The sequence below is a fragment of the Bacillus cereus group sp. MG4 genome, assembly GCF_040460055.1.
Lineage (GTDB): Bacteria > Bacillota > Bacilli > Bacillales > Bacillaceae_G > Bacillus_A > Bacillus_A wiedmannii.
The window spans coordinates 1266998-1324164 of record NZ_JARVGZ010000001.1 but is presented as its reverse complement, the minus strand read 5'-3'; the positions used below and the strand labels follow the sequence as shown (position 1 = coordinate 1324164).

The following is a 57167-nucleotide window of genomic DNA, read 5'->3' as shown; positions in this document are numbered from 1 at the left end:
CCTGTATTCCCTTTTTAAAAATTGAATTCATTATCCAAATTATCTCAAATTTATAGTATTTTCACAATTAATTATTTTTGAATAACATAATTCGTGTACCTTAAACAACTTTAAGATTGCTGTACATCTACGATTCGTAAAGGGAAAAAGTTCGACTTAAGAGACGATTAATGAGAAAATACAAGTTGTAAATAACGTACTAGTTGAGGAGAGCATTATGAAATATAAAGTTATATTATTCGACGTAGATGATACATTATTAGATTTTCCTGAAACGGAAAGAAACGCATTACATAACGCGTTTGTACAGTTTGGGATGCCTACAGGGTATGATGATTATCTTGCAAGTTATAAAGAGATTAGTAATGGATTATGGAGAGATTTAGAAAATAAAATGATTACGCTAAGTGAATTAGCAGTAGATCGATTTAGACAGTTATTTGCACTTCATAATATAGAAGTAGATGCGCAGCAATTTAGTGATAGATACCTTGAAAACTTAGGAAAAGAAGTACACCTTATAGAAGGTGCAGTGCAATTATGTGAAAATCTACAAGATTGCAAGCTAGGTATTATTACGAATGGATATACGAAGGTGCAACAATCTAGAATCGGAAATTCACCTTTAAGTAACTTCTTTGAACATATTATTATTTCAGAAGAAGTCGGCCATCAAAAACCAGCACGTGAGATTTTTGATTATGCGTTTGAAAAGTTTGGGATTACGGATAAATCAAGCGTACTAATGGTTGGAGATTCCTTAACTTCTGATATGAAAGGCGGAGAAGATTACGGTATTGATACGTGTTGGTATAATCCGAGTTTGAAAGAAAATAAGACAGGTGTTAAGCCGACTTATGAAGTGGAGAGCCTGCTACAAATTTTAGAAATTGTGGAAGTGGCGGAAGAAAAGGTAGTTTCATTTTAATCGTGTTGATATTTGTCGATAAGTCGATATAATTTGAGTTACGATAGATATATCGAAAAAATCGTTGATATATTTTAAGTTACGATAGATATATTTGAAAAATCGTTGATATATTTTAAATTGCTCCGGTCAATATAGGAAAGAGCTGTGTAACAACTAGAGGTGAATAAAGAATGTTAACATTTTTATTTGAGTTAGAAAAAAGTCTCCCGAAGAAGGATGAGCCACGGTATGATGCTTATTCAAAGGGCTTTATCGAAGGAGATGTAACGATTCGCGCGAGTGACAGCGTATTTTTCCAGAAGTCGTGTATGAAGGTCGCGGAGCTCGGTATTTATTTAGGACAATGGATGGAACAAGTGCAACACGGGCAGAATGTACATATGAATTATGAAACGACTGACCGTGATGAAATAATTCTTGGTTTCTCCTATGATGAGGACAATCAGTGGAGGATTTCTTCCAGTTGGCAACAATTTGCACTTCAAGAGCGTATATCCACTACAGCATTAGTAGAGAGCGTTGGGCGTTATTTATATGAGCTAAATAAGGAACTGCGCGCGATAGAATATCCGGTTACGTTTGATCAGTACTTAAGAGGAGAGCGAATGATGCAGCTTTCTTATAAACGACTGTGTGATAGTAAAGCGGATACGACTTCAATAGAGGTTTACAATGGAAGCGAAGAAGTAGGCGCGGTACGGGGTTATTATAAAAATGCGTTGATGAAAGTGCTAGACTTCATTCCGAAAGTCGGTAGTAATATCATTTATGAAATAAAGGATAGTAAGGACAATATTCGCGTCATTGCAAAGGATGTAAGTAGGCAGCGTCAAAGAAGGATTTTAGTAACGTACAAAGATAATCATGATGCAGAGCATGAAATACTTGTATGTGATGGAAAGTTATTAGATGCAAATTTCTTATTTACCTTTACATATAAGGGAGAAGAATTTGTTGTTCACAAAACTTCTTTTGGAATGGGAAAGTTATTACGAAACGGCTATGTAATCGCAGATTGGAATATTCGTCTTGAGGAAGATATGTATTGTATCGAAATGGATGTATATGATGAAGATTATATAGAGGATCAATACTTACTGTTAGGCGTATTTCATGCTGTTTTGTATGGGTGATAAATGAGTAGTACCGGTATTCTTCATGGAAAGAATGCCGGTATTTTTATATGATTTTTTGTCTTCAATTAATCCTCGAAAATAAAAACCTCATCAATTGTACTATGAAGTGCCTTCGCAATATCGTGAGCGAGTTGTAAGGAAGGATTATATTTTCCTTTTTCGAGATGGCTTATCGTTTCACGACGTACACCAACAGTTTTCGCTAAATCTTCTTGTGTCATATTCAATTTGGCGCGGTATTCTTTTATTTTCGTTACGAACGCCATGGTGCATCTTCCATTTCATCAACGGGTTTATCGTAAAAGAACATAGAGAAGCCGAACGTAAGAATGAGTGTGCCGAAAAGAAGAGCGATATCAATCTCTTGTAGCGCCGGGTTTGGAAATAACATTTCAATAAACATAATGATAGCGGTCGTTAGTAATGTAACGATAAATGCATTGCGGCACGATTTATTGACGATTTGTTCAAACAGTTCATCGTGTTGAACTGTTCTATACGATGTGAAAAAGGAGAAGAAACAGAACATAGTAAACAACCCTTTTTCATAAAAAAAGCCGAGGAAACCGAAGAAACCGAGAAAGCCTAAATATTTTATCCAAGTTGTTTTCATAATAGGTCCTCCTTACAATGTTAGAAATAATTCACGTTATGTTATAAATATATCACATATGAAAATGTATAGTAATAATAGTTTTCCAATCCTTTTCATAATAATAGTAAAAAGAGGAAATATACTGCGAAATAAAGAGGATAATATTGTAAAATGGTTGTAAGGAGGGGGAGGAAGGAATGTTAACTTGGATCATGATCGTTGTATTACTTGTAGTGATTACTGTAGTGGCGACGGTGTTAATTGGGCGAAATGGTGATGCGAATTATAGTAAAGCGACAAAAGGGAATATTAAACGGCTGACGATGATTTATATTATATTAGCTGTCGTTTTAATCGTTGGATTAGGCGTTTATATTTATTTTAAAGGTTAAAAAACTGAAAAAATATAAAAATCTAAAAATAGAAGTATGCTATAATATCAATATAGTTATTTGGTAATTAAGGAAAGGATTGGATGGAATGATTGAAATTACGAATGTGTCAAAAAGTTATAATGGGTCTACTTATGCAGTAAAAGATTTAAGTTTATCTGTGCCTAGCGGAGAAATCTTTGGGTTTTTAGGACCGAATGGTGCGGGTAAATCAACGACAATTAAAATGATTACTGGTATTCATGGGGTGGACAAAGGGACGATTACGATTAACGGTAAAGATATTATGAAAAATCCGATGGAAGCGAAAAAGACGTTTGGTTATGTTCCAGATAGCCCAGATATGTTTTTGCGATTAAAGGGAATTGAATATTTAAACTTTATGGCAGATATGTATGAAGTGCCGAAAGAAGTACGTCAAGAACGAATCGAGTCTTTAGCGAAGAAATTTGATCTTTACAATGCGTTATCGGATCAAATTCAAAGTTACTCGCACGGTATGAGACAAAAAATCGTTATTATTGGTGTGCTCGTGCATGAGCCAGATGTATGGATTTTAGATGAACCGTTAACGGGGCTTGATCCGAAATCTGCATATATTTTAAAAGAAATGATGAGAGAACATGCGGATAAAGGAAAGATTGTATTTTTCTCTACACACGTATTAGAAGTAGCGGAAAAAATATGTGACCGCGTTGCGATTATTAATAAGGGAAATCTTCAGTTTAAAGGGAATTTAGATGAAATGAGAGATCATTTTAAATCCAATGAATCACTTGAAAAAATGTTCTTGGAGATGACGGGCAATGAGTAAAATTTGGACGTTAACGAAAGTATTATTGAAATTAAATTATGCAGATTTCATAACAGATAAGAAGAAGCGATGGGCATATGTATTTTCATTTGCAGCTATTTTATTTGTTGGGTTTTTAATATTTGGTTCGATAACGCACGGAATGTATGAGGGTATGAAACAATTAGGGCAAGACCCAGGAATGATTATCGCAATGGGACTTGCGATTGCGAGTATATGGGTATTTTTAATGAGTATTACGAACATTTTAACTGTATTTTACTACAGTAACGACATTGAAATGTTGCTACCATTACCATTAAAACCAGCGCAAATTATTTCGGCAAAATTTTTAACAGTATTAATTACACAATACGTAATGAGTTCATTCATTTTATTACCAATCTTCATTACGTACGGATTAAAAAGTGGCGCATTTATTACATATTACATATATATGATTTTTATTTACTTACTTTTCCCGATTGTGCCGTTAGTATTAGCTTCATTACTGATGACAGTTATTATGAGGTATACGAATATAGCGAAAAATAAAGATCGCGGAAATATATTTATCGGAATCGTAAGTATACTATTTATTGTAGGAATTAATGTATTTTTACAGTGGAAAAATAAAAGTTCGTTTTCTGAAGATGCACTTACGAATTATCTTGCGAACAACGAATCTTCTCTTCTAGTACAAATGACTAATTATTTTCCAACTACATATTTTGGAGCAGTGGCATTAGTAGAAAATGCAAATTGGAAGGGTCCTTTATACGTAATCATCTTTGCACTTATTTCATTTGTGTTCTTTGTGTTGTTTTATTACATTGCAGAGCGTACATATTTAAAAGGGGTAATTGGTCTTTCAACGAGTACAGCAAAAAAAGAGGTTATTTCAGCAGAAGGTTTACAGAAATCAACAGTACAAAGTTCACATTTAAAAGCGTATGTGAAAAAAGAGTTTAAAACGTTATTCCGTACACCGCAGTTTTTCTTAAATTGTATCGTACAAACTTTCGTTATGCCGATTATGTTATTCTTTGTTTTATTCGTGCAAGATGGGAATTTAAAGTGGATTACAGGGTATATTGATAACCCAAAATCAGCAGGACTTGCAATTGGTGTTGGTCTTTGTGCCTCTCTATTTTTAATGGGAAGTAACGTCATCGCAACAACATCATTTTCACGAGATGGAAGTTCATGGTTTGTGAATCGTTATTTACCTGTAAAAGCTTCGGATATCTTTTTTGCAAAAGCGATCACTGCTTGGTTAATTAATGTAATTATTTTAGCGGTATTCGGTATTACGATGGCAGTTGTAGCAGGGATTTCTCCTGTTTTCATGTTACTGTGGTTTTTACTAAGTGCGAACGGATTATTGTTAATTAATTTAATCGGTACACGTTGGGATGCACAAACTGCAGATATACATTGGGATACAGAACAGAAATTATTTAAGAGCCGCTATACAACATTGTGGAATTTTTTAGCTAATATTTTAATAGCTTTAGTTATTGTAGCAGGGGTAAGTTTATTATACTTCTTCCTTCAAGTAGGGCTGTGGGTTATGTTTATTGTTTTATTTGTAATGTTTACGATTGTAAATTATATCTTCATTAAAATTTTAAAATTAGGTGCAGAACGTATACTGTCAAATATTGAATAAAAAGATAGATCCTCTGTATTCGTGCAGGGGATTTATCAATAGATGGAGGAGAAAAGGTGAAGAAAATAGCAATTGTAACAGGGGCAACTCGTCTGAATGGAATTGGTGCAGCTGTATGCAAGGTGCTTGCTCAAAAAGGGATAGACATTTTTTTCACGTACTGGTCTCAGTATGATAAAGCGATGCCGTGGGGAATGCATGACAAAGAGCCCTTTTTGTTGAAAGAGGAGATTGAAAGTTTAGGTGTTCGATGTGAAATGGCAGAAATCAATTTATCGCAGTCGTATTCGCCAAATCGTTTATTTTATATGGTCTCAGAACGTTTAGGTGATCCATCTATTTTAATTAATAATGCAGCGTATGCTGATCATACGGGAATTGAGAAATTAAATGTAGAACAGTTAGATAAACATTATACGGTAAATGTTAGGGCTACTATGTTATTAAGCTCATTATTTATAAAACATTATGCACTGAAAACGAGTGGCAGTATTATTAATCTTACTTCAGGGCAATCATTAGGGCCAATGCCTGATGAACTGGCATACGTAGCGACGAAAGGAGCAATTGAAGCATTTACAAAATCAGTAGCACCAGTTGCGATGGAGAAGGGGATTACAGTGAATGCTGTTGATCCAGGACCGACGAATACAGGATGGATTACAGAGGAGCTGAAGCATCATTTAGTGTGGAAGTTCCCGCAAGGTAAAGTAGGAGAACCGTCAGATGCAGCACGCTTAATTTCTTTTTTAGTAAGTGAAGAAGCAAAATGGATTACGGGGCAAGTCATTCATTCGAACGGTGGTTGCTCATAAATATATTATGTTAACAAATGTTGAGAAACAAAAAAATAAAAGAAAATTTTATTTTTTTGTTTAAATAAAATGTCAAGAAAGATAAAAATTTGATAGGAGAGTATATCGTTATATGAAGATAGTAATTCCTTATGTGACAATATACTCTTTTTCTTTTACTACAGAGAAGAAAAATGAAGTAGAAGAAACTCGAATATTCAAATGGGTTTATCAGTTTTTGTACGTATTATTATGAAGATTACTGTCGGAAAGATGGTAATTCATGTGAAAAGGGATTTTTTAAGGGGAAATCGAATCGTAAAGGGGAGGATAAATAAAGTAAACATAGGGGGATTTATATGAAAATGAAAAAGGTCGCTATCGCATCGATAACAATTGGTACAATGCTTACTATGGCAGCTTGTAGTCCTTCAGCAGATAAAGAGACAGAAAAGAAAGAGCAAGTAACAGCGCAAAATGAAGGAGAAGCAAAAACGACAAGTGCAGATGAAGCGTCAAAAACAACGAAAGATACTGAAAAAGAAACAAATACTTCTTCAAACGAAAAAACAGATAAAGATACAAAAAACACGAAAGAATCATCAGGAACAGAAAGTAACGGTAAAACATCAACTCAAAACGAGAATGTAAAAACAAAAGAAAAAGAGACGACAGGAAAAACGAATGATCAAACGACTAGCGGGAAAACAACAGATCAAAGTACAAGTACAAACTCAGACGGAAAAACAACGAAAGATCCGAAGAAAAACGTAGCTGTCAAAACAAATGTAAAAGAAGTTGCTGCATTAGTTGATAGCTTAGACAAGCAATTAGCTGCTAATCCGAAATTAGATACAGTAAATAAACTTGGAAAACAAATTAATGAAAAGTGGGATGTAATCGAGAAAGAGTTAGAAGCATCACATCCAGCTGAATATAAAACAATCGGGCAAAGTATGTATCCGTTAATTGTGGGAGCGGAGAAAGAAAAGATAGATATTAATAAAATGAAATCATTAACGACGAAAACGAAAAAAGATTTAAATCAGTTATTAACGAAACTTTCGTAGTTTTAAAAGCCTACTTGTATGAGTAGGCTTTTTTGTGTTGAGAGTGTAAGTAAAGTTTATGGGAATCCTAACGAAAAAGGATGGTGATAAAAATGACAATCGATCGTGTTTGTACAATTGGGCCAGCAAGTAATAATAAAGAAATGTTAGCGCAGTTAATAAGCAATGGTATGAAAATAGTACGGTTAAATTTATCACATGGCACGCATGAAAGTCATAAAGATATTATTCGTTTAGTCAAATCGCTAGATGATTCTATTAAAATTTTAGGCGATGTACAAGGTCCTAAAATAAGGTTAGGTGAAGTAAAAGGAGAACAAATTACACTTCAGGCGGGAGATTCTTTTATTTTACATACGCAACCAGTTACAGGGAGCAATAGAGAAGCAAGTGTGGATTATGAAGGAATCGCGAATGATGTGAAAGTTGGCAGTAGAATTTTAATTAATGATGGCGAAGTTGAGTTGATCGTTGAAACAGTAAGTGCGGATAAAATAGAAACAAAGGTCAAAACAGGTGGTAACATCTCATCTCATAAAGGGGTGAACTTACCAGGGGCAATCGTTGGTTTACCAGCTATTACAGAGAAAGATAAAAAAGATATTCAGTTTCTTTTAGAAGAGGATGTTGATTTTATTGCATGTTCTTTCGTAAGAAAACCTAGTCATATAAAAGAAATACGAGATTTTATACAACAATATAAAGAAACATCACCTAATTTAATTGCAAAAATAGAAACGATGGAAGCAATCGAGAATTTTCAAGATATATGTAAAGAAGCAGACGGAATTATGATTGCAAGGGGTGATTTAGGAGTAGAGTTGCCGTATCAATTTATTCCGCTCTTGCAGAAAATGATGATTCAGGAATGTAATCGAACGAATACATATGTTATTACAGCGACACAAATGCTGCAATCTATGGTAGAACATTCTATTCCAACAAGGGCTGAGGTAACTGATGTGTTTCAAGCTGTACTGGACGGAACGAATGCTGTTATGCTTTCTGCTGAAAGTGCATCAGGCGAGCATCCGGTTGAGAGTGTAAAAACATTACGTCTCGTTTCTAAATTCGCTGAGCATGTGAAGAAAGATGGTCCGTTTGTGATGAAAGATGTACTAGAATTGTTGCATAAGTCTTTGGATGCGTGATAAATAAAAAGAGGGCGGATATGCATCCACCCTCGTGTTTTTCATTCTTATTATTCTTGCTCTTGCTCGTCCAAAATTTTATCAAAAGCAGCAGATACTTTATCAAACTCTTCATCATTTTCAATGTATGAAAACTCATTATCTTCTTCTACTTTTAAAAAGAAAATATCAATGTCTTCCTCAGATTCTGTTTGAATGTCTTCTACGAAGGCAACTGCAATATATTCTGCGCCTTCGACATCCATTGCTCCAAGTACTTCTACTTCCTGATCCTCATTATTCTCATCACTGAGAGTAAACACTTCGCCAACTTCAATATCAGACATATCCATTCTCCTCCTGTTCGACTCTAAAAAATAGAGCGCTCAAACTGTATACATACTAACATATCTTTCCATGAAAAATCAATTTCATACATTGGAAAAACAACTGAGTCTTCTTTAGACTACGTATATAGCTATAAGGAGTTTTATTTGTGAGTGCTATATTATGAAATTCATTCTGTTCTTAGCTTGTCTCGTTATATCTCACAGTAACTGCTCAATTGGTGGGTATCAATCACTTGTTCACAAATTCTAATCAACTATTTCCCAAAATAGAGTTGCTGCTGTGGAGATTCGTTGGTTTTTTAATTTTACTATTACAGGCTCTAGATGGAAATCAAATTGTTCCAATTCCAAAAGCGCTGTATGTGTTAAAAATGGTGATGTGTAATCCATTTTTGGAATAATGGATAAGCCTAGCCCTTTACTAACAAGTGCTATAACCATATTTATATCTTTACACTCGATAATGATATTTGGCTGGACTTCATATGTATCAAACGCTTTGAGTAGGTTTTCATTGAAGGAGAGTCCTTCCATTGCTCCGAGCATAATGAATGGGAACTGCGTAATCTTTTTAATTGTCACATGTTGTGATGGAAATGATGGTGCCCAACTTTCAGGGATAATTACAGCGATTGGTTGTTTTTTTAATAATTTCAGCTCATAGTGTTCACTAGTTCCTAATCGTAAAAGTAGGGCAATATCAATTTCTCTTTGTTCTAGTTTTTTTAATAATTCTTCTGAATTTCCTGTTACTATATTTATTTTAACATTAGGGTATTGTGTTCTAAACGTACTAACATAGTCAACGAGCATATTCGAACATGTAGAAGAGACACCGATATTTACAGTTCCGCCTATACCTTGTTCAATTTCTTGAATTTGCTGCTTTACATCTTGAACTTGCATTAGCATTTGTGTGGCATATTCGTATAGTATTTCACCGGTTTCTGTAAGCTCCCATTTTTGACGATATCGATGAATTAAAGTTGTGCCAAGATCAGTTTCGAGCTTTTTTAATAATTGACTAAGTGGTGGTTGCGCGATATGGAGCACTTCTGCTGCTTTCGAAATACTTCCTTGTTTCACAATTTCTTTAAAGTAATATAATTGCCTGAAATCCATTGTATCTCTCCGTTATATGTTTTTTCATATGATTAGTTTATCATATATATATTTTTCATATGTTGAAATTGACGTTATATTTAATTGTATAGCTATAGTCTTTATATTAATAATGTCAACTAGGAGTGAGAGATAGTATGAATTATTGGAACAGAACCTTGAGGCGCATCCTCATGTATGTGCTCGGGTTATTTTTTATGTCGATTGGCATTAGCATGTCAATTCAAGCAGGGTTTGGTGTATCGCCTGTATCATCATTAGCATATGCAAGTACGCTAACAGCTGGATTATCGGTTGGTTTGACAATGGCGCTTGCAAATGTTTTATACATTATTATTCAAGTCATATTAAGTAAACGAATGGAGTTCAATGAATTTGTGAGTCAATTCATTATTTCGTTTTTATTTGGATTCTTCATGGATGCAACGCTCTTCCTCGTACAACTTTTCCCTACACCTGAAACGATCTTTGCTCGAAGTGTATATTTGATTGTTAGTTTATTTGTTATAGCAATCGGTTTAATGGGCTATACAACAGCGAAATTACCATTAATGCCGTATGATGCGTTAACTTATACAATTAGTGAAAAATTTAATTTGAAATTTGGTAAAGCAAAAATTTTGAGCGATTTAATAAATGTTTGTGTAGCTGTTACAATTTGTATAGTTTTCATTCAATCTTTAGGATCAATCGGAATTGGTACACTCATTGCTGCCTACTTTATCGGCAAAATTTTAGGGTGGATGATACCGTATTATCAACCGACACTTCATCGATGGGTATTTAAAACAGAGAAGGCTGCTTAGGCTATATACTTCAAATTTCTAAAAGGTGATATTGATAAATCTATGATCTTATCAATGCAAAAACGCAACTCTTTCTGTAAAATCATAGGAAAGAATTGCGTTATATCTTATCGTTGTAATAAAGAAGAGCGATTTGTTGAAAAACATGTACTTCTAATTTTTATCTCGCTATGAATCACAAACTTCTTTTTTATTTGTGGAAACAGCGTCTAATAAAAGGAAAAAGGCTGCTATAAAATGTAGAACGATTTCTATATAAGGAAAGAAGGCAACTAGGGTAACGATAATACCGATATAATGAGGGGACGTATTCATGCCTGCTTTTTTAGCTAATAAAATAGTAGTGAGATGTAAAGCGATCAATAGTAGTAAAGGTATCCCATAAAGGTTAACAAGACTTGGAAATAAATAATAACAAGGAAGTAATAAAAGGTGATAGATACCTGTAGACCACTTTAGTGCTTGTATGTAAGTTTTCAAAATAAATCCTCCAAAAACAATTTATATCTATATATTACCAAAAATAATGGGTAACTGGATATTGTTTGTTTGTAGTTTTTAATAGATTATAATAATTTTATGTAAACTAATTGTTAGGTATCTATAAAATAGAAAAACCACCCAAACGAGGGTGGTTCGTATTATAAATAATTACTTAAAGAAGAAAGGGGAACCTTCACCTTACTACCTTCCTTCATATTCCGCAGCATAACGGTTTCTGTACTAAGTTCTTCTTCACCAATAATAAGCACATAAGGGATATTCTCTTTATTTGCGTAATTAAGGGCACGTTTTAATTTGCGTCCTGCTAGTTCGAGTTCGACTTTTAAGGAAGTGGTAGAACGTAATTGCTGGGCAATTTGTAAGCATTGTAATTCTGTCCCGAGTGGGATGATAAATACATCCGCTGTAGATGATATTGTTTCTTTCTGTGATAGTGCTGTATAAATAACGTCTAAACCGAATGAAATACCGACTGTGGGATAGTTCATATTATCACCACGGAATGCCCCGATAATATTATCGTATCGACCCCCGCTACCAATGCTGGATGTAATTGAGCCGTCTTTTAGAAAGATTTCATATACGGTGCCTGTGTACATTGTAAGTCCTCGTGCTAAAAATGGATTGAATATAGCATTCTCATTTATTCCGAGGGCGATTAAATATTGCTGTAATTGTTGTAGTTCGTTTACTCCGTCGGCAACGAGTTGGTTATTGAAAGCTTCTTTAAAGTCAGCAATTGTAAGCTTTAGACAAGATAATACGGTATTACATATCGTATCAGCCATTTCTTCAGAAATTCCGCGCTCTAATACATCTTTTCGTACACCATCAATCCCAATCTTTTCGATTTTGTCTAATGATAAAATAACGTCACTCGTTAGTTCAGTAGGGATGTTAATGGACTCAAGAATACCGTTTAACAATTTTCGGTTATTATATTGGATCGTTACTTCTAAGTTTAACATTCGGAACAGTTCAAACGCCATACTCATAAGTTCCGCTTCTGCCATGACTGATTCTACACCGACTATATCAACGTCACATTGAATGAACTCACGAAATCTCCCTTGTTTAATTGGTCCATCTCGAAATACTTTCCCAATTTCATAACGTTTAAAAGGAAGACGAATGTTCGGATTCATTGCCACGACTTTTGCGAATGGAATTGTTAAATCGTAGCGTAAGGCAAGCTCACGTTTTCCTTGATCTTGAAGCGTATATATTTCTTTTAATATTTCATCACCACCGCCGTACTTATATGACATAAGCTCATACATATTTAACGTTGGTGTTTCTAACGGTTTACATCCGTATCGTTCAAACGTGTCTTCACACGCTCTTTTAATTTTGTTTCGCAGTACTTGTTCCTCTGATAAATAGTCCTTTGTTCCTTTTACGTTTTTCATTTCCATCTTAATCACTCCTTTTTTAAATTAAAAAAAGCTATGTGGGTATAAAAATACCCACATAGCTTTATGAACGCTTCGTGGGTCAACAGGAAAAGCCCTGTACCCACGAAGAAAAATTTTTCTTCGGATACACGGCGTTACGTATGATGATGAAGTTGGAAAGACGTATTCAAATTTTGCATTAGAAATCTCTCCTTAACATAAGTTTTTTCAAATTATATCAGATGATTTTCGAATTATCAATATTTTTAGTTTTGAAATATACGTGAAGTTATGTAGGAGGAATGGAAAAAGGTGTATAATAAAACTTAATAATATGAAATAACCTTTTAAGGAGAAACCCATGAAAAAAGATAAAACAAATGCGATGCGAATATTAGATAAAGAAAAAATTGAATATTCGATGATGTCATATGATACAGATGATGGGAAAATTGATGGGGTATCAGTGGCCGAGAAAATTGGACGAGAAGTGAGAGAAGTATATAAAACGTTAATCGCTCAAGGGAATAGTAAAAATTATCATGTGTTTATTATCCCGGTAGATGAGGAACTGAATTTAAAAGCTGCGGCAAAATCAGTTGGTGAAAAGAAAATTGAAATGATTCCTGTAAAAGATATTACGAAAGTGTCAGGATACATTCGCGGCGGTTGTTCACCAGTCGGAATGAAGAAGTTATTTTCTACATGTATTGATGAGAGTGCTCAATCGCTTGAAACGATCATTGTAAGCGGCGGGAAAATCGGTATCCAAATTGAGCTGAAAGTGGATGACTTAGCGAAAGTAACGAGAGCGCAGTTTGGTGAGGTAACGAAGTAATGATACATAGGGAAAGAAGTTCTAGTTTTATTAAACTTAGATAAAGATTTATAGGATAATTAGTCCATTATGATGGCGGATTATCCTGTTTTATTTACATAATGAATGAAATGAAAAAAGATTGCATTTGTAGTTTGATCAAAAAAATATGGATGTGTAATTTGAATCGTTTGTTTGGCTATAGGAGGAGTACAATGCCTCGTTGCAAGAACTGTAAATAAACAAGCTGAGTTACTCTTAAAGATAGACAAAGGATGGGAGGGGGGAATGAGGGTTCAAGAAATACCCATAAGAAAGCACATATTGGGGGGGGCCAGTATTTTTGAACCCCCCCATACTAAGAGTATGCAAGATTTTATACAGTTTTTCGGCTAATCCAGTAACAAACAAGAACCCTGAAACCCACGCCAGGATAGGAATGTATAAGAAATGAATAGAGTCATAGAATAAGAAAAAGGCGGATTCCTTGTAAAAGTAGAAATCAGCCTTTTTTTCTACCAATAATAAGATGTTATGTTAACCAAACGTGAATACGGTATACAATCTTTCTACAATAAAAAAGAGCTAATAAAGTAGCTCTTTTACTAGAATGTTGAGAAACAGGATCTAGAAGACTATTGTTTTTTGTTATTTTTTCTTCTTCCAATGTAATGATAATAAAGTTGTTTAATTTACAATAAAGTCATTAAACAAATAATATAGTTGTTAAAAAATCCTTCTTCTACTAACGAGGCAGGTTAGTGGAAGAAATAGCAAATGGGTTTAACTAGGATATCGATAAATTAAGATTTATTTACTTAACATTATACTTATTTTCGGACCGAGGCATCTAATCGGTGAGTATATACAAACCAAGTAATGCTTGCTGTTAATAATGTTGACGAAATTAAAGCTGTAAGAACACTATATGTTTGCCAAATAAGTATCGTTGACCAATCGAAGGCAAAAAACATTATACACTGGGCAATCGTAGCGATTAGGAAAATAATTGTTACGATTGTTCTCTTTTTTGTCATTGGCTGCTGCTCATTCGTTTTCCTTTTTCTTAATCCTAAGAAAAATAACAGAACGGCTAATAGGCAAAGAATAATTGTGGTAGACGACAAAATGATGTCCAAAAGCTGTGTGCCACTTATCTCATATGACTGAGTTAGATTGCCGTTTAATATATTTTTAACTTGTAGTACCAGGTTTATATTGGTATTTGCGCCGTTGCTCAGTAAGCAGATGGCTGTTCTTTCATTTGGCAGTATGGCTACTTTGGTACTAAAATTTGGATTACCCCCAGTGTGTTCTATAAACGTTTGTTCGGCGTTTACCGACCAACCTGCCGCATAATACATATCATTGACAGCCGAAACAGACATATCACCTCTATGTGATTTTTCGATGGCCCTGTGAAATATTTCGGGTATGTCCTGCACGATACCCATCTGTATGCCCATCCAACGCACCATATCTTTTGTATTAGAAATGATATAGCCGGCAGGTTTATTCCCAGCATAATCCGGAGCGTTAAATGGAGTTGTTATAAAAAAGGAAGAACGGTAGCCCTGTGCTAACTGTCCAGTGGCTTGAGCATCTTCTTTATAAACATACGTCTGGTGAAGACCTAAGGGTAGAAATACCTGTTCCTTCATAAAGTCTTCATAGCTTTGTCGTGATACAATCTCAATAACCAAACCCAATACGTCATAATTAACGGTTCCATAGTTATATTGTTCACCGGGAGAGAACGCCAATTCTGCATCTACCAGCGTTTCCACAGTCTTTTGCAACATATCAGGCGTATTACCTTGTGGAATATTTTGAAGATGTCTAATATTTGTTAGGCCGCTGGTATGGTGAAGAAAGTTATTTAGTGTAAGGTTTTGCATATCAACAGGTTTACCTTGATACTTTAACGTAAACCAAGGTAAATATTTTTGGATAGGGTCAGTCATTGATAGCAGCCCTTGCTCTTCCAATAGCAAAATCCCCATACCAGTAAAAGCTTTACTCACCGAGGCCAACTCATAGAGTGTATTTTCACTTGCAGACAGTCCCTTTTCAAGATCTGCATACCCAGAAGAAAAGTAGAACACTTCACCATCAGCAAGTATTGAGAGTGACATTCCAGGCACACCTGACGTACGACAGGCATCATCTAGCAATGCTTGTATTGCCACAGATTTCGAATCTGACAACGCATAACTTTGTGTTGCAAATCCTGAGAATAATATAAATATCGTTAATACAAAAACAATAGTTTTTTTCATACACTCTCCTTTTTGAAGAATTATAAGGGTGTAAATAACTTATTTTTATAACTATAAACCAAATTCTAATTTATCTTTCTATTTATCTATATAATATCAAATAATTGTGAAGAGTTACACTTAAACTAACGGGGGCGTTAGTTCAATAAGAAGTAAACAACTTTATTATCCATTTTTTAAGCATCACATAAGCAGATGGATATAATTTGAAACAACTTTAAAGAGCCTTGCTGCATATAGAATGTAGTAAGGCTCTTATCTTTTTTAATCAAAATTCAATAACTTTATTATCACTATACATACAAAACGATAAATTAAATTCTGAAATCATTGGTCATGATACGCTAGTTTTAATTGTAAGTACAAACCATCCATTAGCTAAAATAAGTAATTTTATTGATTTTCATGAATTAAAAAAACATCGATTCATTATCCGAGAAGAAGGGTCTAACACAAGAAATCATTTTGAAAAATGGTGTGAAACATACAATTTTCAACCTAAATATATCATTGAAATGGATCAATCAGAAGCAATTAAAATTGCAGTATCAAACAATTTAGGTGTTGCAGTTATGTCTAAATTCATCATTGATAACGACCCTAGATCCGAAAAATTTAAAATATTGAATGTAAAAGGGATGCCAATACACCGACCGATTCGAGTTTTTATGTTGGCTAATCAAAAAGATAATCTACTAAAGAAATCATTTATTAGTTTTTTGAAAAAACAAATGGCTACTTAGAGACTCACACCTACTAATTTATCTTTGAGATATCGCCACCTGCCTATCAAGTTAAGAATTTTATAGCACCCCTAGGTTGAAAATTCTGTGTGTTTATGACAGAAAACAGCTTATTTTTTCGTTTTGGGGGTATTTGCTTTTCTTAGCTTGATAGCGATGTGGTGCTACCCCTGTTAGTAGTAATTTTAATATCACTATGGATAAATTACTTTTAAAACTTTACTTCTGAGAACGAGAATTATGTAAATAAACTGTTAACTGGATTCCCATAGAAAACTGTGGTGAGATTAAATTTTTGATTTTGAAGTACTTCAAAATCCTAGCTAGATGGCTATGTATCGGTACCCCACAATAAAAAGGCAGGAACATATCAAATATGTTCCTGCCTTTGATTTTAGAGAGATGTTTCCTAACGGTTGATTTTGTTAACGAAAGTTGACTTCAAATCCATATTTTGTGTGAAATAAAAGCATATAATAAAAGTATGAGGTGATGATGTGAAGGAGATAAATATTCATAAAATAATTGCGGATAAGAGAAAAGAAAAGGGGATTACGCAGGAAGAGTTAGCGGCGTATATAGGTATTACAAAGGCATCTGTTTCCAAATGGGAGACGGGGCAGAGTTATCCGGATATTACATTTTTACCACTGTTAGCATCGTACTTTAATATAAGTATAGATGAACTAATCTGTTATACACCGCAAATGGAACAGGAAGATATTAAAAATTTATATCATAGACTAGCGGAAGCTTTTAGTGAAGAACCGTTTGATGAAGTAATGATAGAGTGCAGGGGAATTATAAAAAAATATTATTCTTGTTTTCCGTTATTACTTCAAATGGGACTACTTTTTATTAACCACCATATGTTAACAGAGGATACGGATAGAAGAATTGAAATTTTAGAAGAGGCAATGTCTCTCTTTAGCAGGGTGCAGGAAGAAAGTGATGATGTTTCTCTTGTGAAAGAGGCGGTATTGTTTCAAGCAACTTGCTATCTTATACTCAATAAACCAAATGAAGTATTGCAATTGCTTGGCGAAACGATACGTCCTAACTTTCCAGAGGAAGATCTAATCGCACAGGCGTATCAAATGCTTGGAAATGCTGAAAAGGCAAATGAAGTGATGCAAATTAGTATGTATCAACATTTAATACAACTCGTTGCGACAATACCGAATTATGTAGTAGTAAATGCCTCAAACGCTGAAAAGGTAGAGGTAATTTTAAATAGAGCTTTCATGTTAATAGACATATATGAAATAGAAAAACTGCATCCTAATATGACTTTAAAAGTATACTATGCTGCTGCGCAAGTGTATTGCATGCAAGGGAATTTTGAAAAGGTATTAGAAATGTTAAGTAAATATGTAGCAGTTTGTGCAGCTAGTTTTACAGTAAATAGTCTGCATTTACACGGTGATTCCTATTTTGATGCGATTGATGGATGGTTTGAAGAGTTTCCGCTTGGCGCTAAAACGGTTAGAAATGAAGAAATTATAAAAAAGAGCATGCTACAAAGTATTGCAGAGAATCCAGTTTTTGCACCGATGAAAGATGTAAGAGAGTACAAAAATATAATAGCGAGTTTGAAATTTAAATTGGATATAAAAGAATAGTGGGAGGACAAATATGATGACCTTTGACGAATATGAAGTAGCGATAAATAGTGAATTTACGTTGCAAGGTACGATTACTAAACCAAAAGCTGACGGGAAGTATGCTGCTGTTGTCATTATCGCTGGATCTGGAGAAGTTGATCGTGATGGAACGATAGTACCGCTGAAGCTTGAGTCGAACATATATAAAGATTTAGCACATGTAGTGGCGAGGCTTGGAGTAGTGACCCTCCGCTTTGATAAGCGCGGAGTAGGAAAGAGTGAGGGAGAATTTCAGAAGACTGGAATGTGGGATTTAGTTAGCGACATAGAGGCTATGATTGCGTATTTGAAAGAACAACCATTTGTTGATCCGGAAAATATCATTTTAGCTGGTCATAGTGAAGGGTGTATGTTAGCAACTGTAGTAAACGCAAGAACACCAGTTAATGGACTCATACTTCTTACAGGAGCTGCGGAATCATTAGAAGAGGCTACGAAAAGACAAAGAGAGATTGCTTATAAAGAACTAAAAGAGCAGAAAGGGATAAAAGGAAAACTAATGCGCCTTCTCAATGTGGAGAAACGTGGAGAGAAGCAGATGGAAAAAATAAAAGAGAAAATGATGAACACAGAAAAAGATACGATTAAAGTTGGTTTTAAACCGATGAATGCAAAGTGGTTTAGAGAGCATTTTCAGCATGATATTTATAAAGATTTACAACGAGTAACATGTCCAGTGCTAGCGATTGCTGGTGATAAAGACATTCAGGCGGATCCAGAAAAGGCGAAGCGTATTGGTGATTATGTGAAAGGTGATGCTAAAGTACATGTAATAAAAAATATGGATCATAGTTTGAAAAGTTTTGAAGGGGAGTTTAAAGTATTAGAGCTTCAAAAAAACTATAAAGAAGGAGCGGGAAAGCCACTTCACCCGATGCTGGAAGAAATAATTGTGAATTGGATAAGTTCGAATTTTATCTCGCATAAGATCCCTGCAGTAACATTAAGTGAATAAGAGGGAGATGGAAAGAAAAGTAACTACCTGTAAAAGACGGATTGCTTTAGATTAAAAATAGGTATAAGTTGTTTTGTAGTTTCAAGCATATCTTCCTAATCGTACATTCTATAATGATTTTAATGAGATAATAAACTTTTATTATTAGATTGCTATAGTAAATCCTCTTAATCAATCTGATATACTACTAAATTCTGTAGAGGGGTGTTTGTATAAAATTCGAAGTATAGATTCATATTCCGCTTCAAAAATATTATCTAAATTAATATAGGTGTAGGCTTAAAATAAAGTTAGAACAATTATACAACACCCTATAAATAATCCAGGCTATTTATTATTAGGAGGAGGCCAACTATACACATAATCCATGACAGAGCCGATCCTGAATGATTAGCGATTTTCATTCGGAGCCTCTCAAGAGGTTTTTGCATCCACCGACCAAACAGGAGATAGAAGAGAAACAGCACGAGAGAGGGCAATACCATGATAAAGTTGTATCCCGCTAAAATAGAAGACCATTCTATCCATGATAGATTAGAAGTAGTCAGTATACCAATTGCTGCAAAATAAGGAAATGCAGTGCCCGCTTCAATTAATGTAGTAGTGCATCCTAGCGCAATCATTGAAAAAATGCTTTTTGATTTTGGTGAAGGGAGCTCTGAATTTTTCTTAGGTGGAATATAAAAGCTTGCGATGAATAATATGACTCCAATAATAAAGAACGACCAGCTTACGATTCGGTTTTGAAATACGCCAGAAATAATCTCAAACAAAATATCTAATCCTAACATGAGTGAAACTCCAACTGCAAAATAACATCCTGCTACCGTCAATAAATAAACGAATAAACGTTTCATAAGATTCTCTTTATCTGTTAAAAGTAGATATATTGTTACTCCTATTGTAGTAGGGCTTAGCGTGTCCAATATGGCTAATCCGCCTATTAGGAGAAATTGTTCTGTGCCCATCGCTCGTGCCCCCTCATTTCGGCTTAGGATTATTCTTTTCAGCCATGAAAATGGCATATGCCTCGTTCATAAACTGAAGCACATCTTGGTCGATTGGATATAAACTGAGTTTCTCTGATTGTTTTGGAGACATCCTTATCTCCCAAAGCTTATTTAAAAATTCATCCTCATCTTCAAATTCTTCTAAGCGTTTTTCATCCATTCTTCTCATGATATTTTGGACTTTCGTTGCTTTTGGGCCATCCTTCATATAACGCTTTAACTGGCCGATGAGAGCAATCCATTCAAGTGAATCAGAACAGTCACTTGCCATTTTAGGAACCTTTTCCAATAGCTTTATTTCTTTTTCTTTGAATACAGATTCACGATAATACTGTTGTATTTCTTTATCTTTGCTAGATAATTGCATAATCTTCTGAATCGCAATCCAGCTTTCTTCTCCTTCTATCGCAATTCCATTTATCATTTCCCGTAAGGATAATTCTATTTTCTTTAAATTTTCCTGCTCTTTTATTACATAAGATAATTGACTCTGTAAACTATCTGACCAATCCCACTCATTGAAGTCGAGCATATGTTTAATCTCTTGTAACGGAAATCCAACCTTTTTTAAAAATTGAACTTGCTGAAGTTTTTTGATTTCTTCATTTGTATATAAACGATGGCCACCCTCTGTTTTGGATGCGGGTTTTAATAATCCAATTTTATCGTAATAACGCAGTGTCCTTACTGTAACACCTGTCAGTTCTCCAACTTTATTAAAGTGTATCAACTAATAAACCTACCTTTCTGTATGTTAAGATTTTAACGTTAATGATTATTTTCTTCAAACTACATCTATTTTTCTTTACTAAAAAGGTTTTTAAGTAAGTAGCCTGTTCCTAATCCAATTAGTACACCAGGAAATGCATGATCCAATGTCAGTCCGATCCCTGCACCTATAATGACACATCCATAAATAATAATATCGCCCTGTTTCATCTGAAAACCTCCTATTTTTCTAATTTCTTTTATGAAAATGCGAAATAGTAGCTACTTAACAGTATATAAAATGACCCAACGTCAACTTCAAGTGTTTTTGTTTTTTTATTAATAAATTTATCCCGCTATTTGCCGGGCGGTAAGATTTCTGCATCAAAATTAGGCGGATTTGGGGAAAGTGGAAAGGAAAAAGGAGAGGGATGACCTGCAGAAGACCTGTGGGTTAATAATGGATGTGGAAATGTATTAACATCAATGAGACATTATGTTAACTTATTACGAATAACATATACAACCGAAAGTACACAACATATCACTTCTTCTAAATGGTATAATAAGGAAAAAAGGGGTCTGAATAATGTTTTTAGGAACCAGTATTTATTACGCTATTACTGCATTGATTATCGGTGTATTGTTGGGTGGAATTATACGTATAATTTTGCATACTAGTAATCGCAAAAAGCAAGATACAGTTGAGCAAAAGTTAGATAGGATTATTCAATTGTTAGAAAAACAAAATAAGGATTGACTCTCTCCAAACGGAGGGGTTTGCTGTTTTATCGGCAGATGGGTGAAGTATAGGATACTTCACTGCAATCCAATTAAAGTTTTACTTTCTCCATAATGCGGGTTTTATATAATATGAAAGTCAACGGCTATAACTACTTAAAATATAGCCGTTTCTTTTTTGTGAATAGAAAGGAAATGAAATCATGGAAAAATTAATAAAAAGTGAATTAATTGGAATGTTTATCTTTAATGAAACTTTTCATACATATGAACAAAACGAAGGAAAAGTACATTGGGGATTGGATATTGGAAAAGAGCTTGTACATGTACATGAAATGATGAAAAGAGCAGAAAAGCTTTATGTATGTTTAGAAGAATTTGATAAAAAGGCTAAGGTCGCTATAGCGGAAGAATTAATAGAGTATAAAAATGATTTTTGGCCTGAATATGATGAGAATGATGAACATTTAGATTGGGATGCTGTAGATGCAGGAGAATATGATATGGCGAAAGAAACATTTGAGCAGTCTATTACTCTTATGGACATTGTAATTAGAGAAAATGATATATATTGTGAATATAATGATGGAGATTTATTTGGTGGACATAGAATCCATGTTTCTTTTGACAATGAGTACAATTTATTAGCTGCGGAGATTTAGTTTTGAGCGATGAAAATGAAAAGGATTGATTACTATAATCAATCCTTTTTGTCATTATTATAAGATAACGGTGAAATACTAGGTAGAGAGTTGCATAGTTTTAACGTATTATCCGAAAGAAATCTCCTTCATGGGGCGTGTGAAAGGCGATAGTCTAGCGGTAGGTGGGAGATTTCTTTCGGTTTGGCGTAGCCAAACATTGGGTTTTCCTATTTATTTCGCCCCTAATATAATCATTCTTATAAGGGGTAAAGTTTAGTATAACAATGAAAGTAGATAATAATTGTGTAATGTTCAGGTTGTGTGATCACCGTCATAGCTTATGGGAAATGAATTGGAAAATAAGGTGAACGGATATGATAAAGCATAATAAGGCGTACAAATTCCGTTTGTATCCAACAGAAGAACAAGCACATCTCATACGTAAAACGTTCGGATTTGTACGCTTTGTTTATAATAAAATGCTGGCTGAAAGAACAGAAGTAGAAACAGTTGTTGGGTTAGACTTCCCAATGGCTGAATTGTACGTGAGTAGCGAAGATGAGAAAGCCAATTATCCTCGCTTTTATCGTCAGAAGTTAGACAGATTAGCAAAAGCGCAACGAGTATCAGCAAGTCGCGTAAAAGATTCAGCTCGCTGGAAGAAATAATTGTGCAGTGGATAGAGGCACATTGTATCTCGCAATACGAGGGGAAAAAGACTTCCAGCTCGATATAAGGGGGAAGTAAGAAAGCTTAATTGTTTGTAAAAGCTCGGTTGTTGTAGGTGGATTTAGTTCAGTATTCAGAATATAAGTTTTTAACGGTATTTTTCGTTTAAAAATGGATTGAAAAATTAATTTATTATTTAAAAACGAACATTAAAAATTATTTCAATCTAAATGTTCACATTTAGATTGCATGCACACTAAAAGTTTGATATATTACCAATATAATAATTTTACACATCATCACTCGTATATACTCGGTAATATGGTCCGAGCGTTTCTACCTAGTTCCCAATGAAAGAACTGGACTACGGGTTAAAGTGTTCGGCCGTGCTGTTCAATGAGCGCTACCGATCTATAATTTGGCATTTGTTTTATCTTTTGCTTAATTAACTTTGACTACCGTAGTTCTAGAAAGTAGAGATTCTTCTACAATTTCTAGAACTTTTTTGTTTGGACCAAAAGCATCGAGTATAGAAAACAACAAGAGAAAGAGGAGATTATTTATGAAGAAGAATACGTTGAAAAAATGTGCTGCCCTAGTAACTACTGTTGCATTTTCATTCTCGATACTTGCGGGATGTAATGCGAGTCCGAAACAAGTTGAGGCAAAAAACAATCAAAAACCAATCTTAATTCAAGGGCCAATGCCGATAGAAGCTGAAAAGTTTGCAAAAAGGTTAAAAAATGTGAAGGAAGAAAAGTCTGGAACATTTGTATTTTATAAAGGAACTGTCGACAATTATCCTGTAATTGTTGCGAAAACAGGTAAAGGAATGGAAAATACAGCAGCGGCTACAGCAGTGGCTATTGAAAAATATAAGCCTATAGCGATTATTAACCAAGGAACATCAGGTGGACATGATCCGAATTTACATGTATTTGATATTGTTTTAGGGAAAAAAGTCGCGAATATAGGTTCATTAAAAACAACAAATATGGATGAGAATCAAGGGATTGAACCGACAAAATGGATTTCAATGGACTTAATGGCTTCGGAAGGAAGTGCAGGAGAAGATCCAAATGCTGAGAAAATCCGATACTACGAGGGAGATAAGGATTTACTTGCAGCAGCTAATGCGGTAAAAGATAAATATACAAAAGGTAAAGTAGTGGAAGGTACAATTGGTTCAGCAGATCTTTGGAATAATGAAGTAGATAGAATTAAGTGGTTCCATACAAAATACGGTACATCTGTAGAAGAAATGGAAGGTGCTGCAGCAGCGCAAATTGCAAAAGCTTATGACGTACCATTTTTAGGGATTCGAGTATTATCAAACAATAAAACAAACGGCGGAAAATACAATCCAAATACAGCGGCGGCAAATCAAGAATATGTATATGAAGTAGTTAAAAAGTATATAGATTCGATACCAAATAAATAGTAGTAGTTCTGTCCCAATATAAAAATGTAATCATTACTGAACAATGTGTTGTGAACTCAGAATTAACAAAGTTTCTTTCATTAAAATAGGTTGGTGCCTTACATGGTATCCAATCTGTTTTTGTACTTATTCTACAGAGGAAGAAGGGTTTTACACAAAAAATAAAGACAGTTATAGAAAAAAAGAAAAGTCGAACGATTTATCAAATATGCATAATTGCATAAAAAAATTGAAATTTATAAGTTAACATTAAACTACTTTAAAATTGTAAAGAATATTTTAATAATCTTTACTAGAGAAGGATATTCCTTGTGAAAAGTAGATAAACAAAAAGCGTGGAAATAATACAGACTCAATAGAGTTTTGTATTAAATAAAAAGAAAAGGATGGGCATGGCTTTCTAAAAGTTTTTGGGGGTTAGAAAGCATTTTTTAGTTAATAGCTTCAAATTATATGTTAAAGGGGAAATGGGCATATGAAGTTTCGAAATACAAAGCTTGCTATGATTACACTATCTTCATTTTTTATTTTAAGTACTGCATCTCTTTCATTCACAAATATCATACACGGTGAAGTAGCTTCTGCATCACTACAAGAGATTACTGTAAAAAGCTATGATGATACATATTATAATAATGCAATAGGAAAAACGGGTTTAGAATTAAAGAAGGAACTTCATAATATTATTGATGATCATACAAAGTTATCATACAGTGCGGTTTGGGAAGCACTAAGAGATACTGATGAAGATCCAAATAATAAAAACAATGTGATACTCTTATATACTGGGCGTTCGCAAGGGAAACTTACGAATGGTTCAGGAGTTGATAATTGGAACCGAGAGCATGTTTGGGCAAAATCTCACGGTGATTTTGGAACGACTGCAGGAGCTGGAACAGATTTGCATCATTTAAGAGCGACGGATGTATCTGTAAATAGCTCACGTGGAAATCTGGATTTTGATAGTGGTGGTGTGAATCATTCGGAAGCGACAGAATGTAAATACGATAGTGATTCTTGGGAACCTCGTGATAGTGTAAAAGGAGATATCGCTAGAATGCTATTTTACATGGCTGTTCGTTATGAAGGAGACAACGGTGAAATAGACTTAGAACTAAATGAAAAGGTGAATAACAATAAAGACCCATACATGGGCAAACTATCCGTTTTACTAAAATGGAATGAACAAGACCCGGTCGATGATTTAGAGAGAAAGCGTAATGAAGTGATTTTTACGAAATATCAACATAATCGTAATCCTTTTATTGATCATCCGGAATGGGTAAATAAAATTTGGAACTAAAATACTTAAAGGTATTTTACTTTGAGAGAAGGGATTGATCACTATGATCAATCCCTATTTATATCTATACTAGAATAAATGATTTTTATAGGGTTGGAGAGGAGAATAGGATAGGATAGATATTTTATCAAGTTAAGTATAATAAGAGTCTTTTAATACGGTCCCCATTCAATATTCACACCAACAATAAGAAAAATAAGTCCAATGATAAACCAAATGAATGCAAGTGGAGCCATGAATCGAATCCATTTTCCGTAAGAAATGCCGCTCGCTGCGAGAACGCCCATTAAAACACCGGAAGTTGGATTTAAGCAGTTCACGACACCTTCGCCGAGCATAACGGCTTGTACTGTAACTTGGCGTGTAATGTGCATGAAATCAGCCAATGGAGCTAATATCGGAATGAAAATAACAGATTCACCTGTCCCGGATGAAATGAGGAAATGTAATGCGGCACTACTTACATACATACCGATAACGCCAAATACAGGGCTTTGTCCTTCGAGAGACTGTGCGAGTTGGTTAACGATTGTATCAAGCAATTTGCCTTGTTCTAAAATGACTGAAATACAACGAGCCATTCCGACGATCAAAGCACCGTATATGAGATTTTGGCAGCCTGCTAGAAAAGTAGAAGCGATATCGTTTGCTTTCATGCCGCCTATTATTCCCGCTGTAATTGCTATGAAAATAAAAGTAGCGGTCATTTCAGCGTCTGTCCAATGTAGACGAAAAGCGCCTATTAAAAATACAATTAATGATAAAGCCGAAACGAGTAAAATTAATTTATGACGTATTGTCCAAGGAACTTCTGTTTTCTCAGTTTCTTTCTCACTTGAAAGAGCGTTACTTGGAAACCAGTTGTCACCGAGAATGCTTCCTTTATTCGATTTCTTCAAACGTTTTACGTACCAATTAATATATAAAATGGTAGCAATTAAAAAAGAGATATAAATTGCCGTGCGTAAACCAATCCCCGAAAACATCGGAAGTTCTGCAATTTTTTGTGAAATGCCTAAAGGTGAGGGAGATAGAATAGTAGCATTAAAACCGGCATAAGTGCCTAAATAAATAATTGCTACGCCGACGATAGCGTCCCATTTTAATGTACGTGCAACGATGATGCCGATGGGGATAAAGCCAATAACTGAGTTAACGATAATACCAGTCGTTCCGAGAATAGAAAAGAGTGCGGCGACAATGCAAATGAAAAGTAATTGCTGATTACGAAATTTGTTAATAACATGATAGATTAAACCGTCAAGAGCGCCTGTTTTTTCAAGAATCGCAATAGCTCCACCTGTAAATAAAATTAAAAAGATGATAGGAGCAGCAAGTGTCATTCCTTTTTCAATAGCGGTAAAAAAAGAAACAAATCCTACCGGCGATTGTGGAACAGAATGATAACTTCCTGGTATTGTCGTTGTAACAGTACCGTTTGTAACTCTTTTAAACTCTCCAGCAGGAACGAAATAGGTAGCAATGGCACAAAGTAAGGCAATAAAAAATAGTAGTACGTACGCGTCAGGCATTTTAAACTTTCGTTTACTCGGTTGCTTTTTTACCTCAGTATGTAATTGCATAAAACCCCTCCTTTTTCACTTGGTTAATTTTTAATATTCTGAAATTTATCCGTGAAATCGATTATAATAAAGGTGGCTTCTTAAGGCAATAGTTTTTCTATCCTTTTTCTGCACATACAAATTCTTGCAACATTAGACAGGGAAACGAAAATAATCCAAGAATATGTTATATAGAAAGAATAAGGAAAAGAGGGAAAAAGATGTGGAAAACTACGGATTTATGTGATGAGTTTGAAAAGGAATTACAAATATGTCGCCAGTCTTTTCGATCTTTTGGGAAGAAAGAACAATTTCACGGGAAAATTGCAACGGTAAAAGTGAAGGATGATAATGTACTAGTGAAGGAAGGATTGCAAAGACTACCAGAAGGAACGGTATTAGTTGTTGATGGCGGAGCATCTACGAATTGTGCGTTACTTGGTGATAATTTGGCAGCTATTGCGGAGGAAAGAAAGCTAGCAGGGATTATTGTAAATGGATATGTTCGTGATTCTAGTGAACTAAAGAATATTGATATTGGTATTTTAGCGTTAGGGACGATGCCAAATAGAAGTGTAAAAGAGGGAAAAGGAGAGCGTGATATTTCATTGCAATTTGGACAAGTAGAATGGAAGCCGAATGAATATGTGTATGCGGATGAAGATGGCGTCATTATTAGTGAGAAGAGTTTGCATCGTTAAAGGATAGTAAACTACTATTCTTAGAAAATAAATCCGATAAAGCATGGACAAAATTCTTTGTCAATAGTAAAATAATACAGAAATTTATAATTAACAGAATGTATAGGTTTATCGTTTTACGATAACTGAAATGGAAGTAAGTAGTGCCTAGAAAAGTGAATGGTATCACAATGATACGTTCATAAACAAAATTATTTTTCCTATACAAATATAGCCGCGCATGATGCGGGTAGGAGGTGTTGCACAGTTTGTTCGACACTTACAAAAAAAGAGTGTCAATTGCACGCCCTTGAAGGGCCTTTTTTTGTGTGAATAGTAGTAAGGGAGGAAATTTTGGGATGGCAATGTTAAAAAAATGGCTGCTTACGTCGTTAATGGCAGTTACACTTGTATTTGTTTCTTTTGCGAATACAGTACATATTACGTTTGCTGAAGGAAATACAGCAAAACTTGCAATTATTGGTGAATCACAAAAAGGCATTATGTTATGTCCGAAAGAAGAGCAAATTACAGATGGGGAAACAGCTTTAAGTTTGCTGCAAAAAGTCATGGGGGACAAAGTAACAGCAGAGACGATGTCGTTTGGAACGTATGTTAAAGGCATTGACGGCTTAATGGCTGGGGACACAAGCGGCTGGTTGTATGATGTAAATGATAAATCTGCAGAAGTTGGAGCAGATAGTTATAAATTAAAGTCTGGAGATGTTGTTGTCTTTCGTTTTGTTGTAGACTGGAGCAATATGAGCCAGGAAACATTACAGCAAACATTAGATAAATTTGGTACTTGTAAAACTGTAGAAGAACCAAAGACAGATGACCCAAAAACAGATGATCCAAAAACGGATGATCCAAAACAAGAAAAACCAGAAGAACCAAAGACAGATGATCCAAAACCAGAAGAACCAAAAACAAATGATGAAAAGATAGAACAACCAAAGCAAGAGAACATTCAAGTTCCAGCAGCGAAAGTAAATGACGCGATCTCTAAGACATCTGAAAAGATGTTACAAGATGGAATTGAAAGTGATTGGGTAGCTTTAGGCCTTTCTCTTTCTGGAAAGAATGTTCCAATTGAGGCGAAATTAAATTATGTTAAGTCAGTAACTGAAAAAGTAGAAAAGCGCATTAACCGTTTTTCAGCGACAGATTTAGCTAGAACGATTATTATGATGAATGCAATGCAAGCAGACCCTACAAAGGTTGGCGAACATAATTTAGTTCAAAAATTGTATGAATCAGATAAAGTAAATTCTGTTACAGGTTATACATTTGCTTTACTTGCATTTGATACGAAGAAATATGAAGTGCCAGTGAATTCAAAATGGAATCGAGTTGCTTTAGTAGATGCGCTTTTAAACTCACAGCATACAGATGGCGGCTGGACTTACGATAGCGCAAGTAGTAAAGACAGTGCTAGTAGCGTTGATGTAACAGGTATGGTTTTATCAGCATTAGCTCCATATCAAGATCGACCAGATGTGAAGACAGCTGTAGAAAAAGCTGTTGCCTATTTATATAAAGAGCAACTAGAAAATGGTGGTTTTTCTGCTGATGGACAAGAAAACTCTAATAGTGTTGCGCAAGCAATTATTGGACTATCACTTGTGAAAGATGTAGATCAAAACCGTCTACATAAGGCAGTGCAAAATCTACTGTCATATCAACTTCCAAATGGTGAATTCAAATGGTTACCAAGTGATCAAAACGGTAGCGGAATGGCTACAGAGCAAGCGTTATTAGCACTACTTCAGTTTAAAGATGTTGAAAAATCGATTTATGACTGGTCAAATGTATCTGTTCCTGAAATCGATAAGAAACCAAATGTGGATTCAGAAAATGTTGTAGTAGAAAAAGAAGTTACTGAACAACCAGAAGAACAAAAACAAGTACAAGAAGAAACGAAAGATGACACTCTAAAAGTTGTTGTCGATAACGAAACAGTTAAAAATGAAAAATCTGGAAACGGTAGCACGTTACCAAAAACAGGAGCATCTTCTCATAGTGCAGCTACAGAATTAGGTATGGGTGTATTATGTATTGCTTCTGCATATGTATTATGGAGACGTAAAGCAGCTTAACAAAAATTAGGAGCAATCATTTGCTCCTAATTTTATTATGAAAGGTGAGAGGCAATATGAGTAAGATGAAATGGTTTATTTCTTTAATGCTTTCACTTGGGCTACTTGCTGGATGTGAAGAGGCAGCTGTAAAGCCTGAGAAAAAAGTAGAACCAAAGCAAGAAGAGGTAGCAAAACAAGAAGAGAAAAAAGATGAAGCGAAACCGGAAGAAAAGCCGGAGGAAAAACAAGCTGAACAAGAGCAAAATAAGCAAGACGAACAGAAAGAGAAACAAGAACAAAAAGTAGAAGAGAAGCCGAAAGAAGAAAAGCCACAGGCACAACCGGAAGTAAAGAAAGAAGAAAAACCTCAGGAACAGCCTGCCGCTGCTAAGCAACCAGAACAACAAAAAGCACAAGAAGAGAAGCAACAACAACCGAAAGCGCAAGAAGTAAAAGAAGAAGCGAAGGTTGTGAATCAGCCGAAAGAAACACCGAAGCAGGAGCAGAAGGTTGATCCGAATAAAGAGGAGAAAACGATACCGACTCCGACCGTTCCAACTCCTGAACCGAAAAAACCAGATCCAGTACCAGAACCTAAAGCAAAACAAGTTACGATCTCGGTTAAAGGTGATAAAGGTTACTTATTAGGTGCGAAAAAAATGGATGTACAAGAAGGCGATACAGTATATAAAGTATTACAACGCACAGGTTTAGATGTGGATGCGAGTGGGTCTAAAGGCGATGTTTATGTAAAAGGTATTAATGATTTATATGAAAAAGATATTACAGCTACTAGTGGATGGAAATATCGTGTGAACGGTGCGTTTCCAAACCATAGTGCAGGTGTAGTAACAGTTAAACCAGGAGATACAATCGAGTGGGTGTATGTATTAAAATAAGAAAGGCATTCGGTAAAGGACTATGAAAATAAGTTTTTCTTCTTTACATCCTTTTGTGAATTTTTTCTATTATATCGGGGTGATGATACTATGTATGATGTGTCTTCATCCTCTTTTTTTAATTGGAGCAATACTATTAATCGTCATAATAAATATGATGCAAGGGAATAGCGAAAAGATAAGAAAGATGTTACCGAGCACAATTGTTTTCTTTTTTATGGTAATTTTATTTAATGCATTATTAACGCATAGAGGCCGAACTACGTTATTTTGGTTAGGTGATAGCCGTATTAAGCTTGAGGCAATTATGTTTGGAGTAGTAATGGGGTTATTATTAGTTGCGATTATGTTTACGTTTGCTTCGTATAATGATATTATTTCAAGTCATAAATTTTTATATTTGTTTTCTAGAATTTCACCGAAAGTAGCGTTGTTAACGATGATTACAGTGAGGTTTGTTCCTTTGTTTATGAGGCGATTACAGAAAATAACACTCGTCCAAAAAACGAAAGGCGTACAAGTAGATGCAGGTTCAATTGTGGAACGAGTGAAAAACGGTATGCAATTGCTGCAAGTATTATTAATTTGTTCGTTAGAAGATGCGCTGCAAACAGCAGATTCTATGCAAGCTCGTGGGTTTGGTGTAACGAAGCGTACGACATATATTCGGTATAGAATGGAAAGACGCGATTGGTACACGCTTAGTTATTTAAGTATTCTACTTATCATTGCTATTATATGTAGCAATTATGGCGGAGGAAAGTTAATCATTTATCCGAAAGTCGAATCTATTCTATTTCAGCAATACGATGGAATGATGTTTGGAGTATTAACGATGTTTATTAGTTTACCAATTATAATGGAAGGAAGAGAATGGATATGGTGGCGCATGCAGAAATAAACAATTTATCATTTGTATATGCTGATGAAAACGAATACGCGTTACAGCATATTTTTCTTTCTATTCAAAAAGGAGAGTTTATTGCACTTGCCGGCGGATCGGGCTCTGGGAAGACGACTTTATTGAAACATTTTAAAAAGGAATTACTTCCAATCGGTAAGCGTACTGGAGATACATATTATGATGGTACTTTATTAGGAAATGTACCTGATTTATTATCTGCACAAGAAATTGGTATGGTATTTCAAAATCCAGAGAATCAGCTCGTAATGGATACGGTCATTCAAGAATTAGCATTTTCTTTAGAAAATATCGGGTTACCATCACAGATTATTCAAAAACGAATAGCAGAGCTTATTAGCTTCTTAGGATTTCAAGATTTATTGCACCAATCTGTTCATACGTTATCTGGCGGGCAAAAGCAGCTCGTCAATTTAGCTGCGGTATTAGTTATGCAACCAAAACTATTATTATTAGATGAACCGACGGCGCAGTTAGATCCAATTGCAGCGAAAGAGTTTTTAGGATTGTTAAAACGTATTAACGAAGAACTTGGCATTACGATTGTTTTAAGTGAACATCGTTTAGATGAAGTGATACCACTTGCAACACGCGTTATTTGTATGGATAACGGCCGAATCGTTTATGATGGCAGCCCTAAAACGGTTATAGCGAACATGTGGGAAGTTGAAAAGTTCCGTCCATTTATTCCGCAAATTCCAAGATTGTTTTTAGAATGGAATGTAGAAGATATTCCGTTTACAGTGCGAGAAGCGCAAATGAAACTGAATAACTTTTCAGAGATATCATATGTGAATGAGCCAGTAGCAAAAAGTGAAAAGCGAGAAGTCATTTTAAGTGCAGAGCATATATCTTTTCAATATGAAAAAAATAGTCCACTTATTTTACGAGATTTAACAGTATCGATTGAAAAAGGAAAATGGGTAGCACTCGTTGGGAAAAATGGGACAGGGAAGTCTACACTGTTAACGATTTTAGCGGGATTGCAAAAAGCGAGAAGAGGGAAAGTAAAGTGGAATGGGAAAGTGATACATAAAATTGATTCGAAAGAACGATTTAAAAGGATCGGGTATGTATCACAGCATCCGTATTATCATTTTACATTTGATACAGTGTGGGAAGAAGTGTATGAACGTGCACGCGAGTTATACGGAGAACAAGGAAAAGAAATAGCAGAAGATATGTTGAAGAAGTTTTGGTTGTACTCGCTTAAAGAACGCCATCCGCATGATTGTAGCGGGGGAGAGCAACAACTACTTGCGTTATGTACAACGTTATTATCAAAGCCGACTTTATTATTACTTGATGAACCGACAAAGGGATTAGATCCGTGGAAAAAAGAAAGAGTAGGAGAGCTATTTAGAAAGCTGCAAAAAGAAGGTACAACAATTGTAATGGCAACGCATGATATTGAGTTTGCAGCGAAATACGTTGATCAATGCATGATGTTATTTGACGGAGCAGTTATTATGAATGATGCACCGAAAGAATTTTTTAGTGGAAACTTCTTTTATACAACATCTATCAATCGATTCATTCGAAAAGAGTTGCCACATGCATTAACGTGGGAGGATGTGTACGAAGCGTGTCCAAACGATATGTTGCATTCATAATATGTATTTTTGCAGTAATAATAGGCACATTACTCTTTACTACACTTATCATGGACGGTTATTACATGTTAAGTAGTTTGTTTTTATTAGTTGTTATTATGTTACCGTTCTATATCCGCTTTGAAAGAAAGGCTTTTGTTTCACGTGAAATTGTGCTCGTTGCTGTGTTAGCGGCAATTGCAGCAGTTAGTCGTGTACCATTTTCTATTTTACCAAGTGTACAACCAACTTCATTTGTCATTATCGTTTCTGCAATTGTGTTTGGAAGTGAAACTGGCTTTATGATCGGTGCTACAGCGGCTATCGTATCTAACATCTTTTTAGGACAAGGTCCGTGGACACCGTGGCAAATGTTTTCGTGGGGTATGATTGGTTTTATAGCTGGATTACTACGTAATACATTTTTAATGAGAAAGCTATGGGGAAGACTTCTATACGGATTGTTTGTTGGATTTTTATTTGGCTGGATTATGAACTTCTGGGGGCTTCTCGGTTTCATACGTGAGGCAACGTGGGAAGCTGTCATTTCGTATTATATCGCAAGTTTTTATTTCGATTTGAGCCATGCGATTTCAAATGTTGTTTTCTTACTATTATTTAGTACGTCTTGGATTACGATTCTTACAAGATTTAAAAAGAAATATGGCGTATTAGATAAGCATAACACGGCATAGAAAAGCATACTCATATAAGGTAGGGTCGCGACTTACATATTCGTTTGCCTCTTTCATGCTTCTTACATATTGTAAGGAGCATTTTTTATTGTCAAAAAATAGATTCAATATATACCCGTTATTATATAAATTTATTTGTATAATAGTAGGTGAGAACTATTTTCATAAGGGAGGTGTATAGTTAATGAAGTTAGTTATTCCGAAGCAACATGGTGCATGGGCCATGCTCGTTATACCATTTCTATTAAGTGTCATACTTGGGAAACCTACTATGTATCATATTCCATTGTTTTTAGCTTGGTTCTTTATCTATTTAGCTACGTATCCATTTCTTACGTACATAAAGCAAAAACGAAAAAAAGAGTACTTACATGCTGCAATTGTATATTTTATCATCGCGTTCGTATTTGGAATGATTTCTCTATTATATGAATGGCGCATTCTTTTATTCGTAGTATTCATGATTCCATTATTTATTGTAAATATGTATTACGCTCGTCAAAAAAATGAAAGAGCATTACTAAATGATATTAGTGCGATTATTGTTTTCTGTATTGGTGGTTTAGTTAGTTATTATTTTTCAATGAAACTTATAGATAAAACAGCATTATTTATTGCGCTTATTTCATTTTTATATTTTTTAGGAAGTACATTTTATGTAAAAACGATGATTCGCGAGAAAAATAACCCGAAGTATCGTCTTATATCATGGGGGTATCATATTGTATTAACAGTCATTGTCTTTGCTATCAATCCGTGGTGTTCTCTTATTTTTATACCGAGTGTCATTCGAGCAATTATGTTATATGGCAAAAAAATTTCTATTATAAAAGTAGGGGTTTTAGAAATTGCTAATTCTGTATATTTTTTAATTATAACGGTAATAATTATGAAGTATGCCATTTGAAAAAACTTCCCACCTTATGATGGGAAGTTTTTTCAATCTTGTTCTAAAATATGAACCGTGTAATCACAGCGTTGAATAGCTTGTTCGATCGCATAAAGTGATTGTTCAATACGAGCGCGATTAAAATCTTTTTCAACAGTCTGTAGCGCTTCTTCTAAACAATGTTTTGCTTCTTGTAATGATTGAAAAGAATTTTGGACATATCCGCGAGCATTTTCGTGCATTTCATAATCCTCCTTGCATATTTATATGTGTATAGTATGAACAGTAAGGAACAAAATATAATTTGTTATATTTGTTTGACAATTAGAATGAAATTACGTATAGTAAGAATTAAGTGAATATTTTCTTATCCAGAGAGGTGGAGGGACTGGCCCGATGAAACCCAGCAACCGCGATGCAGGTGCTAATTCCAGCAGAACATATTTGTTCTGGGAGATAAGACGAAGATATATACGTAACTTCTTCTTATCGGAGAGGTTTTTTTGTTGCAAAAAAACCGATTACGAAAATTTATATTAAGAAGAAAGGGGTTGCGAAGTACTGTGACACTCGAAAAATACGTAAAACTGCGTAGTACAGTTTATGAATATATGATAGAGCAAGATAAGCCAATATCATTGTTAGATATTCAAGAACATATCGTTTCGCATCATGAAGGAAAATTCACGAAAAAGATGTTACATCAATTTTATTTATCAAGACTATTAGATGAACTGAAACTGGATGGGAAAATTACATTAGCTGATGAATATCTCTATACTGAAAAAGGGGTATTTTATAAGGCGGGAAAAGGGAGCTAAGCTCTCTTTTTTTTGAAGTATGTAGAGTAAAAGACTGCTTAAGCAGCCTGATACAAGGGAATGGTGTTGAGTGTGTAGTGTCAAAGATTGAATGTGCCTGAAAGAGGCACTTCATATCGGCTGCAAATGAAAAGAGACACCTCCGCCGAATAGGTGTCAGTCGTTTTGTCATATAGACTTGCTATTTGACAGTTATTAGAATAACATGCAGGGGTTGTGGAAGTCAAAAGGGAATTAAAGGGAGAGGTGTTGTTATGTACGCTTATTTAATAAAAGAACTATATACGCATATTCCGAAATATATTATTGATAGAGGATATGAATATTATGAAGAAGGACATGTAGAAGATGTTGAAATACATAATAATAAAGTATTTGCGTTTGTGACTGGTAATGCAGGGAATTATGAAGTAGTGATTGAACTGGAGGATTTTTCGGAAAGTAGCTGTGAATGCCCATATGAAAACTATTGTAAGCATATGGCGGCAGTTGTTTATGATATTCAAGGTGCTGGTGAAAGTACGGTAAAAGAGAAACTGAAAGATTTAGAAAAGGAAGAGTTACTTACAGTATTAAATCGTTTATTACAAAGTTCGAAAAACGTACAAATTGTAGAGAAGATGTTAAAGAAGGGGACACTTTAACCTATAGAGGGAGTTGTTTTGTAGTGAATGTACTAATTGTATACGCTCATCCTAGTCCTTCCAGTTTTAATGCGGCGATATTAAAGCATGTGCAAAAAGGATTACAAGAAACAGATCATTCGGTTACGGTACTTGATTTATATAAGGAACAATTTGATCCAGTCCTTGTATTTAATGAAGAGAAGAAAAGACGTGATTTAGTAAATGAGGAAGAGACAGCGCGATATAGAAAATTAGTGGAAGAGGCAGATACGCTTCTCTTTATATATCCGATATGGTGGTGGGGGATGCCTGCTATTTTAAAAGGATTTATTGATCGCATTTTCGTAGCTGGATTTGCTTATAAATATGAAGGTGCCCTGCCGAAAGGATTATTGAACGGAAAGAAAGCGTGGGTTATTAATACGTTGGACTCGCCTTTATGGTACGTCGCATTATTATACCGATCAGCAGATTGGATTATGATGAAGAGAGGCGTTTTACGTTTTTGCGGTATTCGCGATATAAAACGGTCAGTTTTCCAATCAGTGAAAACGAGTAAACTAGAGAAGCGGGAAAAATGGTTAGTACAAATAGAAGAAAAGGCTCGTACATTATGAATGAAATCGATCGTATTCTAAACTGTTGTGGGTATGATAAAGAACTTTTGCGAACGTATATTACATGTTTACTTCAATTGAAAAAATGTAGCGAAACATTTCAACAAATGACGATTCAATTAAGAAATGATTATCTAATAAGAGGGATTTGTGAAAGAGAAGTTGATGAGGTGGTAAGAGGAAGTAAAGAATATGAAACATATTTTCTTCCTAAAGCGTTACAGTGGAATTTCCTTAAGAAAAATCCACATTTAATTGAAAAAGTATGTGAAGACTTTTTTGCATTTGAGGCATTACATCTTACGGATATAGAGTGGGAGACCGTGATAAATTGCACGGGAAATAAGTGATTTATTGTGTAAAAAAGCTAGTATAAAACTAGCTTTTCGTTTAAATAAATAAGAAACATAGACTAATGATGAATCCTGCATATAGTAAGTTCACAACGCAAAATCCCATAATATCACGAGCGCCTAAACCAGCTATCGCTAATGCCGGTAATGCCCAGAAAGGTTGAATTAAATTCGTCCAAGCATCACCCCACGCAATTGCCATTGCTGTTTTTGCAGCAGGGACACCAAGTTCAGCACCAGCTGGAATCATAATGGGTGCTTGCACAGCCCATTGACCGCCGCCAGACGGAACGAAAATATTAACGATGCCAGCACTTAAAAAAGTAAAGAGCGGGAAAGTCGTTTCGTTTGAAATGCTAATAAAGAAATTCGAAATAGCTCCTCCAAGTGAAAGTCCTTCACTATTAGCTCCAATCATCATTCCCATAATTCCTGCATAAAACGGAAATTGAAGTAAAATACCAGAAGCACTTTTCGTAGAATCTGAAAAAGCGCGTATATATTGAATCGGTGTACGGTGGAAAATAAGTCCAGCAATTAATAACATAAAAATAACGATGTCTAGCGTAAGGTTAAAGCCTTTCGTATAAAAGTAATTGAAAATATAAATGAGACCTAACAATCCAACGCAAAGTGTAATAATGATGCTATTTTCCATTTTTTCAGCGAACGTATTGTTTCCTACTTCTTGAGCGGCAGCTTCTTCATGGAATACGCTAGGATCTACCGTTATCGTATGTTTTTCATCTGGATGCATCGCTTTATTAATGAGAGGCATCGTAACGAGAAAAATAATAACTGGAACGAGAGCGTATGGTGAGAATAATGTTTCTGTTATTGGAATCGCTTCTTTAATACTTCCCGCTGTCGTTTTAATTAACGTTTCGCCGCCAGTTGCTAACGTAAGAGGAATAGAAGCAGAAAGCCCCGCATGCCAAATGAGAAATCCAGAGTAAGAAGAAGCAATTGCTAGTCTATAATCTAATCCTTCAAGATGCCTGGCCACTTCTTTTGCATATAAAACAGATACAACAATACCAAATCCCCAGTTTATGTATGCTCCAAGTAAACTTACGATTGAAATGGCAATAATACCTTGTCCATTCGTTTTCGGTAGTTTTGCCGCTTTCGTTAATCCTTTTTTAATGAGAGGCGCGTTTGCTAAAGCAGATCCTGTCACGAGTACAAGTGCCATTTGCATAGAAAAGGCGAGTAGTCCCCAAATGCCATTACCCCAGTGATTAATCATTTCCACAGGTGTTTGGTGCGTTGCAAACATGCCGAAGAAGATAACAAAAACAGTTAATAAACATGATAAAATAAACGGTTCTGGTAAGAAACGTTGCACTAAGGCGACGCAACCATTAGTAAAAGAACGAAACAAAATAGATCAACCTCCTTATGTATGTTTATTACAATTATTCGAGGTTGATTTGGGAATAACCTTTAATAAACTGAAAATTCAGGAAGTAGTATAAGTAGAGAAAATAAGAGCAAAATTATTGCGAATGTACTACTATAGTATATAAATATCTAGCTTTTACACTAAAAAAAACAAAGGGAATTCAAAATAACTATTGATTTGAAACAATATCGATTGCAAAATGGTGGTTAATATTCTTTATTTTGGAAAAAGGGTGTTGTAATGAACAAAACGAAATTGTTTATTGGATCTTCTTTAATTGCTTCGTTAAGTACTTCAGCTTTTCCAAATTCTTTAGTTACAATCACAAGACAATACAAAGAGAATTTAGTGTGTACGAATGGTTGGTAATAGATAAGCGAGAAGATGTGGAATACTCATATTGGTTTTGTTTTTTATTTTGAGTGCTTGTTCTAGTAAAAATAATAATAATAATACTTTTAAACAAGCAGATATTGAAAAGGGAATAGTGTATGAATTACTTTCTAAAAATACAAATACGAACACTGAAATATCTTATAAAATAAAAATGACGAATAATACCGATTATGTTATTGCGCAAAATAATGTTATGTTTTCACTTCCTAAATCCCCAACAAAATCTGGTCAAACAACTAATCCATTTAAAGTGTTAGCTAAAGGTAATAAATTAAATGTTAAATCTAGGGATAGTGTTGTTTTAGAAATATCATTTTCTCCTGATTTTTATTCTGAATTTAAAAATACAGAAGTGTCTAAAGAGAATTTGTATATAACGGGTTATATCGATAAATTAGCTGATGAAAATCATTTTGATTTTATTAAAAGTATTAATTTAGATTGAAAAAGTGAGCTATTTAACATGTTAGTGTTGAGTAGCTCACTTTTTTTATTTAGAAGAGTGGATAGGCTACACTAAGTTGGATAGATAAAATACGGGTATGTAGTTCACGTTTCTGGAATAATTGTAATAGCAACGGTCCGAACTGGAGCCTCTATTTCATCTTTACTTTGGCTATTGTAGTATTTAATCATTAATTCGTTAAGTTCGCTTTGAAACTTTCCAAAGTGTTCTTCATCTAGCTTTAATTCTACTACAGAAAAAGTAGCCTTATCTTCTTGACTGTTTTGTTCCTCTAATTTTTTAAGGTAACTTTGATATTGTGTCATAAGTGATAATTGGTAATAGGAAATATAATTTAACTTTTCCTCATCACATAATCCTTTCCACTCACTTCCTTCAATTTTTGCATCTTCTTCATTGATTGCGTAATATTTTTCAGAAACAGATTTTACCTTTTTTTCTTTAATTACATGGACGATACCAGAATCAACCATAGTTTGTAGCTGTCTATATAGTGTTGCTTGTGGTACATTTTTAATGATTTTTACCATTTCTAATGGTGTTAGCCCATCTACCTTATTTCTCATTAACACTTGGCAAATTTTCATTCTTACCGGATGCATTAAAATTTCAACTTTATTACTCATTATATCACCTTATGTATTGTTTTTTATTCTCATTATAAATAATGAGAATAATGATTGCAATCCATCCGTTTTTATTTTATCATTATCAATAATGATAATGAGATTTGAAAGGAGTGATGACAATGAAAATACATTATGGATTGAATGATCTTAAAGACATTGATATTATGGCTTTTTTACCCATTATATTTCCAGTTATTGCAGTGGGGGCACTTTTAGTTTTAATTGCATTCATTGATTTATATCGTCATAGGAAAACAAGAAAAAATGTACTTGTATGGATGTTAATTATCCTTTTCGTTAATATATTGGGACCTATTTTGTACTTTGTTATAGGAAGAAAGGACAGTGAGAAATTATGAAATTAGAGATTAAAAATGTAACAAAATCATTTAAAGGAAAAACTGCTGTCAATAATTTCTCGATGGAACTGCAAGCGGGGGAATGCGTCGGATTAATTGGACCAAACGGAGCAGGGAAATCCACATTAATAAAAGTAATTTCGGATATTACTAATCCAACTGCTGGTGAAGTTTTATTGAATGGGATAAAAATATCAAAAATGAAAAGAGAAATTGGTTATCTACCTCAATATCCTAATTTTTTTCATTGGATGACAGCGAGAGAAACGCTTACGTTTATGGGCCAACTTTCGGGATTGAAAAAAGAAGAATTGTCAAAGTCAATTCCAAAAATGTTGGAGAAAGTTGGACTAAAGGGCGAAGAAAATGCAAAGGTTAGTACATTTTCTGGTGGAATGAAACAACGGCTTGGTATTGCACAAGCATTATTGCATAAACCGGCGCTTATTGTCATGGATGAACCAGTATCTGCATTAGATCCAATCGGGAGAAGGGAAGTATTAAATCTCATTGAAGAAATAAAAAAAGATACGACTATTTTATTATCAACCCATATATTAAGTGATGCAGAAGAAATCTGTGAACGATTTGTCATGATTAAAGATGGAATAAAGATAGAAGATACAACAATTACTGAGCTTTTGCACCGCAATAGCGAAAATAAATTAATCATTGAAATCACAGCTAAAGATCGAGAGTGGATTGATGTTGTAAAAAAGTTGCCCTATGTGAAGGACGTAGAAGTAATTGGGCTTAAAATCAAAGTGAAGGTTGAAAGTATCGAAATAAACAAAAATATGTTACTGCAAAATGCACTCGAACATAAAGTGAACGTCGTTAAATTTGAAATAAACAACGATACTTTAGAAGAAATTTTCTTGAAATTGGTGGTGCAAAAATGAATAATCTAATGGTATTGATAAAAAAAGAATGTGTTCAAATGTTACGTGATTTTAAGGTGATTTGGCTACCAATTGTTTTTATATTTTTAGGGGCAACACAGCCAATAGTAACGCATTACTTACCATCAATTTTGGGGGCATTAGGTGGAGGTCAGGGAATTACCATCGATCCGAGTATGACAGCACAAAAAGGAGGTGAAGTACTGGCGAGTACTTTGGGTTCTCAGTTTGATCAGCTCGGCCTTATGATTTTAGTAATCTCTATGATGGGTGCCATTCAAACAGACAAAGCTAACGGTATGTTAGCCTTTATTTTAACGAGACCTGTTACGGTTACTTCATATGTAGCTGGGAAAATAGTATCAAATTATGTAATCGTAGCGCTTAGTGTAATGATTGGATACTTTACCTCTTATCTATATACAAACTATCTTTTTACTGTTGTTCCGTTTTCGTACATGATTACTGGATTACTATTGTATTTAATTTGGGTTCTTTTTATCGTATCTTTCACAACTATGATAAGTGCTATTTTTCACAGTCAAGGTATGATTGCGCTAATTTCAATTGTTTTTCTTTTAGCTTGTAGAATAATCGTCGGTTTGAATCCAATAATAGATCAGGTTAATCCAGCCAGTATGAGTAAACACGCAATAGAAACGTTAGTCACGGGGGGAGTAAATTCAAACACAATAATTAATGGATTACTAACTATAGTTTGGATTTTATTGACACTCTTCGTAACAAATTATTGGATTGCTAATAAAAAGTTTAATGATGAATAACTTTGATGAGGATAGTGGCTTCAAATAAAACACCTTAATAAGAAAAAGCTTCCACTACTGTGGAAGCTTCTCTAACTGAAAGTGTTGGAAGTACTACGAGAACAGTGGTGCCTTATGAATAAGGGACAATAAAAAAATTCTGGATGCAAGAGGATTTTTTTATTGGGAATAGTAAGGATGAGGGGAGGTGCATTACATATGGGAAAAGGTAGAAGTAATAATGCTGGTAAAAAGCAACCAAATTTCGATGATTCATCTAATTTCGCTAAACAAAGTCAACCGACAGAAAAGAAGAAGAAATAAAAAAAGGAGCTCTCTTTATCAAGAGAGCTCCTTTTTTAGATATATTGATGTTTCAACACAACAGATCGTGTGTTCAATCAAATAGTCATAAATGTAAGGTTTAAACTCCTGCTTCCACTACTGTGGAAGCTTCTCTAAATGATGTGCAATATCAATATACATATTTGAGTAAACTGAATGGATGTCATTACTTGGTGTAGCGTTAGAAGAGAAATGGACAATGACCATATTCGCTTTCGGATCGATGTAAAGTGTTTGTCCGTAACTACCTAACACTTCAAAAGCACCTTGTTCATTGTGCGGAATCCACCATTGATTATGATAAGAAATGGAAGCTCCAGGGCCAACTGCCAGTTCACCTTCTTGGACATTTTTTATATCTTCAGTAATAGAAGAAGGGAGAATTTGTTTTCCATTATATTCCCCGTTATTTAGTAGTAGTAGCCCGAATCTCGCCATATCTCTAGCAGTTGCATTTAAACCAGCGCTAGCTTGTTCAACTTTTGTTTCATCGGTGACATAATAAGCATTTTCTTCCATACCAATTTGAGACCATATGCGCTCGCTAACATTTTCAGCTAATGATTTACCAGTGATCTTTCGAATCACCCAAGCGAGTGTTTCGGCTGATCCGTTATCGTAAGAAAAATCGGAACCAGGCGGTGCAGTTTCTTCTGCTTCTCGTAACATATCATAAATTTTCATCGGACCGTCGTAGTTTTTACCTCTAGGTAAAATATTGCTCGCTAAATATAGTTGTGCATCTTGATTTTCTAACGCTGGATGTTCGTATCCGTGAGTAGGGTATTCTACAGAAACTTGCATATCCAATAATTGCTGAAGCGAGGCATTACCGAACGGTGTATTTTTTAATTCTTTTATATATGCGTCAGCTGTTTTTTCTAAGTCAATACGATTTTCTTCAGCGAGAGATTGTATAATTGCACCGGTAAAAACCTTTGCTAATGATGCCATGCCATGAGGTTCACTCTCGTTATATCCATTGAAATATCGTTCATAAACAAGTTGTCCATTATGTACAACGACAAAAGCATCCGTTTTATTATCGTCTAAAAGTTTTTTTAGAGGAGTTGTATGTCCAAATCTACGCTCCACAGCAAAATCGTCTAAGTTTTGTGATGCGGTAGAGAAGTGGGAAACGTGATCCGGGTTATTATTTACCTCGTTAATTAAAGTGAATTCTTTCATATGTGTGTACGACCAACGTAAGTAAGGATCATCTAACCAATTTTTCTTCGTCACGTTATTTTTCGATGGGATTGTTTTATTATGTTTGAAGTATGTAAAACCGAGCCCTGTAATTACAAATATAAATGTGATTATGAGTAAGAGTAGGGGAGATTTTTTAAGTTTCATATCGGTCCCTCCTTTTTTATTTCTATTATAAGTATACGCTTCTATTAAAAGAAATACAAAATAAGGAAAGTAAACGGGGAAGTTTACTTTCCTTATTCATGTTAAGCGGAAACTTTTCCATCTGTATGCTGTTTCTTGAATTTTTGTTTTCGTCCGTGTAATCCATAATATAGAAGCAAAGTGAAGGCAACGATAATAGCTGCGATAAAATACATATTATGGTAACTGGATTTCGCTGCGACGATACCTAAAATGAAAGAACCAAAGCCAATACCACTATCAAAGAATGAGAAGTAAGTAGCTGTCGCAGAACCACGTCGGTGGTTTGGAGCGGCAGAAATTGCAATCGTTTGGAAGCTAGGAATTAATGTCCCGTAGCCTAAACCGATTAGCATACCTGCGCCAAGGAACCAAAATGAAGTTTGTGCTTGACTTAAAATGAACATCCCAATTGTGAAAATAATGATAGCTGGGTAAACAAGTACATTTTCACCGAAGCGATCAAAAATCTTACCTGTAAATGGACGAGAAATTACAACAACAAGTGCGTATAAAATAAAGAAGTAACTTGCAATGTCAGCTAAACCGAGCTCTTTTGCATAAATAGGAATAAAGGATAAAATGCCACTATAAGAAAAGGCTAAAACAAATCCTGTAAGAGCGATCGGAATAGAAGATGGTTCAAGTAAGTCTTTCCATTTCATTTTTTCTTGTCTTTGTTTCTTTATTGGTGCTTCATGCGGAATATTTACAAGTAGTCCTAATAAAAATGCAAGTAATGAAAATACGGAACAAACGATAAATAATACAGTAAATGAAAAATGAGAAATAATTGTTAAACCTAAAAAAGGACCAATTACCATCGGCAGACTCATGAATACGCCGAAATAGGCAAGTGCTTCACCCCGTCTATGAGCTGGCGCAACATCAGTTACAATCGTACCAGTTGCAGTTGTTGCCATACCGAACCCAATACCATGTAAGAAGCGGAGGGAAAGTAATAAAAATAAACTTTGCGCACCGAAATACATAACAGTAGCGGCTAAAAATAATGAAAGTGAAATAAATAATATTTTCTTTCTTCCTAAATCATCGAGCCATTTTCCTGTAAATGGTCGACATAAAACAGATGAAATAAGAAATACAGTTGCAACTAAACCAATTTCCTCAGGTTTTCCTTTTAGGTTGTCTATAACGTAGACAGGCAAAGTAGTCATAAGCATATAAAATGTTAAGAAGAGAAATAGACTACTAAAACAAGTTCCGAGGAAATCCTTCGTCCAAAGTTTCTCACTTTGCATCGTCATCCCTCCAATTTAATCTAAATTTTTAATGATTTTTTGTAACACTTCAAATGCTTGATGTAAATCATCTTCGTTAATATCTTCTAGTGTTTTTTCTTCGAAAGTATCAACTTCTTCTTGCCATACCGGAATCATTTTTATCGCTGTCTCTGATAAAGAAATAAGCTTTTCACGGCGATCTTTTCCTTCTGTACGAATAATCCAGCCCATCGTTTCCATACGTGTTAACGTACGAGTCATCGTTGGTGATTCAACATTTAAATACTGACATAATTCTGTTTGCGTACAAGAACCAGTTTGATTGATGCGGAAAATAACAGCCCATTGCGCACTAAATAACCCAGTTGGAGATACGCGTTCATTAAATTTCTTTGTGAATTTTCGAGAAGTCTGGCTGACAATGTGAAAAAAATGTTGTTTTTCGTCCATGTATTTTGATCCTTTCAAATTAGTTACCTAGCTAACTATATACTTTTTCATTATAATTGTCTAGTAATAGACATGTTGATTTATGTAAAAAATTCGTATAGGTTTTATGTTGCGAACGTATATTCTGTATGCTATTCTTTAAGTAAGTAAAGAATTTTCTTTCTATTAAATAGAATGGGGGAACTTGTGATGATTAAGCCTGCAACAATGGAGTTTGTTTCACTATCGAATGGAGAAACGATTGCGTATCAGGAAGTTGGAAGGCAAAATGCAGAAATTCTTGTACTCATTCACGGAAACATGACATCGTCACAACACTTTGATTTAGTAATTGAAAAGCTGCAAGATCAATACCATATTTACGCTCTTGATTTAAGAGGATTTGGCCAATCAACGTATAATCAATCGATAGATTCATTACAAGACTTTGCGGTTGATGTAAAACTATTTATTGATCAATTAAAACTAGAGAAATTTTCATTAATGGGCTGGTCAATGGGCGGTGGTGTTGCGATGCAATTTACAGCGAATCATCCAACGTTTGTCGAAAAGTTAATTTTAGTAGAATCAGTGGGCATGAAGGGATATCCAATTTTTAAAAAAGATATTAACGGGCAGCCGATCGTATCAAGTTTAGTAAAGACGAAAGAAGAGATCGCACAAGATCCCGTACAAATTGCTCCAGTACTAGACGCGATAAAAAGTATGAATAAATTATATTACCGTACAATATGGAATTTATTAATATATACACATAATCAACCTGAACCGGATCGTTACGAAAAGTATTTAGATGATATGTTAACACAGCGTAATTTCGTAGATGTAAATTATGCGCTCATTACATTTAATATTTCGGATGAACATAACGGGGTTGTAGAGGGGAATAAGCAAATGCATCGTATTAAAGCGCCGACACTCGTCATACAAGGTGACAGAGATTACGTCGTACCGCAAGTAGTCGGTGAGGAATTAGCAAAACATTTGCCGAATGCAGAGTTGAAAGTGTTAGAGGATTGCGGTCATTCGCCGTTTATTGATTGTTTAGATGTATTTATAAAACATGTGGAGGATTGGTTAGAAGAGAAATAATCCCCAAAATGAGAAATGTTGCATATACTATAACATTTGTATGTAAAAGGGGAGAGTATTATTGCATAAACCATCCTTAATCGCTTATTCGCCATATAATCATCATATATATACAAAAATAATGATAGCTCCGATGTATATGCAAGTTTCACCATCTGTAGTTCCATTACAAATGCAATACCCGCATCCACCAATTGTTAGCGCACAGCAATACTTATATGGATCATCATTTTATGGAAACCCATATTTCAAGCACTTTCACCACAATGTGAAAGCGCAAGTATGGGACGGGTAAGAAGCTAAAAGATTCATTCTTTTAGCTTCTTTTTTATTCATAATATTCGTACACGCATTTGAAGAAACAGTTTATAATGAAAGGTGGACAGCGTGAGAAGGAGAGGGAAAGAGGATGTCGATGCGTTTTACTTTTTGGATTATGGTTGGGATTGTGGCAATCTCTGGTTTGTCACAAGGTATGCTCTTACCGGCCATTGCAATGATTTTTGAACAAGAAGGGGTTAGTTCAAGTATTAACGGTATTCATGCGACGGCATTATACATTGGGATATTAGTTATTTCACCGTTTCTGGAAAAACCGATGCAAAAGTTTGGAATGAAGCCAATTATCGTTATTGGTGGGTTTCTCGTTATTATTTCATTATTCTTTTTTACACAAACCTTTTCATTTTGGGTATGGTTTATTCTTAGATTTCTAGTTGGAGTCGGAGACCATATGCTTCATGTCGGAACACAAACATGGATTACGACAACATCAGATCCGAGTAAAATAGGGAGACAAGTATCGATATACGGTGTATTCTTCGGTATTGGTTTTGCCGTCGGCCCGTATTTAGCAAGCACTGTGCAGTATGGTCTTGCAACGCCGTTTATTATATCTACTATACTTTGTTTAATAGGTTGGCTCCTATTACTTCCAACGAAAAATGCATTCCCAGCGCAAGATGAAAGAGAAGTGAAGAGCGAATCATCATTTTCTCGTTATAAACAAGTTGTTGGATTAGGATGGATTGCGCTACTGGGACCACTTGCATATGGCGTACTGGAAGCGATGTTAAACAGTAACTTACCAGTATACGCGCTTCGTAAAGGATGGTCTGTTTCAGAAGTATCCTTCTTATTACCAGCATTTGCAGTTGGGGGCATTATTACACAAATTCCGCTCGGGATATTGAGTGATAAATACGGAAGGGACCGTATTTTAACGTGGACGTTCAGCATAAGTACGGGCATTTTCTTGCTGGCAGCCGTATTTGATCAATATTACTGGATCGTCTTTGTCTGCATGTTGTTAGCGGGTATGGTCATTGGATCGTGCTTCTCTTTAGGGCTTGGATTTATGACAGATTTATTACCGAGACACTTATTGCCAGCAGGTAATATATTATCTGGAATCGCCTTTAGTTTAGGAAGTATACTGGGACCTGTATTAGGAGGCGTATTTATAGAAAAAATACAGTATACAAGCTTTTTTATTGCGGTTATGATTATAATAGGAATTCTCGCAATGGTATATATGGTCTACATGAAGAATCAATTCGCATCAAGAAAAATAGAAAGTAGGTTAGGGCATGACAAAACAACCTAATAAAAAGAAATTTGAAGTACTCGAAAACGAAACAATTACAGACTGCTTAGCACGCATGGAACAAGAAGGCTACGCACCGTCTCGTCGTATGGAAGAGCCAATCTTTCATGAAGTGAAGAAAGATGGCAAAACAGAAGTTGAACCGTGCGGTAGGAAGATTGTTTTTGAAGGGAAATTGAAGTAATCCGAATAGCAAATTCTCTTTATGGTATAGAGCCACCCAATTCATTTGAGTTGGGTGGCTTTTTTTAACTGACTAATGAAAGACTAGGCTAAACGATCTTCATTTGTAAAGGTAGTATAGATAGGAATTAACTACATAAAATTGAAGAAAAATGCGAAAGCTTTTTATAAAATATGGAAATGTTAAAACCCCTTTGATAAAATAGCAATATGAAAAAATAATTATTTATAAATTCTCAATGTAATGAATATTCATGTTTAAATATACGAATTTAACTACATAGTTATTGTAATAAAGGGGGAGAAAGATGTTAGATGAATTGTATAATGCTTTTTTAAATGCATCGGGTTTTACAGAAAGCGCGAGGAAACGAGACCAGTATGATAAATTACATGATTATTTAAAAGATCAAGAAAGAGAGTTAAAACGATTCATTCAAGAGGCTGAATCAGCGAAGAGAGATTATGAGAGTAAAAGTAATGGTTTAGAAGCTAATAAAATTCCGGCAGTTGAATTTGAACAAAAACGTCATGAAAAGGATGAAGAATTAAATACAGTATTATCCTATTTTAAAAGTGAATTAAGCAATGTTGAATCTGCGATAGGTACAGCTTATGCAAAGTATTTGGAATATAAAGCGAAAGCAGAAGCGGAGAAAGCGTCAGCATACGTTGCAGCGACCAAGGCTTTTGAAGAAAAGAAAAAGGAAATTGAAAAACTTATCCATTAAGCATACAAAGAATGGAGGGATCAACATGAGTGGTAAAGAGGTTGAAATTATAGGAAGTAACACTGCAAGTGCCATTTCTTATGCACAAAACATAGAGAACGGTATGAAGGATTCTTTAAATCAAGCGAAAAACTTAAAAGCATACGTTACATGTGCGAAATGGAATGGAAAAACGAGAGATGCCTTTTTAAGTTATCTTGATTTAATCATTCAATATAACTCAGAAATGGTAGAGGCATTTGAAGGACATACGAAAGCTTTAAAAGAGTTAGAGAAAAGTATTCAAACGTATGGCGATATATCGGAAGTAAGGGCGATAAAAAAATTGTGATGGAGAAATGAGGGATAAAAGAATGGGGAAAGAAATGATTTTTGCACCTGCTGAATTATATGTTCTCGCAGGTGCAGCTGGGGTTACCGATATATTTGGATTGCCAAACCGTGACGTAATTATTTTACTTGATGAAGAATGTGTGACAAAAGCAACTACGAGTTTAATAGAAAAAGGCCTACTTACAAGTGAAAACGGAATTACCCCTGCAGCTTTTCAAATGATTGAGCTATTAAAAGAATATGAAAATTGTCATGAATACACGAGAATGAATAATGTATTAATTGGCTTTTTGAAAGAGGATAAAGACCGAGTGGCTGTATTAACGGAAATAGAGCCAAATAAAAAATACGAAATCGACTACATCCCAAAGCCAGACGTATATTTTTCCTTATTAACACGCATCCCTTTCTTATTGAGAGAACCGAGGGAAATAGAAGATACATTTTTCTCAAAGAGAATGACAGAAGAAGAACAACGAACATTTGAGGAAAAAGATTTATCAAATAAAGATGTTATAGCGATAGAAACGTATACGAGGCCTCTGAGTAATAGAGGAGGAAAATGGGAATGTTTCTTATATTTCACTGAAGGAGAAGATTTTGTTCAAATTGATGTAGAACGTAATCGATATGACTGGGTGAGTCTCTATGCGGTAAATAAGAAATTGTATGACGTGTTAAAAATGCCGTATAAAAAATTAATTGACCCGAGACAATTTTCGTTAGGAGGGATTGAATAATGCAAGTATCCATGGGAGATGGTGGTTCTGGTGGTGGAGAAGAAGTATTAGTTAATTTTCAAGAACTACTTGATATAGTAATGAAATTAGAAGATATATATATAATCCATGTAGACGTCATTGGAACGAATATTGAGAGTTTATTAAGCAGTGATTTTTATCAAAAAGGTGAAGCGATGAGAGTAATTGAAAAATACCCTGATATATTACACAAAACACTTGAATTGTCTGAACACTATTTGAGGTCGGCGAAAGTTGTAGGAAATGTATGCGTGGAAATGCTTGAAAAGGACGAACAATTACGTGAAAGATTAAGTAAGTTGTAGAAATCACCATACGGCTGGGGGATGAAAACGAAATGGATGTGAAATATAGACCTGAACCATGGCAAAACATGGGGGATGGTATGAATCGAATTACAAAAGATGCACTCATAAAATTAGGGGACGCAAATGAATCATTAAAAAAAATTGATGGAAGAATACGAGATTTAGACTCAGATGGTAGTATACATTTTAACCCAAAAGATCAATCGCGAAAAATCGGGGAGTTACTCGATAGCTATTTGACATTACAAAGATATTGCGGAGAAGCAGGGCGATTGGTGTCTGAACATATAGATAAACCTTTTTTAGTAGAAATGGATAAATTCGCTCAAAAAATGAGAGATACATCTATTCTTAGTTTCGAAACAAATAACCGAATTGGCTCTACAACAACGACAGTATTACCAGATGCGCACGCGGGATACGGAAGTGTACCGCAAACAATAAAAACAAAAAAAGATAAAATAACTGTAGAAGATATTTTTAAAGATTCACCTGCATTTGATAACGTACTGAGAGGGGAATACAAAGAACTAAAAAAACAAAATCCAGATGCAAAACTAAATTATGAAGAATACAAGAAAGTAGTCCCATCCACACGAGGATTTGAATACAAATCGATAGAAGATGAACAGAAAAAACTAGAAATGGTGCGAGACATAGGAATAGGCGTAGGAATCATCATCACAACAATCCTTTGCCCACCACTCGGGGCCGCTGCCGCAGTAGTATACGGAGGTGTACAAATAAAAAGCGGTATCGACGGAGAAGACTGGGGAACACATAGGAAATTGAGCCAAGAAGAGCGGGTAGGAAACATCATTTTTGGCGGATTAGATGCAATCCCAGTTGTTGGAGCAGTAGGAAAAGGAGTAAAAGCATTCAAAGGCACGAGTGAATTAGCTGATTTAGCGAAATTATTAAAATTCAAAGACGGAATGCCTGGTTTTAATCCAAATTTGGGTGGAAATGTGGTACAATCGCTTAAGGAAAATAATCTATTAAAAAATTTAAAAATACAAGGCTGGAAAACCGTAGATAAGATTAATGATGCGGACTACTTCATTAAAGGTTTAGTGGCAAAAGGTGTGGACGAAACAACCGCCTTCATTAGAGGTGAAGAAGTATTACTTGATGGAAGCGTACGTAGATACGGTGGAACGAACTTCAGTGAAAGCGTAAAAGAAGCCCATGATGCCTCAAAGGCGAGTATTCAGAGTAGGATCTCGAATTTGGAGAGTGGTGGGGTTAAGGGTACGGGTGAAGTTTCTAATAGTAGTGAAAAATTAAGTAGAATAGAATACTTGCGTAATAAATATGGTCGATTTACTCCACAAGAATTAAATCATAGAATTAATTTGCGTGGTGCTGTAGAAAAAGAGGTTGAAAGATTAAATACATTAGGGCTAACCAAAAACGAAATGGGTCCAGCGGTTGCAGGAACATTTGATAAAAGTACTGGAAAATATTATTTTGGAATTAACAATACTGACGGTGATATTCCAGTTACATTGCACCAAATTATTAGGGATCGGATAGAGAACATGCCTAGTAGTGTTAGAGATGGTTATAAATTTACGTATGGAGCAGGTTCCCACGCAGAGGTATACTCCTTGAATCAGGCATTACTTGCGAATCCCAATGCACAGCCAACAGATTTTATTACCCACGTCGTAAGATCTGGTAAGAAATTGAAACCGGCTGGTATGATGATGCCAACCTGTCCACATTGTAATTTTATTACTGAAGGATTTGAATTTAGTTCAGAGGTGAAAAAAATTGGAAAATAAGATGGATGTATTAAGTAAAGAATATGTATTAGAACAGGGTATAGATTTTGATGAGGAACTATGGTTTACCTCTTACAGCGATGAAGTGCTGGATAACCCAGAAGATGAAGATGGAAAACCTTTTACTGGATTAGCTTATGAGTTATATGAAAATGGGAATCTAGCGTATTACTGTTATTATAAGAATGGTTTTAAAGAAGGTAATTATGTTAAATTTCACCATAATGGGAAAGTTAAATCTATAGATTACATGATAAAAGGACAAACAAGAGGTATAAGAAAAATTTGGTATGAAAGCGAAGAACTCAAATATGAAGGAACGTTTAAGTTTGGCGTTTGTTTAAAATATACTGAATGGGATAAACAAGGGAATATAATTAGGCAAAAAGTTGCTCCAACAAAAGAGGAGTTAGGACTAATTACCCGATTATCTGATTGTGATGATAATGAATAATTTTGATGAAAAGAAATTAATACAAGAGTTTTCAAAAATCCAAAGTGAATTATCACCTAGAATTAAATTAGAAAATAATTTTCAAATAGAAGAGATACAATTTATCGCAGGGGTAGATTTGGCTTATTGGGATGTGAATAAAACTAAGTATGGTACATGTTGTATTGTAATCATTGATTATGGTACAAAGGAAGTTGTTGAAAAAGTATACAGTTATGGAGAAATACCAATCCCTTATATTCCAGGTTTCCTTGCATTTAGAGAGTTACCTTTAATAATAGAGGCAGTTAAAAAGCTAACGAAGCAACCAGATATATATATTTTTGATGGTAATGGATATTTACATTATCGTCACATGGGTATTGCTACTCATGCTTCCTTTCTTCTAAATAAACCAACCATTGGTGTAGCAAAAAGTTATCTTAAAATTCGAGATGTAGATTTTATTATGCCAGAGAATCTAAAAGGATCTTACACTGATATTGTAATAAATAATGAAGTCTATGGTCGAACTTTAAGAACGACCAAAAATGTTAAACCTATTTTTGTTTCTTGTGGGAACTGGATTGATTTAGATACAAGTACTGAAATTGTTATGAACTGTATTAATAATGAGAGTCGTTTACCTATTCCTGTTAGATTAGCAGATTTAGAAACACATAAAATGAGGAAGAAGTTAATGGAAGGATAAAATAGTGTATTCTATACGTATTAGGATACAACTATAATGACATGTGGAAGATAATAAACTAACGAACTCGTACAAGCTTCTATGTTAAAATACATTACATTTCAAAGCGTATAAGAGGTGTCATACTTTCACTATAAATTTATAAAACTTACAAACTTAAAGAGATTTATACATTTAGAAAACATATAAGTTTAAAGCACTTGATTGTCAATTAAAGGCAACGAGTGCTTTTTTAATAGATAGACATACTATAAATTTTTAGAAAATATTTTGTATGAATTCAGGCTAATGAATATTACTAGTATTATATAATTGAAAATACATTAGCAAAAGGTGTGGACTCCGTAACGCCATTCGTTAAAGGTGTAGAAATAATGCCAGATGGAAGTGTCGTTAGATCTGGAACGAACTATAGCGGGAAATTCCAAGAAGCCCATGATGCCTCAAAGGCGAGTATTCAGAGTAGGATCTCGAATTTGGAGAGTGGTGGGGTTAAGGGTACGGGTGAAGGTGAAAAGCTTCAAAGAGGAAAATATGCAAATCGCTTGGATAAACTGCATGATAAATTTGGTAAGTTAACACCTGGACAAATTAATGAACGAATTAATTTACGTGCTAAAACAAAGAGTGAATTGGAAAGGCTTAAGCAAATATATAATGGTCGTCCTAATTTTGGAAGAGATAAAATGGGACCAGCTCTTGCGGGGGTTTATGACAAAACAACTGGGGAATATTACTATGCCATAAATACAATAGATGGAGCAGTTCCAGAGCTAGTGCCTTTACTCCAAAATCGACTCAATAACATGCCAAAAGAAGTATTTGATTCTTATAGTTAACTAAGTAAGGGGCTGCTGGCTCGCATGCTGAGGTTTTAGCTGTAAATGAAGCGCTAAAGAGGAATTCTAATGCTCGAATAGAAGATTTAACTGTGAATGTTATAAGAACAGGAATTAATAAGAATAAGCCTGGTGGACTTATGTTCAAGTGTTGTCCACATTGTTCATATTTATTGAAGGAATTTGAAGTGATATCGGAGGTTTCTAAATTTGGAAGATAAAATATTAAATGAAGAATACGTTATGAATAATGGCAAGAAGTTTGGAGAGGATTTTGGATATGGAGGAGATGAATACGATTCTTTTATAGTAGAATATGATCAAGATAATAATGAGCATATTTTTACTGGGATCATTTATGATTGTTATGAGAATGGTAATTTAGCAAATTACTATATGGTTAAGGATGGAATTAAAAATGGAGAAATGGTTAATTTTTATCCAAATGGACAAGTTAAAGAAATTAAACATATAGAGAATAATACTTTAGAAGGTATACAAAAAGAATTTTATGAAAATGGTGTTATAAGATTAATGGAACATAGAGTTTTAGGTAGATTAGTGAGTTTTAAAAAATATGATGAACAAGGAAAAATAGTAGAAGAAATGAAGGAAGCAAACAATGAAATCTAATCAAATTTGTGTTAATGAAATGAGTGAAAAATGAGAAAAGCGCAGGAGTTTTGGGAAATGACCAAAATATGCTGAACTATTAAAAAAGTAAGGGTGATTATTTTGGTAATGAAGGATGCTATGAGCAAATATTTTAATTTAAGAAAAGAATATTTTGATAAAGGGTTAGATTTTTTATTTAAAACGCCATATAATGAAGAAGTGGATTCATTTATATATATAGGTGAAATGGATGATGAAGAAGAAATTTCATGGAAACCTATTGAAAAAAATAATAAGAATGATTTAACGACGATTGAGGAAAAATTTGAAATTAAATTGCACACTTCAATTGATGATTATTTTAATTCTTATTGGTTTGCTGATTTAGATGGATTTATTGGTAATCATTATATTAGGTTAGAACCTGTATTACCAGATATTGAATTGGATTCCTTCGAAAGTAATTTAGAAGGGTATAAAAACAATCATAATAAGGTTGATAAGACTCCAATAGGTGTAGAAGGGAACGGTTTGATAGTTGTGTTAGATAATGTAAGTGGTAAGGTTGAATTGGAGAATTTTGAACGAGGTTCGTTTGAAGCACTTTCGGATAGTCTAGATGAGTTAATTTCTAATTTAAAGTTACAAAAATAATATACTAAGAACATTTATCCCGCTTTAATGGGCAGTAAGACCCCCACCTCAAAATTTAGCGAAAGCAAAGAAGTTAGGTGGGGGATCAACTGCCCATAAAAGTCCGATTGGTTCAACTAATAATCAGTGGGGGATGAAGAAAACCCCCACTGATTAAAGTTTCACTTTATATGAAAAATGTCTGATATGAAGTGTAGACCGAGTGTTAGATACAATTGGACTGCAGTATTTTATAGAAAGATATGATTAAAATCAAGCTAAGACCTACAAAATTTATGCTATTTAAAAAACATATGAAATTAATGCACTTGATTGTCTACGAAAGGCAACAAGTGCTTTTTTTATACATAGGCATGTTATAATTTTATTAGGAGATTATTTATAGACTATATAAATAATTTGAATTCAATTAATAGAAACGATAGATAACATCATAGCAGGATTTGAAAATGTAGAAACTACCTAATCTCAACAGACAGATCTTTATGATCCTAATGAAGAAAAAAATATATATGAGTACATTGTAGATTATTGCAATAGACATATATAGAATAGGAGAAAATATGGCAGTTATAGATTTGGACCAGATAGATGCAATTGGAGTAGAAGGTAAAAACCTAAAGTTGTTAATAATAGACTATCTAGACTGGGAATATGAAGACATGCATCTAGACGTACTACAAGAAAAAATTAATAATTACTTAATATATATTGAAGATAAGCAGTACTTTAAAGATTACGGAGACAACTTTGAGAAAAAAATAATTGATATACATTTCCAACATAGTGTTTCGGAAAATGGATTAAAATTCCTGGATGTAGTTTCCAGTCAGCTAAGTAATACTGACATTTTCATCGATATTCACTTACCAGAAGAATAATTCTTTATTGAGGAGTAATTTCTAATATGAAAGAGGTTATGAAAGACTATTTCGGAAGATTTATAGATAAATGGATGGAGTACAACAACTCATTACCGCAAATAGCATGGAATGAAGATGTAGATGAATTTATATATTTGGGTGAAGAAGATGAAAATGGATATATTTGTTGGAAACCAATGGAGAAGGGAGTGGAATTTTCCTTTGATGAAATTGAAAGTCAATACAACGTTCAGTTACATGATTCGGTGAAGCAGTATTTCACTTCGTATTGGTTTTTAGAATTAACAGGATGGATTTCTTCTTATAATATTAATTTGCATCCTGTTATTCCAAGGATTGAACCAGATTATTTTATTTCACTTGTCAAAGACTATGCGGAATCTAAAAATGATATTTTTAAGTATATCCCAATTGGTTATGAATCAAATGGGATGTTAATAGTGCTAGACAACAATACAGGTGAAATTTTAGTTG

At 34.5% G+C, this 57167-nt stretch carries 65 protein-coding genes, 3 pseudogenes and 2 riboswitches (1 of these 70 cut by a window edge); of the genes and pseudogenes, 51 read left to right on the top strand and 17 right to left on the bottom strand.

Annotated elements, in window-relative coordinates; translation table 11 throughout:
- Window positions 1-217 precede the first annotated feature (217 nt).
- On the top strand, window positions 218-928 hold the full coding sequence (locus QCI41_RS06995; protein WP_353837829.1) for a YjjG family noncanonical pyrimidine nucleotidase: 711 nt from the start codon (window positions 218-220) through the stop codon (window positions 926-928).
- Between the two features lie 173 nt (window positions 929-1101).
- A complete protein-coding gene (locus QCI41_RS06990) occupies window positions 1102-2064 on the top strand; it encodes a tubby C-terminal domain-like protein (RefSeq protein ID WP_353837830.1) in 963 nt (320 codons plus the stop codon).
- Window positions 2065-2132: 68 nt separating this feature from the next.
- On the opposite strand, the gene QCI41_RS06985 is transcribed toward QCI41_RS06990, so the two are convergent.
- Entirely contained in the window at window positions 2133-2333 is a 201-nt protein-coding gene (locus QCI41_RS06985; RefSeq protein WP_000896309.1) for a helix-turn-helix transcriptional regulator, read from the bottom strand.
- Window positions 2321-2680 (bottom strand): DUF3796 domain-containing protein, encoded by a 360-nt coding sequence (locus tag QCI41_RS06980; RefSeq protein WP_046954754.1) that lies wholly within the window; start codon window positions 2678-2680, stop codon window positions 2321-2323. The genes QCI41_RS06985 and QCI41_RS06980 overlap by 13 nt, the downstream gene beginning before the upstream one ends.
- A gap of 179 nt (window positions 2681-2859) precedes the next feature.
- On the opposite strand from QCI41_RS06980, the gene QCI41_RS06975 reads away from it, so the two are divergent.
- From QCI41_RS06975 to QCI41_RS06950, 6 genes are all read left to right on the top strand, one after another.
- The gene (locus QCI41_RS06975; protein ID WP_000958865.1) at window positions 2860-3054 is read left to right on the top strand and encodes a hypothetical protein; all 195 of its coding nucleotides are present in this window, start codon (window positions 2860-2862) and stop codon (window positions 3052-3054) included.
- 88 nt (window positions 3055-3142) lie between these two features.
- Entirely contained in the window at window positions 3143-3868 is a 726-nt protein-coding gene (locus QCI41_RS06970) for an ABC transporter ATP-binding protein (protein WP_000570199.1), read from the top strand.
- Window positions 3861-5519, top strand: a complete 1659-nt coding sequence (locus tag QCI41_RS06965; protein WP_353837832.1) for a putative ABC transporter permease subunit — start codon at window positions 3861-3863, stop codon at window positions 5517-5519. The genes QCI41_RS06970 and QCI41_RS06965 overlap by 8 nt, the downstream gene beginning before the upstream one ends.
- 56 nt (window positions 5520-5575) lie before the next feature.
- A complete protein-coding gene (locus QCI41_RS06960) occupies window positions 5576-6334 on the top strand; it encodes an SDR family oxidoreductase (RefSeq protein WP_353837833.1) in 759 nt (252 codons plus the stop codon).
- A 338-nt stretch (window positions 6335-6672) separates the two neighbouring features.
- On the top strand, window positions 6673-7383 hold the full coding sequence (locus QCI41_RS06955) for a hypothetical protein (RefSeq protein ID WP_215561811.1): 711 nt from the start codon (window positions 6673-6675) through the stop codon (window positions 7381-7383).
- 80 nt (window positions 7384-7463) lie between these two features.
- Entirely contained in the window at window positions 7464-8534 is a 1071-nt protein-coding gene (locus QCI41_RS06950; protein WP_353837834.1) for a pyruvate kinase, read from the top strand.
- A gap of 50 nt (window positions 8535-8584) precedes the next feature.
- On the opposite strand, the gene QCI41_RS06945 is transcribed toward QCI41_RS06950, so the two are convergent.
- Window positions 8585-8866 (bottom strand): DUF1292 domain-containing protein, encoded by a 282-nt coding sequence (locus tag QCI41_RS06945; protein WP_002008111.1) that lies wholly within the window; start codon window positions 8864-8866, stop codon window positions 8585-8587.
- A gap of 243 nt (window positions 8867-9109) precedes the next feature.
- On the bottom strand, window positions 9110-9985 hold the full coding sequence (locus QCI41_RS06940; RefSeq protein ID WP_353837835.1) for a LysR family transcriptional regulator: 876 nt from the start codon (window positions 9983-9985) through the stop codon (window positions 9110-9112).
- 137 nt (window positions 9986-10122) lie between these two features.
- Between QCI41_RS06940 and QCI41_RS06935 the strand changes: the two genes are divergently transcribed.
- Entirely contained in the window at window positions 10123-10791 is a 669-nt protein-coding gene (locus QCI41_RS06935) for a YczE/YyaS/YitT family protein (protein WP_353837837.1), read from the top strand.
- A gap of 168 nt (window positions 10792-10959) precedes the next feature.
- Here the strand turns inward: QCI41_RS06935 and QCI41_RS06930 are convergent, their stop codons facing one another.
- Both QCI41_RS06930 and QCI41_RS06925 read right to left on the bottom strand, forming a co-directional pair.
- On the bottom strand, window positions 10960-11271 hold the full coding sequence (locus QCI41_RS06930; protein WP_353837839.1) for a hypothetical protein: 312 nt from the start codon (window positions 11269-11271) through the stop codon (window positions 10960-10962).
- A 161-nt stretch (window positions 11272-11432) separates the two neighbouring features.
- A complete protein-coding gene (locus QCI41_RS06925) occupies window positions 11433-12710 on the bottom strand; it encodes a histidine--tRNA ligase (protein WP_353837841.1) in 1278 nt (425 codons plus the stop codon).
- A gap of 340 nt (window positions 12711-13050) precedes the next feature.
- On the opposite strand from QCI41_RS06925, the gene ybaK reads away from it, so the two are divergent.
- On the top strand, window positions 13051-13527 hold the full coding sequence (gene ybaK / locus QCI41_RS06920; RefSeq protein WP_353837843.1) for a Cys-tRNA(Pro) deacylase: 477 nt from the start codon (window positions 13051-13053) through the stop codon (window positions 13525-13527).
- Between the two features lie 809 nt (window positions 13528-14336).
- On the opposite strand, the gene QCI41_RS06915 is transcribed toward ybaK, so the two are convergent.
- On the bottom strand, window positions 14337-15785 hold the full coding sequence (locus tag QCI41_RS06915; protein ID WP_353837844.1) for a serine hydrolase domain-containing protein: 1449 nt from the start codon (window positions 15783-15785) through the stop codon (window positions 14337-14339).
- Window positions 15786-16012: 227 nt separating this feature from the next.
- Here QCI41_RS06915 and QCI41_RS06910 point away from each other — a divergent pair, with 227 nt between their 5' ends.
- From QCI41_RS06910 to QCI41_RS06900, 3 genes are all read left to right on the top strand, one after another.
- A complete protein-coding gene (locus tag QCI41_RS06910) occupies window positions 16013-16528 on the top strand; it encodes a LysR substrate-binding domain-containing protein (RefSeq protein WP_046957944.1) in 516 nt (171 codons plus the stop codon).
- Window positions 16529-17025: 497 nt separating this feature from the next.
- Entirely contained in the window at window positions 17026-18150 is a 1125-nt protein-coding gene (locus tag QCI41_RS06905; protein WP_353837845.1) for a helix-turn-helix domain-containing protein, read from the top strand.
- A 13-nt stretch (window positions 18151-18163) separates the two neighbouring features.
- Entirely contained in the window at window positions 18164-19147 is a 984-nt protein-coding gene (locus QCI41_RS06900; protein ID WP_353837846.1) for an alpha/beta hydrolase family protein, read from the top strand.
- 311 nt (window positions 19148-19458) lie between these two features.
- Here QCI41_RS06900 and QCI41_RS06895 read toward each other — a convergent pair whose 3' ends face one another.
- The 3 genes from QCI41_RS06895 to QCI41_RS06885 all read right to left on the bottom strand — a co-directional run bounded on the left by QCI41_RS06895 (window position 19459) and on the right by QCI41_RS06885 (window position 21096).
- Complete coding sequence (locus QCI41_RS06895) at window positions 19459-20115, bottom strand: GAP family protein (RefSeq protein ID WP_353837847.1); 657 nt, start codon at window positions 20113-20115, stop codon at window positions 19459-19461.
- 13 nt (window positions 20116-20128) lie between these two features.
- Entirely contained in the window at window positions 20129-20887 is a 759-nt protein-coding gene (locus tag QCI41_RS06890) for a MerR family transcriptional regulator (protein WP_353837848.1), read from the bottom strand.
- 65 nt (window positions 20888-20952) lie between these two features.
- A complete protein-coding gene (locus QCI41_RS06885) occupies window positions 20953-21096 on the bottom strand; it encodes a hypothetical protein (RefSeq protein ID WP_176542361.1) in 144 nt (47 codons plus the stop codon).
- Between the two features lie 358 nt (window positions 21097-21454).
- Between QCI41_RS06885 and QCI41_RS06880 the strand changes: the two genes are divergently transcribed.
- The 5 genes and pseudogenes from QCI41_RS06880 (at window position 21455) to QCI41_RS06860 (ending at window position 25663) form a co-directional block, all read left to right on the top strand.
- Complete coding sequence (locus QCI41_RS06880; RefSeq protein ID WP_353837849.1) at window positions 21455-21625, top strand: DUF4083 family protein; 171 nt, start codon at window positions 21455-21457, stop codon at window positions 21623-21625.
- 184 nt (window positions 21626-21809) lie between these two features.
- On the top strand, window positions 21810-22268 hold the full coding sequence (locus QCI41_RS06875) for a DUF2262 domain-containing protein (RefSeq protein WP_353837850.1): 459 nt from the start codon (window positions 21810-21812) through the stop codon (window positions 22266-22268).
- A 356-nt stretch (window positions 22269-22624) separates the two neighbouring features.
- Window positions 22625-22915 (top strand): annotated as a pseudogene (locus QCI41_RS06870) (helix-turn-helix domain-containing protein); the annotation flags it as partial.
- A 287-nt stretch (window positions 22916-23202) separates the two neighbouring features.
- A riboswitch (purine riboswitch) is annotated at window positions 23203-23306 on the top strand.
- Window positions 23307-23481: 175 nt separating this feature from the next.
- Entirely contained in the window at window positions 23482-24360 is an 879-nt protein-coding gene (locus tag QCI41_RS06865; protein ID WP_061672704.1) for a 5'-methylthioadenosine/S-adenosylhomocysteine nucleosidase, read from the top strand.
- 475 nt (window positions 24361-24835) lie between these two features.
- A complete protein-coding gene (locus QCI41_RS06860; RefSeq protein ID WP_353837851.1) occupies window positions 24836-25663 on the top strand; it encodes an endonuclease I family protein in 828 nt (275 codons plus the stop codon).
- 152 nt (window positions 25664-25815) lie between these two features.
- Here the strand turns inward: QCI41_RS06860 and QCI41_RS06855 are convergent, their stop codons facing one another.
- Window positions 25816-27246 (bottom strand): YfcC family protein, encoded by a 1431-nt coding sequence (locus QCI41_RS06855; protein ID WP_327963663.1) that lies wholly within the window; start codon window positions 27244-27246, stop codon window positions 25816-25818.
- 200 nt (window positions 27247-27446) lie between these two features.
- Here QCI41_RS06855 and rraA point away from each other — a divergent pair, with 200 nt between their 5' ends.
- The 7 genes from rraA to QCI41_RS06820 all read left to right on the top strand — a co-directional run bounded on the left by rraA (window position 27447) and on the right by QCI41_RS06820 (window position 35001).
- Window positions 27447-27926, top strand: coding sequence for a ribonuclease E activity regulator RraA (gene rraA / locus QCI41_RS06850; protein ID WP_046957950.1), 480 nt, complete (start codon window positions 27447-27449; stop codon window positions 27924-27926).
- A gap of 338 nt (window positions 27927-28264) precedes the next feature.
- Window positions 28265-30004: a DUF4430 domain-containing protein gene (locus QCI41_RS06845; RefSeq protein WP_353837852.1), complete on the top strand. Its 1740-nt coding sequence runs from the start codon at window positions 28265-28267 to the stop codon at window positions 30002-30004.
- Between the two features lie 56 nt (window positions 30005-30060).
- The gene (locus QCI41_RS06840) at window positions 30061-30885 is read left to right on the top strand and encodes a DUF4430 domain-containing protein (protein ID WP_353837854.1); all 825 of its coding nucleotides are present in this window, start codon (window positions 30061-30063) and stop codon (window positions 30883-30885) included.
- Window positions 30886-30907: 22 nt separating this feature from the next.
- On the top strand, window positions 30908-31786 hold the full coding sequence (locus tag QCI41_RS06835; RefSeq protein ID WP_353837855.1) for an energy-coupling factor transporter transmembrane component T: 879 nt from the start codon (window positions 30908-30910) through the stop codon (window positions 31784-31786).
- Window positions 31759-33420, top strand: coding sequence for an ABC transporter ATP-binding protein (locus QCI41_RS06830; protein WP_353837857.1), 1662 nt, complete (start codon window positions 31759-31761; stop codon window positions 33418-33420). Before QCI41_RS06835 ends, QCI41_RS06830 begins: the two co-directional genes overlap by 28 nt.
- Complete coding sequence (locus QCI41_RS06825; RefSeq protein WP_353837858.1) at window positions 33393-34094, top strand: ECF transporter S component; 702 nt, start codon at window positions 33393-33395, stop codon at window positions 34092-34094. The genes QCI41_RS06830 and QCI41_RS06825 overlap by 28 nt, the downstream gene beginning before the upstream one ends.
- 184 nt (window positions 34095-34278) lie before the next feature.
- Window positions 34279-35001, top strand: coding sequence for a YwiC-like family protein (locus QCI41_RS06820; protein ID WP_046957955.1), 723 nt, complete (start codon window positions 34279-34281; stop codon window positions 34999-35001).
- A gap of 32 nt (window positions 35002-35033) precedes the next feature.
- On the opposite strand, the gene QCI41_RS06815 is transcribed toward QCI41_RS06820, so the two are convergent.
- Window positions 35034-35225 carry a hypothetical protein gene (locus tag QCI41_RS06815; RefSeq protein ID WP_000545003.1) on the bottom strand — a complete coding sequence of 64 codons (192 nt, stop codon included), beginning with the start codon at window positions 35223-35225 and terminating at the stop codon, window positions 35034-35036.
- A gap of 122 nt (window positions 35226-35347) precedes the next feature.
- Window positions 35348-35446, top strand: a riboswitch (SAM riboswitch).
- A gap of 40 nt (window positions 35447-35486) precedes the next feature.
- On the opposite strand from QCI41_RS06815, the gene QCI41_RS06810 reads away from it, so the two are divergent.
- The 4 genes from QCI41_RS06810 to QCI41_RS06795 all read left to right on the top strand — a co-directional run bounded on the left by QCI41_RS06810 (window position 35487) and on the right by QCI41_RS06795 (window position 37397).
- Window positions 35487-35804, top strand: coding sequence for a hypothetical protein (locus QCI41_RS06810; RefSeq protein ID WP_002096439.1), 318 nt, complete (start codon window positions 35487-35489; stop codon window positions 35802-35804).
- Between the two features lie 254 nt (window positions 35805-36058).
- Window positions 36059-36448, top strand: a complete 390-nt coding sequence (locus tag QCI41_RS06805; protein ID WP_046957956.1) for an SWIM zinc finger family protein — start codon at window positions 36059-36061, stop codon at window positions 36446-36448.
- 23 nt (window positions 36449-36471) lie between these two features.
- Window positions 36472-37047 carry an NAD(P)H-dependent oxidoreductase gene (locus tag QCI41_RS06800; protein ID WP_353837859.1) on the top strand — a complete coding sequence of 192 codons (576 nt, stop codon included), beginning with the start codon at window positions 36472-36474 and terminating at the stop codon, window positions 37045-37047.
- Window positions 37044-37397: a group-specific protein gene (locus tag QCI41_RS06795; RefSeq protein ID WP_064470909.1), complete on the top strand. Its 354-nt coding sequence runs from the start codon at window positions 37044-37046 to the stop codon at window positions 37395-37397. The genes QCI41_RS06800 and QCI41_RS06795 overlap by 4 nt, the downstream gene beginning before the upstream one ends.
- Window positions 37398-37437: 40 nt before the next feature.
- Here the strand turns inward: QCI41_RS06795 and QCI41_RS06790 are convergent, their stop codons facing one another.
- Window positions 37438-38784: a short-chain fatty acid transporter gene (locus tag QCI41_RS06790; RefSeq protein WP_353837860.1), complete on the bottom strand. Its 1347-nt coding sequence runs from the start codon at window positions 38782-38784 to the stop codon at window positions 37438-37440.
- A gap of 261 nt (window positions 38785-39045) precedes the next feature.
- Here QCI41_RS06790 and QCI41_RS06785 point away from each other — a divergent pair, with 261 nt between their 5' ends.
- A complete protein-coding gene (locus QCI41_RS06785; protein ID WP_353837861.1) occupies window positions 39046-39174 on the top strand; it encodes a hypothetical protein in 129 nt (42 codons plus the stop codon).
- 31 nt (window positions 39175-39205) lie between these two features.
- Window positions 39206-39646, top strand: coding sequence for a hypothetical protein (locus QCI41_RS06780; protein WP_353837862.1), 441 nt, complete (start codon window positions 39206-39208; stop codon window positions 39644-39646).
- 104 nt (window positions 39647-39750) lie between these two features.
- Here QCI41_RS06780 and QCI41_RS06775 read toward each other — a convergent pair whose 3' ends face one another.
- Window positions 39751-40293, bottom strand: a complete 543-nt coding sequence (locus QCI41_RS06775) for a transcriptional regulator (RefSeq protein ID WP_353837863.1) — start codon at window positions 40291-40293, stop codon at window positions 39751-39753.
- A 122-nt stretch (window positions 40294-40415) separates the two neighbouring features.
- Here QCI41_RS06775 and QCI41_RS06770 point away from each other — a divergent pair, with 122 nt between their 5' ends.
- From QCI41_RS06770 to QCI41_RS06760, 3 genes are read left to right on the top strand one after another with little or no spacing between them, the layout of a single operon-like run.
- A complete protein-coding gene (locus tag QCI41_RS06770) occupies window positions 40416-40655 on the top strand; it encodes a PLD nuclease N-terminal domain-containing protein (protein WP_353837864.1) in 240 nt (79 codons plus the stop codon).
- Complete coding sequence (locus QCI41_RS06765) at window positions 40652-41557, top strand: ABC transporter ATP-binding protein (protein WP_353837865.1); 906 nt, start codon at window positions 40652-40654, stop codon at window positions 41555-41557. Before QCI41_RS06770 ends, QCI41_RS06765 begins: the two co-directional genes overlap by 4 nt.
- Complete coding sequence (locus QCI41_RS06760; protein ID WP_353837866.1) at window positions 41554-42342, top strand: ABC transporter permease; 789 nt, start codon at window positions 41554-41556, stop codon at window positions 42340-42342. Before QCI41_RS06765 ends, QCI41_RS06760 begins: the two co-directional genes overlap by 4 nt.
- Before the next feature lie 420 nt (window positions 42343-42762).
- Here QCI41_RS06760 and QCI41_RS06755 read toward each other — a convergent pair whose 3' ends face one another.
- The 3 genes from QCI41_RS06755 to QCI41_RS06745 form a co-directional block, all read right to left on the bottom strand.
- Entirely contained in the window at window positions 42763-44022 is a 1260-nt protein-coding gene (locus QCI41_RS06755; RefSeq protein ID WP_353837867.1) for a serine hydrolase domain-containing protein, read from the bottom strand.
- 101 nt (window positions 44023-44123) lie between these two features.
- Window positions 44124-45323 carry an MFS transporter gene (locus tag QCI41_RS06750; RefSeq protein WP_046957969.1) on the bottom strand — a complete coding sequence of 400 codons (1200 nt, stop codon included), beginning with the start codon at window positions 45321-45323 and terminating at the stop codon, window positions 44124-44126.
- Window positions 45324-45338: 15 nt separating this feature from the next.
- A complete protein-coding gene (locus QCI41_RS06745) occupies window positions 45339-45755 on the bottom strand; it encodes a MarR family winged helix-turn-helix transcriptional regulator (protein ID WP_064475837.1) in 417 nt (138 codons plus the stop codon).
- 174 nt (window positions 45756-45929) lie between these two features.
- Here QCI41_RS06745 and phaZ point away from each other — a divergent pair, with 174 nt between their 5' ends.
- The 17 genes and pseudogenes from phaZ to QCI41_RS06660 all read left to right on the top strand — a co-directional run.
- Window positions 45930-46847, top strand: a complete 918-nt coding sequence (phaZ, locus tag QCI41_RS06740; protein ID WP_353837868.1) for an intracellular short-chain-length polyhydroxyalkanoate depolymerase — start codon at window positions 45930-45932, stop codon at window positions 46845-46847.
- Window positions 46848-46908: 61 nt separating this feature from the next.
- A complete protein-coding gene (locus tag QCI41_RS06735) occupies window positions 46909-47142 on the top strand; it encodes a hypothetical protein (protein WP_353837869.1) in 234 nt (77 codons plus the stop codon).
- A gap of 114 nt (window positions 47143-47256) precedes the next feature.
- A complete protein-coding gene (locus QCI41_RS06730; protein ID WP_353837870.1) occupies window positions 47257-48453 on the top strand; it encodes an MFS transporter in 1197 nt (398 codons plus the stop codon).
- On the top strand, window positions 48437-48637 hold the full coding sequence (locus tag QCI41_RS06725; RefSeq protein WP_000166302.1) for an NETI motif-containing protein: 201 nt from the start codon (window positions 48437-48439) through the stop codon (window positions 48635-48637). The genes QCI41_RS06730 and QCI41_RS06725 overlap by 17 nt, the downstream gene beginning before the upstream one ends.
- A gap of 307 nt (window positions 48638-48944) precedes the next feature.
- Entirely contained in the window at window positions 48945-49367 is a 423-nt protein-coding gene (locus QCI41_RS06720; RefSeq protein WP_353837871.1) for a hypothetical protein, read from the top strand.
- A 25-nt stretch (window positions 49368-49392) separates the two neighbouring features.
- A complete protein-coding gene (locus QCI41_RS06715) occupies window positions 49393-49698 on the top strand; it encodes a WXG100 family type VII secretion target (RefSeq protein ID WP_000014540.1) in 306 nt (101 codons plus the stop codon).
- Between the two features lie 22 nt (window positions 49699-49720).
- Window positions 49721-50440: a DUF5081 family protein gene (locus QCI41_RS06710; RefSeq protein ID WP_353837872.1), complete on the top strand. Its 720-nt coding sequence runs from the start codon at window positions 49721-49723 to the stop codon at window positions 50438-50440.
- Entirely contained in the window at window positions 50440-50766 is a 327-nt protein-coding gene (locus QCI41_RS06705; protein ID WP_098210219.1) for an MFS transporter, read from the top strand. Before QCI41_RS06710 ends, QCI41_RS06705 begins: the two co-directional genes overlap by 1 nt.
- Window positions 50767-50798: 32 nt before the next feature.
- The gene (locus QCI41_RS06700; protein ID WP_353837873.1) at window positions 50799-52556 is read left to right on the top strand and encodes a YwqJ-related putative deaminase; all 1758 of its coding nucleotides are present in this window, start codon (window positions 50799-50801) and stop codon (window positions 52554-52556) included.
- A gap of 1 nt (window position 52557) precedes the next feature.
- Window positions 52558-53010, top strand: a complete 453-nt coding sequence (locus tag QCI41_RS06695; RefSeq protein ID WP_063538383.1) for a toxin-antitoxin system YwqK family antitoxin — start codon at window positions 52558-52560, stop codon at window positions 53008-53010.
- Window positions 53003-53701, top strand: a complete 699-nt coding sequence (locus QCI41_RS06690; protein WP_033690210.1) for an endonuclease V — start codon at window positions 53003-53005, stop codon at window positions 53699-53701. The genes QCI41_RS06695 and QCI41_RS06690 overlap by 8 nt, the downstream gene beginning before the upstream one ends.
- A gap of 335 nt (window positions 53702-54036) precedes the next feature.
- A pseudogene (locus QCI41_RS06685) lies at window positions 54037-54219 on the top strand (toxin); the annotation flags it as partial.
- 347 nt (window positions 54220-54566) lie between these two features.
- Window positions 54567-54761: pseudogene (locus tag QCI41_RS06680) on the top strand (YwqJ-related putative deaminase); the annotation flags it as partial.
- Window positions 54751-55173: a toxin-antitoxin system YwqK family antitoxin gene (locus QCI41_RS06675; RefSeq protein WP_064459715.1), complete on the top strand. Its 423-nt coding sequence runs from the start codon at window positions 54751-54753 to the stop codon at window positions 55171-55173. The pseudogene QCI41_RS06680 and the gene QCI41_RS06675, both read left to right, overlap by 11 nt.
- Before the next feature lie 120 nt (window positions 55174-55293).
- The gene (locus QCI41_RS06670) at window positions 55294-55809 is read left to right on the top strand and encodes a SecY-interacting protein Syd (RefSeq protein ID WP_353838860.1); all 516 of its coding nucleotides are present in this window, start codon (window positions 55294-55296) and stop codon (window positions 55807-55809) included.
- 563 nt (window positions 55810-56372) lie between these two features.
- The gene (locus QCI41_RS06665) at window positions 56373-56690 is read left to right on the top strand and encodes a DUF6572 domain-containing protein (protein ID WP_000268266.1); all 318 of its coding nucleotides are present in this window, start codon (window positions 56373-56375) and stop codon (window positions 56688-56690) included.
- Between the two features lie 26 nt (window positions 56691-56716).
- Window positions 56717-57167 carry the 5' portion of a SecY-interacting protein Syd gene (locus QCI41_RS06660; RefSeq protein ID WP_353837874.1) on the top strand. 86 nt of this gene lie beyond the right edge of the window, so only the first 451 of its 537 coding nucleotides appear in the window; its start codon is at window positions 56717-56719; its stop codon lies beyond the right edge, outside the window.

Excerpts from the sequence above, each read along its gene's own strand:
- QCI41_RS06945 (WP_002008111.1), bottom strand. The coding sequence starts at position 8,866 with ATGGATATGTCTGATATTGAAGTTGGCGAAGTGTTTACTCTCAGTGAT.
- QCI41_RS06730 (WP_353837870.1), top strand. The coding sequence starts at position 47,257 with ATGTCGATGCGTTTTACTTTTTGGATTATGGTTGGGATTGTGGCAATC.
- QCI41_RS06855 (WP_327963663.1), bottom strand. The coding sequence starts at position 27,246 with ATGCAATTACATACTGAGGTAAAAAAGCAACCGAGTAAACGAAAGTTT.
- QCI41_RS06775 (WP_353837863.1), bottom strand. The coding sequence starts at position 40,293 with ATGAGTAATAAAGTTGAAATTTTAATGCATCCGGTAAGAATGAAAATT.
- QCI41_RS06995 (WP_353837829.1), top strand. The coding sequence starts at position 218 with ATGAAATATAAAGTTATATTATTCGACGTAGATGATACATTATTAGAT.
- QCI41_RS06880 (WP_353837849.1), top strand. The coding sequence starts at position 21,455 with ATGTTTTTAGGAACCAGTATTTATTACGCTATTACTGCATTGATTATC.
- QCI41_RS06765 (WP_353837865.1), top strand. The coding sequence starts at position 40,652 with ATGAAATTAGAGATTAAAAATGTAACAAAATCATTTAAAGGAAAAACT.
- QCI41_RS06860 (WP_353837851.1), top strand. The coding sequence starts at position 24,836 with ATGAAGTTTCGAAATACAAAGCTTGCTATGATTACACTATCTTCATTT.
- QCI41_RS06970 (WP_000570199.1), top strand. The coding sequence starts at position 3,143 with ATGATTGAAATTACGAATGTGTCAAAAAGTTATAATGGGTCTACTTAT.
- QCI41_RS06770 (WP_353837864.1), top strand. The coding sequence starts at position 40,416 with ATGAAAATACATTATGGATTGAATGATCTTAAAGACATTGATATTATG.
- QCI41_RS06975 (WP_000958865.1), top strand. The coding sequence starts at position 2,860 with ATGTTAACTTGGATCATGATCGTTGTATTACTTGTAGTGATTACTGTA.
- QCI41_RS06670 (WP_353838860.1), top strand. The coding sequence starts at position 55,294 with ATGAGCAAATATTTTAATTTAAGAAAAGAATATTTTGATAAAGGGTTA.
- QCI41_RS06865 (WP_061672704.1), top strand. The coding sequence starts at position 23,482 with ATGAAGAAGAATACGTTGAAAAAATGTGCTGCCCTAGTAACTACTGTT.
- rraA (WP_046957950.1), top strand. The coding sequence starts at position 27,447 with ATGTGGAAAACTACGGATTTATGTGATGAGTTTGAAAAGGAATTACAA.
- QCI41_RS06875 (WP_353837850.1), top strand. The coding sequence starts at position 21,810 with ATGGAAAAATTAATAAAAAGTGAATTAATTGGAATGTTTATCTTTAAT.
- QCI41_RS06795 (WP_064470909.1), top strand. The coding sequence starts at position 37,044 with ATGAATGAAATCGATCGTATTCTAAACTGTTGTGGGTATGATAAAGAA.
- QCI41_RS06895 (WP_353837847.1), bottom strand. The coding sequence starts at position 20,115 with ATGGGCACAGAACAATTTCTCCTAATAGGCGGATTAGCCATATTGGAC.
- QCI41_RS06720 (WP_353837871.1), top strand. The coding sequence starts at position 48,945 with ATGTTAGATGAATTGTATAATGCTTTTTTAAATGCATCGGGTTTTACA.
- QCI41_RS06885 (WP_176542361.1), bottom strand. The coding sequence starts at position 21,096 with ATGAAACAGGGCGATATTATTATTTATGGATGTGTCATTATAGGTGCA.
- QCI41_RS06700 (WP_353837873.1), top strand. The coding sequence starts at position 50,799 with ATGGATGTGAAATATAGACCTGAACCATGGCAAAACATGGGGGATGGT.
- QCI41_RS06950 (WP_353837834.1), top strand. The coding sequence starts at position 7,464 with ATGGTGATAAAAATGACAATCGATCGTGTTTGTACAATTGGGCCAGCA.
- ybaK (WP_353837843.1), top strand. The coding sequence starts at position 13,051 with ATGAAAAAAGATAAAACAAATGCGATGCGAATATTAGATAAAGAAAAA.
- QCI41_RS06705 (WP_098210219.1), top strand. The coding sequence starts at position 50,440 with ATGCAAGTATCCATGGGAGATGGTGGTTCTGGTGGTGGAGAAGAAGTA.
- QCI41_RS06805 (WP_046957956.1), top strand. The coding sequence starts at position 36,059 with ATGTACGCTTATTTAATAAAAGAACTATATACGCATATTCCGAAATAT.
- QCI41_RS06695 (WP_063538383.1), top strand. The coding sequence starts at position 52,558 with ATGGATGTATTAAGTAAAGAATATGTATTAGAACAGGGTATAGATTTT.
- QCI41_RS06815 (WP_000545003.1), bottom strand. The coding sequence starts at position 35,225 with ATGCACGAAAATGCTCGCGGATATGTCCAAAATTCTTTTCAATCATTA.
- QCI41_RS06710 (WP_353837872.1), top strand. The coding sequence starts at position 49,721 with ATGGGGAAAGAAATGATTTTTGCACCTGCTGAATTATATGTTCTCGCA.
- QCI41_RS06760 (WP_353837866.1), top strand. The coding sequence starts at position 41,554 with ATGAATAATCTAATGGTATTGATAAAAAAAGAATGTGTTCAAATGTTA.
- QCI41_RS06755 (WP_353837867.1), bottom strand. The coding sequence starts at position 44,022 with ATGAAACTTAAAAAATCTCCCCTACTCTTACTCATAATCACATTTATA.
- QCI41_RS06900 (WP_353837846.1), top strand. The coding sequence starts at position 18,164 with ATGATGACCTTTGACGAATATGAAGTAGCGATAAATAGTGAATTTACG.
- QCI41_RS06955 (WP_215561811.1), top strand. The coding sequence starts at position 6,673 with ATGAAAATGAAAAAGGTCGCTATCGCATCGATAACAATTGGTACAATG.
- QCI41_RS06990 (WP_353837830.1), top strand. The coding sequence starts at position 1,102 with ATGTTAACATTTTTATTTGAGTTAGAAAAAAGTCTCCCGAAGAAGGAT.
- QCI41_RS06745 (WP_064475837.1), bottom strand. The coding sequence starts at position 45,755 with ATGGACGAAAAACAACATTTTTTTCACATTGTCAGCCAGACTTCTCGA.
- QCI41_RS06690 (WP_033690210.1), top strand. The coding sequence starts at position 53,003 with ATGAATAATTTTGATGAAAAGAAATTAATACAAGAGTTTTCAAAAATC.
- QCI41_RS06835 (WP_353837855.1), top strand. The coding sequence starts at position 30,908 with ATGAAAATAAGTTTTTCTTCTTTACATCCTTTTGTGAATTTTTTCTAT.
- QCI41_RS06915 (WP_353837844.1), bottom strand. The coding sequence starts at position 15,785 with ATGAAAAAAACTATTGTTTTTGTATTAACGATATTTATATTATTCTCA.
- QCI41_RS06845 (WP_353837852.1), top strand. The coding sequence starts at position 28,265 with ATGGCAATGTTAAAAAAATGGCTGCTTACGTCGTTAATGGCAGTTACA.
- QCI41_RS06750 (WP_046957969.1), bottom strand. The coding sequence starts at position 45,323 with ATGCAAAGTGAGAAACTTTGGACGAAGGATTTCCTCGGAACTTGTTTT.
- QCI41_RS06925 (WP_353837841.1), bottom strand. The coding sequence starts at position 12,710 with ATGGAAATGAAAAACGTAAAAGGAACAAAGGACTATTTATCAGAGGAA.
- QCI41_RS06820 (WP_046957955.1), top strand. The coding sequence starts at position 34,279 with ATGAAGTTAGTTATTCCGAAGCAACATGGTGCATGGGCCATGCTCGTT.
- QCI41_RS06840 (WP_353837854.1), top strand. The coding sequence starts at position 30,061 with ATGAGTAAGATGAAATGGTTTATTTCTTTAATGCTTTCACTTGGGCTA.
- QCI41_RS06985 (WP_000896309.1), bottom strand. The coding sequence starts at position 2,333 with ATGGCGTTCGTAACGAAAATAAAAGAATACCGCGCCAAATTGAATATG.
- QCI41_RS06715 (WP_000014540.1), top strand. The coding sequence starts at position 49,393 with ATGAGTGGTAAAGAGGTTGAAATTATAGGAAGTAACACTGCAAGTGCC.
- phaZ (WP_353837868.1), top strand. The coding sequence starts at position 45,930 with ATGGGGGAACTTGTGATGATTAAGCCTGCAACAATGGAGTTTGTTTCA.
- QCI41_RS06965 (WP_353837832.1), top strand. The coding sequence starts at position 3,861 with ATGAGTAAAATTTGGACGTTAACGAAAGTATTATTGAAATTAAATTAT.
- QCI41_RS06785 (WP_353837861.1), top strand. The coding sequence starts at position 39,046 with ATGAACAAAACGAAATTGTTTATTGGATCTTCTTTAATTGCTTCGTTA.
- QCI41_RS06830 (WP_353837857.1), top strand. The coding sequence starts at position 31,759 with ATGGATATGGTGGCGCATGCAGAAATAAACAATTTATCATTTGTATAT.
- QCI41_RS06940 (WP_353837835.1), bottom strand. The coding sequence starts at position 9,985 with ATGGATTTCAGGCAATTATATTACTTTAAAGAAATTGTGAAACAAGGA.
- QCI41_RS06665 (WP_000268266.1), top strand. The coding sequence starts at position 56,373 with ATGGCAGTTATAGATTTGGACCAGATAGATGCAATTGGAGTAGAAGGT.
- QCI41_RS06935 (WP_353837837.1), top strand. The coding sequence starts at position 10,123 with ATGAATTATTGGAACAGAACCTTGAGGCGCATCCTCATGTATGTGCTC.
- QCI41_RS06980 (WP_046954754.1), bottom strand. The coding sequence starts at position 2,680 with ATGAAAACAACTTGGATAAAATATTTAGGCTTTCTCGGTTTCTTCGGT.
- QCI41_RS06725 (WP_000166302.1), top strand. The coding sequence starts at position 48,437 with ATGACAAAACAACCTAATAAAAAGAAATTTGAAGTACTCGAAAACGAA.